This window comes from Gangjinia marincola (genome assembly GCF_039523415.1).
Lineage (GTDB): Bacteria > Bacteroidota > Bacteroidia > Flavobacteriales > Flavobacteriaceae > Gangjinia > Gangjinia marincola.
This window is the reverse complement of sequence record NZ_BAAAFG010000015.1, coordinates 288,357-346,027: the sequence shown is the minus strand read 5'-3', so window position 1 is coordinate 346,027 and position 57,671 is coordinate 288,357. Positions and strand designations below refer to the sequence as shown.

The following is a 57,671-nucleotide window of genomic DNA, read 5'->3' as shown; positions in this document are numbered from 1 at the left end:
CTAAAGCGGTATCGCTCAATGGAAAATCCTATATTTTCAGGATATTTTTGAACTTCGGCAAGTACCTCTTCGTCAACATTGCTCAAGGCTCCCGGTTGGGGTACAATACCATCGTAATACTTATTGGTTAGGACTACTACCCGATTGATAAAATTCCCAAAAACGGCTACTAACTCGTTGTTATTACGGGCTTGAAAGTCTTTCCAGGTAAAATCATTGTCTTTACTTTCTGGCGCATTAGCGGTCAACACATAACGCAACACATCCTGCTTTTCAGGAAAATCCTGTAAATATTCATGCAGCCAAACCGCCCAGTTTTTGCTGGTAGAAAGTTTTTGGCCTTCCAGATTTAAAAATTCATTTGCGGGAACATTATCGGGTAAGATGTAGCTCCCTTCAGCCTTTAAAATACTGGGGAAAATGATGCAGTGAAAAACAATGTTATCCTTACCGATAAAATGGACTAGCTTGGTGTCTTTATCCTTCCAATAGGGTTCCCAATCTTTCCCTTCGCGCTCCGCCCATTCTTTGGTAGAAGAAATGTAACCAATGGGAGCATCAAACCATACGTAAAGCACTTTTCCTTCACCACCTTCTACCGGAACGGGGATACCCCAATCCAAATCGCGGGTGACTGCTCTGGGGCGTAATCCATCATCAATCCAGGATTTACACTGGCCATAGACGTTAGGCTTCCAATCTTTTTTATGCCCTTTTAAAATCCACTCTTTTAAAAAGTCTTCGTAGTGATCAAGCGGTAAAAACCAGTGCTTGGTTTCTTTCAGCGTTGGTGTTGCTCCGCTGATTGTAGATGTAGGATTGATAAGATCAGTTGCGTTGAGGCTGGTGCCACAGTTTTCACACTGGTCGCCATAAGCTTCTTCATGTCCGCATTTAGGACAAGTCCCGGTAACGAATCGATCGGCCAAGAATTGATCTGCTTCGGGATCATACAATTGCTCGGTAACTTCTTCAATAAATTTCCCTTCAGTATGCAGCTTCTTAAAAAAATCACCTGCTGTTTCGTGGTGAATTTTGGCAGATGTTCTGGAATAATTGTCAAACGTAATCCCAAAATCATCGAACGACTGTTTTATAATCGCATGATAGGTATCGATGATTTCCTGTGGGCTCTTCCCCTCCTTTTTCGCTTTCATAGGGATGGCAGCACCGTGCTCATCGCTTCCACAGATAAACGCCACATCCTTGCCGGTTAAGCGCAAATAACGCGCATAAATATCTGAAGGAACATATACCCCGGCTAAGTGGCCAATATGAATAGGTCCGTTGGTATAAGGCAGAGCAGCGGTAATGGTATAGCGTTGTGGAGTCATAAAAATGGTTGTCAAAGGGCAAAGGTAAATGAATTTGAATTGAATTCGAACTTCAAAAAAGCTTACTTTAGTGAGGAAATTCTACCTTATCCATGAAAATTCCTGCTGTGCTTAAAAGAGGCGATAAAGTCGCTATCGTGGCTACCGCCCGAAAGATTTCTACGAATGAACTGGCTCCCGCTATTGCGTTGCTCAAGTCGTGGGATCTAGTACCAGTATTAGGCAAGTCAATTGATGCCGAAGATCATCAGTTTGCAGGAAGTGGTGCATGGAGAGCCGAAGATCTTCAACATATGTTGGATGACCCCTCCATAAAAGCCATTTGGTGCGCGCGGGGCGGATATGGCACTGTGCGGATGTTGGATAAACTAACCTTGTCTGCTTTCGCGGAAAAACCTAAATGGATTTTAGGATACAGCGATGTGACGGCGCTGCACAGTACGCTTCACAATCTGGGAATCGCTTCGCTGCATGGGCAGATGTGTTTAGACGTAGATCAAAAAACCGAAGCCTGTAGAGACTCCATCAAAAATGCGTTGTTTGGTAACTTGAATGCTCTTTCAGTAATCTATCCTTCCGATGAACTCAACCGAAAAGGGACGGCAACCGGCGAACTTATCGGTGGAAATTTATCGGTTTTATTCTCGCTCTGCGGGAGTGCTTCCGCTATAAATACCTCAGGAAAAATTTTATTTCTGGAAGATTTGGATGAGTACCTCTACCACATCGATCGTATGATGCAAAACCTAAAACGCAACGGAATGCTTGACAATCTCGCCGGATTGATCATTGGTGGGATGACCGGTATGCATGATAATACGATCGCCTTTGGAAAATCTGCCGAAGAAATTATTCTAGATACCGTCAAGGACTTTGATTATCCGGTATGTGTTAACTTTCCCGCAGGGCACATTACCGATAATCGTACGCTTATGTTTGGAGCAGAAGCAAGCTTAACGGTAGAAGTAAATGTAACCACCTTGAAATACATTTAGAGATGGCACAGCACAATGAATTGGGTAAAGCAGGTGAGAAAATGGCGATTGATCATTTAGTCAAACATGGTTTTATGATCAAGGAAACGAACTACAGGTTTCGTAAAGCCGAAGTGGATATCATTGCTCAAAAAGGAGAAATCCTAGCTGCGGTTGAAGTAAAAACCCGAAGTACCTCAGACTTTGGTAATCCACAAGATTTTGTGAAGCAAAAGCAAATTCAGTTGTTGGTAAGTGCCATGGACAATTATGTACAGGAAAATGACCTGGATGTTGAGGTGCGCTTTGATATTGTGGCGATTGTAAAAAATAAACTCGGCACCCGCATTGAGCACCTAGAAAATGCGTTTTATCATTTCTAAATTTCCGTGAAAGCGGGAATATCTAATAAACTTCTCGGAGATCAAAAGATTCCTGCATGCGCAGGAATGACAAACTACTACTATAATTATGAAGAATGTATACTCCTCTCCTCTTGGGATAGGTCGGGAGAGAGCACCAACGGCTGCAGCATCTCTAATGCCCGGTCTACTGAGGTTACTTTTTCAAAGGTAAGCAAGAGGCGTAATCCGTTTCTGGTTTTTTTCTCTTTGAGCGTAACATGATGGCGATGTGTTTGTACAAATTGCAACACGCGATTAAAGGCAGTACTTTGATAAAAGGCACTTTGCTGGTCGGCAATAAAAAAGCCAATCATCTTGTTGTTTTTCAAGACGATCTTTTCAATGCCTATACTGGTCGCGATCCACTTAACACGTACGCTATTTAACAAATCAACCGCTTCTTTTGGCAGTTCTCCAAATCGATCAACTAAGCGTGCCTCAAAGGCATTTAAATCGTCTTCTTTAGAAATTTTACTTAGCTCACTATATAAGTTGAGGCGTTCTGAAATGCTATTGATGTACTCATCTGGAAACAGCAATTCAAAGTCGGCATCCAGCTGGGTATCTTTTAAAAAGACCTTTTCCTGTTTGCCCTCTACTTCTTCGTACAACTCTTTAAATTCATTATCCTTTAATTCTTCGATGGCTTCATTGAGAATTTTTTGATAGGTGTCAAAGCCAATTTCATTGATAAACCCACTTTGTTCGCCTCCTAAAATATCTCCTGCTCCGCGAATCTCTAAATCCTTCATCGCAATATTGAGTCCGCTGCCTAATGCAGAAAACTGTTCAATCGCCTGGATGCGTTTTCGGGCATCATCTGTCATGGCAGAGTACGGCGGAGTGATCAAATAACAAAAGGCTTTTTTGTTGCTTCGGCCTACGCGACCTCTCATTTGATGTACGTCAGACAATCCAAAGTTATTAGCATTATTGATAAAAATGGTATTCGCATTAGGCACGTCTAATCCACTTTCAATAATGGTTGTAGAAACTAGCACATCAAATTCACCATTCATAAAGGCTAGCATAAGTTCTTCCAATTTTTTCCCTTCCATTTGGCCATGCCCTATGCCCACTTTAGCATCTGGAACTAGGCGTTGGATCATCCCTGCAACTTCTTTGATATTTTCAATACGGTTATGCACAAAAAACACTTGACCTCCGCGCTGTATTTCATAAGATACGGCGTCTCTGATTGTGTCTTCGTTAAATTGTATTACACTAGTTTCTACCGGATAGCGGTTGGGCGGCGGAGTCGTAATTACCGACAAGTCTCGTGCTGCCATTAGACTAAATTGTAAGGTACGGGGTATAGGAGTAGCCGTAAGTGTGAGGGTATCCACATTTTCTTTAATGGTCTTAAGCTTGTCCTTCACCGCTACACCAAACTTTTGTTCCTCATCAATAATTAGGAGTCCTAAGTCCTTAAATTTTACTGCTTTATTAACCAATTGATGGGTGCCTATAATGATATCTACTTTTCCCGCCTCCAGGTCAGCCAGCGTTTCCCTACGCTGTTTAGCCGTTCTAAATCGGTTGAGGTAATTTACGGTGACGGGAAAATCTTTTAAGCGTTCAGTAAACGTTCTAAAATGTTGGTAGGCTAAGACTGTGGTGGGTACTAAAACCGCTACCTGTTTGCCGTTATCAACTGCTTTAAATGCAGCGCGAATGGCTACCTCTGTTTTACCAAAACCAACATCGCCACACACCAATCTATCCATGGGGCGTTCGCTTTCCATATCTTTTTTCACCTCCTCTGTAGCAGTGCTTTGATCCGGAGTGTCTTCATAAATGAATGACGCCTCTAATTCGTGCTGCAAATAACTATCTAGATCGTATTGAAATCCTTTTTGTAATCGGCGTTTTGCGTAAAGTTTGATAAGGTTAAAGGCAATCTCTTTAACTTTTTTCTTTGTTTTTTTCTTGAGCGCTTTCCAAGCGGCGCTACCTAATTTGTAGATTTTTGGAGCTGTACCATCCTTACCATTGTATTTGCTAATTTTATGTAAGGAGTGAATACTCACATACAAGATGTCACGTTCTCCATAAGCAAGTTTGATTGCCTCCTGTTTTTTTCCGTTTACATCGATTTTTTGAAGTCCGCCAAATTTTCCAATACCGTGATCAATATGTGTGACATAATCACCAACCTCTAGATTGGTTAGCTCTTTTAAAGTAATGGCTTCTTTTTTGGCGTAGCCATTTTTTATGCTGAATTTATGGTAGCGCTCAAAAATCTGATGATCGGTATAGCACGCCATGTTCAAGTCATGATCAATAAATCCTTGGTAGGCTGAAAACTGAATCGTTTGATACTGTTTTACATCCAGCGTAGCGTCATCAAAAATATCGTGAAAACGTTTAGCCTGCTGCTCACTCACACAAAAAATGTAATTAGACATTCCCTGATCGTAATTTTCATTTAAATTTTCAATAAGCAAGTTGAACTGCTTATTAAAACTTGGTTGAGGAGTCGTATTAAAGGAAATGACTTCACCTGCATCAGCCTTTTTTTGATCGTGTCCCGTGAGGTTTTGAATACGCGTAAAATCCTGTAATTGTGTTTCTATTATTCTTGACGAACAAAACAATTCTTCAGGTTGCTGGCGGGTAATTTCTGAGGTTAATTTATCAAAAGCCTCTTTGGCAAGGGATAAATTTTTATCCAACTGTTGAAACAGTAAGGATTGATTTTTAATAAAGATGACGGTCTTCGCCGAAATGTATTTCAAAAAACTTTCTCGTGTTTCCTGAAGGGTTTTATTCTCCACATTAGGAATTACCGTGATTTTTTTCACTTTATCCGTAGAAAGCTGGGTTTCTATATCAAAGGTTCTAATGCTGTCCACTTCGTCTCCAAAAAACTCTATGCGATAGGGTTCATCATGGCTAAAAGAGAATACATCAATGATCCCCCCTCGAACAGAAAAATCACCAGGCTCTGTAACAAAATCCACGCGTTTAAATTCGTATTCAAACAGCATTTCATTGACAAAATCCAGCGAAATTTGATCTCTAATTGAGATTTTCAAGGTGTTTTTTTCTAGTTCTTTGCGGGTAACTACTTTTTCAAATAGCGCATTGGGGTAAGTTACAATTAAAGCAGGTTTTTTACGGCTGTTAATGCGGTTAAGCACTTCTGCCCGTAATAGAACATTCGCATTATCTGTAAGTTCAATTTGGTACGGGCGCCTGTAACTGCCCGGATAAAAGAGCACGCGATCTTCACCTAGCAATTGTTCTAAATCATTGAGATGATATGCGGCCTCTTCTTTATCATTAAAGATGCATAAAAAAGGTTGATCGGTCCTTTCAAATAAGGCAGATAGCACAAAAGAATAGGAGGAACCAATAAGGCCGGTTATACAGGTATTTTTTTGTGACTGGGCAATAGCGTCCCCTAGTTTTTGCAGGGGCAAAGACTGTGAATAGGCTTCGGCAATGATTTTCTTACTCAAAAAAGCAATGTTTTTTGCAAATATAACGGCTTTTAAAAACCAGGGCTTGTCCCATGCAAGATTTACCATTTTAATAACAGCCAAAGCCCATCGCAATGCCTAATTTTCGGCATGACGAAAAAAATTACCAAAGAACACTTTGATGTATTCGTGATTGGAAGTGGAACGGCCGGTAAGACCGTTGCCCATAAGGCTGCTGCGCAAGGGAAGCGGGTTGCCATGGCCGATCATCAACCTTACGGTGGAACATGCGCTAATAGGGGATGCGACCCTAAGAAAGTGTTGGCAAATGCGAGTCAATTAATCGCCAAAAGCAGAGATCTAGCTCAAAAGCAAATTACCACAGAGGCTAAAATTCAGTGGGAACATCTACAAGAATTTAAACGTAGTTTTACTGATGCAGTGCCGGCATCTACCGAAAAAAACCTATCTCAACAAAACATCACATTGTATCATCAATCCCCAAGATTTTTAGATGAAAATACATTAAGCGTTGAAGGAAAAACCATCACAGCAGACCGTATAGTAATTGCCACTGGTATGACTCCAAGGACGTTACATATTCCCGGCGAGCAGTTCTTTCAAACAAGTAAAGACTTTTTAGAATTAGAATCCTTACCCGAGTCTATGATTTTTATTGGTGGAGGCTATGTGGCCATGGAATTTGCTCATATGGCAGCGTACTGCGGGGTAGAGGTGACCGTGATTGAGCGAAATGACAGGATCCTGCAACTTTTTGATGAAGATCTAACGAAAAAATTACAAGAGGCATCTCAGGAAATAGGAATCACATTTATTTTTAATGCCGAGGTGGTAGAAGCAGAGTCCTTACAGAAAAATATTCGGGTATACTATAAAAAAGAAGGGAAGCGAGAAGAAGTTAAAGCCAGGATGGTTATTAATGCCTCAGGTAGAGTGCCTTCAATTGATCAATTGGATTTGGAAAATGGGAATGTAGACGTTTCGAAGAAAGGAGTGACCGTAAATAAATACTTGCAAAGCCCTACGAATAATAGGGTGTTTGCCTGTGGAGACGTGGCAGCATCGGGAAATTTGCCACTTACTCCACTATCTGGTATCGAAGGGAATATCGTGGCCGATAATATTTTGAACTCAACCATGCGAGAAGAAAAATGCCCGGTAATACCAACAGTGGTTTTTACCCAACCTCAACTCGCTACAGTTGGCTTAAGCGAAGAAGAAGCGAAAAAACAGAATATAAAAGTTAACATTAAAAAAGGGCACGTACCTAATTGGTATAATGCCAAGCGGGTAAATACAAATTATTACTGCTATAAAACCTTAGCAGATCAGGAAGGAATAATTGTTGGCGCTCAACTACTCTCGCCAGAAGCAGGTGAATCCATCAATTTATTAGCGTTAGCGATTCAACACAAAATGACGGTAGCACAGTTTCAAAAAAGCGTTTACACCTATCCTAGTTGGGCAAGTGACCTACAGGCGATGTTCTAATTAATTTTTCTCCGTCTTTAGCAATTGGATCTTATCAGATAACGGTGTGAGCGGTCTGTCAGTTTGAGCGGAGTCGAAAACGATCTTTTAACTAATAGCAACTCTCTTTCATCTATTAACTCGCTCCTTTATTTTTAAAAAAGGATTCGTATGTCTATTTACATATCCATGAATCCCGGTTGCGATAAATAAGACTACAGCACCACCTAGCGCCGTATATGCAATGAATTCCTGATCGGCTTTATGCCTCACATAAATAGCAACTAATGCCCACAAACCGACCATTGCAAATTCACGCATGTTTCGGGTGATGATCATAAAGCCGTTAACCAGCGTAGCAACACTAATCATAATAAGTGTCCAGGTTTCATCGCTAAGCCCAAATCCATCCCATCCTATTTTTGTCAAGTATGCAGAAACATTTGCGATAGTAGCCACAGCAATCCATCCTGAATACAAACAAATGGGCCACCATACAAATGCAATAATAGAAATAGGCGCATCCCAACGTTCCATGTTGGTCTTAATGATTACTTGAATTAAGCAAACTAAGATTCCCAACATGATCAAAACAGATAATCCGGTATATTCATACACAAAGGCAAATACCCAGGCGCAATTCAATAGATTTGCCAGCATAAACCAATACTCAGTCTGTACAATGACATCAGTTGGGGTTGAATCTCCAAAAGCTCTTTTAAGCTGAAAGATGGAGTACGCCAATAAACTCAAAAAAATCAAGCCCCAGATAGCAAATGCATAGCTTGCAGGGGTGAAAAGATTGTCATATTGATCACTTAACTCCCCTATGGTGGTGTTATTAAGTCGCAGCGCCTGCGAAACGTAATTCACTGCAATCACAAGCACTACAGAGATGGTATTTAGAACTGCCAATCGTTTTATCATAAATCGATTTTTTTGAAGACTCTTATCAATTTTTCCAGGTCATGGGCATCATTATATACATGTGGTGAGACGCGAATGGCTTTGCCGCGGTAGGACACGTAAACACCTTCGGCTAGCAGCTCCTTTTTGAGTTGTTCCATGGGGATAGTTTCGGGCAAATAAACCCCAAACAAATGATACGCCGTATGTTGATCATCTTCAATATAACAACCTAATTCTCTTAACTCTTGAATCGCTTCCGCAGAAATACTTTGGCAATACTGCTGGATATGAGCCGGCTTCCAGTGTAATAGTTGATCAATGGCTGTGATAAGCATAGGAACGAGAATAAAATTACTGGATTCTCCTACCGAATATTTCGCCGCTTTAGGCTGGTAGCGCTCCTCATAAAGCGTTAGGCCTGCGAAATCTTCACTATTGTAACGGCTCATCCAATTATGTTCAATGGGTGTTCCTTCATTAAAGGTATCGGCATAATAGGCCATCCCCAGAGAATAGGGGCCCATGAGCCATTTGTAGCCGCCACATATTAATGCATCTGGTTGAAGCTCTGCCACATCAAAAGGCAATGCACCCACACTTTGAGTACCATCAATGATGAGTTTTGCATGTACTTGACTAGCTTTAGCTCTGATTAGCTTGAGGTCAAATAAGGTTCCATCTGCCCAGTGAATATGACCCATGGCAATGACGGCAGTCTCAGGATTAATCGCGTTAAGAATACTAAGATTCCATTTTTGCCCCCGATCGGTGAACTCGCTGGGAGGTGCGATTATTCTTATTTTAGCATCATTCTTTTTTGCCAGTTCTTGCCAGATGTACACATTGCTGGGAAACTGCTCATCAATCAAAAGAATCTCATCTCCGGCCTGGATAGGACAATTATTGGCTGCATTGGCAATCCCGTAGGAAACCGAAGGGATAATCGCACAATTTTCGGGATCTGGTGCATTAATCAGCTTTGCAAAGATGTTCTTTAGTTGTTTGCGCTGCGTAAAGAAATCAGTGTCCTTAATGAGATGTGGCTGAACTTTTCTTTTGATCGATGCGATCCCGATTTCAGAAACAGCGCTAAGCTGAGGTGACATGTATGCTCCATTGAGATAGGTGATCTCTTCGGGGAGATCAAAAAGATGTTTTTGAGAAGAAGTTATGCTCATACTGGCACTAAAATAACCTCTTTTTTGGTAATAGCATAGACTTCTTCGGCATCTTCGGGATTGAGTAGGTACAACCCAGTGAACTCTCCAAATGCTGGAAAAATAAGTTGATGGGCTGACTTAAAAAAACAGGGGAGTTTAAGTTGTTGGCGCCCGCCACCTACCAAGCGTATACCAGGATGAATATGACCACAAAAATTAAAGAATCCTTCGCGCTCTTCAGGGTGGTGCGTAAGTAAAAATCCGTCTAGTGCAAGTTCTGATCCTACTACAAATCCAATGGCTTCATACCTCAAGGGGGAGATAATATCATGATTCCCAGCAATGAGTATAAGCTTTGCTGTTTGCCTGGCCACCCAATTAGAAAATAAATGCCATTCACTATTGATCGCAGAGTGAAACAGATCGCCTAGAAAACAAATCGTAGCAGGTGTAAACGCATCAACCACACGATCTAATTGATCAAAATTTTTGAGAATTGCCTTTGGCGGAACCGCGCTACCGTGCTTTCTAAAATGAGCTACTTTACCCAGATGAACATCTGCAATAAGCAGCATGCTGCGCTCTTTCCAGAAGATTGCTCCGGTGGGGTGAAGTACAAAGGTTTGTTTGTGAATGGAAATGTATTGGATCATAAAAGCGACGCAAAGTTATAAAACACGAGAGTTAAACGATAACATATCAGCGATAACTCCCAATAATCTTTAAGGTGATATTTATCGCCTCATAAGCTTAGCCGTCATGCGTCTAATACGATCCTCTAATTTTTCACTTGAAAGTTTTTCGCGCAGTCGATCTGTAATAATTGGAAAAGAAAATGGGGTTGCTTTTTCACAGTGTTTCCAAACAATTTGTTGAGCTTCGATTCGTTCTAATGCGATTCGTAATCGGCCTTCTTCTAATTGATGTTCAAAGGTTTCCCTAAAGGCCTGCTGAAATAAAATATTATCAGCTTCATAATCCCTAAATACATCAAAGAGCAGTTGTGAATTGCTTTGCAGATGTTTCATTTTGATCATTTTATGTGGATATCCTGTAAAAACCATCCCGCTAATGACGGCAATATCTCTGAATTTTCTTCGGGCCATTTCGGTAGCATTTAAGCTCTTTTGCAGGTCATCTAGCAAATGATCAGGACTAAATAATTCATTGTCCAGTACTTGTTGAATATCTACCGCATGATCAGAAAGTAATTCAAAGCCATAATCATTGAATGCCAGGCTAAACGTAATTGGTGATAAAAGGCTAATGCGATATGCCAATAAACTTCCCATGGCTTCATGCACAAAGCGGCCTTCAAAGGGATAAATTACCATGTGATGACCTTCACGTGTCTCAAATGTTTCAATCAGCAATTCTTGATTACTGGGAATGATACTTTCTACCTGTTGTTGCTTAAAAATATGCTTCAGTGATTTGAGCTCTCTGGAATAAAGATTCCCTGCCGAAGCCTGATATAATTCTGCCCTCAATAATTCGCTCATTTGGGCTGAAAGCGTCATGCGTCCACCAGACCATGAGGGGACCCGATTTGTTTTTTTAGTCGAATTCTTAACATGCACCTGCATATCTTTAATTCTGATAAACTCCAGGTTTTTTCCAGCGAATGTGAATACATCCCCTCGAGTAAGTTTAGAAACGAAATATTCTTCAATGGATCCAATATATCCCCCTTTTTGATACCTTACACTAAGAACAGCATCTCCAACGATAGTTCCTATTTGTAGTCGGTGCCGCATGGCAACGGCGCGGCTTTGAATAAAAAACCTTCCGTCCTCTGCTACTTCTACTTTTTTATATTCATCATAATTTTGTAAGGACTGGCTGCCTACAGTAATAAATTGAAGCATCCAACTCCATTGATCTTGAGTTATGCTTTGAAAACAAAAGGTTTGTTTAACTTCCGGAAAAATTTCTTCTGGATAAAATCCACCCGAAACCGCTAAAGAGGTAAGGTATTGAATCAAAACGTCAAAACTATTTAGATAGGGAATGCGATCTTCTACCGCCTGCTTTTTAACCGCTTGTTGCAATGCGGAAGCTTCTACTAATTCAATCGCGTGAGTAGGTAAAAAATAGATCACACTTACTGCTCCAGGTCGATGCCCACTACGTCCTGCACGTTGTAAAAATCGGGCAACACCTTTAGGTCCGCCAATTTGAATAATCGTTTCTACTGGTGCGAAGTCAACGCCTAAATCAAGACTGGATGTGCATACTACCGCTTTTAGCGTTTCTGCTCTGATCGCCTGTTCAACCCATAAACGGGTCTCTTTGTTAATGCTACTGTGGTGCATGGCAAACTCCCCGGCAAACTCTGGATATCGTTCTAGAATACGTTGAAACCAGATTTCGCACTGGCTTCGTGTATTGGTAAATAACAAGGTGGTTTTGCTGTTGCGAATGATGGGAATTACCTCATCTAAAAGATGAATACCCAAATGTCCACGCCACGGAAAGGTCTCCATTTTATCTGGAATGATGCTTGCAACTTTGATATTTTTTTTAATGTTGGCTTTTACTAAGACAGAATTTTGAAAAGCCTTAGAATCTGGCCCTAACAAAACTTCGCGGGCTTGATCTAAATTCCCTATGGTGGCTGATATTCCCCAAATTTTCAATTTAGGTGCAACGGTTTTTAAACGAGAAAGCGCTAGTTCCATCTGCACACCGCGTTTTGTGCCAAATAGTTCATGCCACTCGTCAATAACAATTGCAGAACAATCCTTAAATAATTTTTGATAGTCTTTTGAGGCAAGAAAAAGCTGAAGACTTTCTGGTGTAGTAATCAATAAATCGGGTGGATTTCTTTTTTGAGCAGCACGTTCTTTTTGAGGAGTATCCCCAGATCTAATGCCTACTGTGAGTTGAGTGTCCAAATCGTTCGCCACACGTTCTGCAGCTTGTTTAATTTCCTGCGACAATGCCCTAAGCGGAGTAATCCAAATGGCTTTTAATCCTTTTTTCTTATTGGTTTTATATTCGGGATTTGATTTGATATAGTTTAGCACAATAGGGAACCACAGCGCATAGGTTTTTCCGCTACCTGTAGGAGCGTTTAATAAGCCGTGTTTTCCTTCCAAAAAAGCCTTCCAGGTTTTCTTTTGAAATGGAAAAGGCTTCCAGCCCTGTTTTGCAAACCAATCAATGGCTATAGTATAAAGTTCTTTTCTGTTCATGAGGGGAACTTACCTGTCATTCCTTTATCTTTTCAAGGATTCGGAATAGCATTATGATTCTGCAGATTCTTTCATCTCTTTGGAAGGATTCGGAATGAGTGCCTTGAGATCTTCTAACGTATTTGCCTCTTCTATTTTTTTGTCTTGCCGCCAGCGTAAGATTCTGGGAAACCTGGTAGCAATCCCACTTTTATGTCTTTTTGAAAGGGCAATCCCTTCAAAGGCTATTTCAAATACATGGTGAGGTGTTACTTGGCGCACTGGTCCAAATCTATCTGTTGTATTTTTCTTGATCCAGGCATCTACTTTTCTAAATTCGGCATCGGTTAAACCAGAATAGGCTTTGGCAAAAGTCACCAGCTCTGATCCATCATCACTCCAAAGTCCAAAGGTGTAATCTGTAAAGAGATTAGAGCGTCTCCCGTGTCCCCGCATAGCATACGTGAGCACAGCGTCAATGGTTAATGGATCTACTTTCCACTTCCACCAGTCGCCCTTTTTTCTACCTACTAAATAGGGCGAATTCTTACGCTTGATCATAAGTCCTTCACTTCTCATTTCGCGTGCCCTATTGCGTTCTTCGGCAGCTTCTTCCCAAGAGGAAACCTCAACTGTTTGAGATAAGTGCAGGGGAATTTCTTCTTCCTTCAATTTATCGTACAAACTTTCTAGTAATCTTCTACGCTCTACAAATGCTGTTTCACGTAAGTCCTTACCTTGCCACTCCAACAGGTCATACGCTTTTAGAATCACCGGGGTATTTTTGAGTAACGCCTTAGAAACAGTTTTACGTCCTATTCGAGTTTGAAGATCGTTAAAGGTTCCTATTTCACCTTCAGGGAAAGGTAAAATTTCACCATCGATCACTGTTCCATCTGGAATGGCTTCCGCGAAAGCGGAAAACTCTGGATACTTATCTGTCACCAATTCTTCTCCGCGACTCCACACAAAGATTTGATGATCGCGAATGATGACCTGTGATCGAATTCCGTCCCATTTATGTTCAAAACTCCACTCCTTTACATCGCCCAAATCGCCGGGTTCATTTTCAATGGCATACGCCAGGTAAAAGGGATAAGGTTTAGAGAGATAATCTTCTTCACGCTCCTCTATGATCAACTGCTGAAAGCTGGTTTCTTGAGGTTTCCAGTCTCCCATAAGTTTATAGGCCAGAATATCCTCGTCAATATCGGTGGCTTTTGAAAGCGCTCTGGTCATTAGTTTTTGACTTACACCAATCCTAAAACTACCTGTGATTAATTTTGTGAAAACGAAACGTTCATAGTAGTTGAGTTGCTCCCAATTTTCAAAAAGGTATTCTTTTTTATCCTCGTCTGATTTTTTCTTGAGGATGATCATTTCTTCGAGATACTGGGTAAGACTCTTTTCAGAAGATGAATCGGCAGGCGGAATGATGAGTGCGATGGTTTCGGCTAAATCGCCAACAATGTGATAGGACTCTTCAAATAGCCATAACGGAATATTTGCCAGTTCTGAAGCCCATTCGCGCAGCAAGGTTGTGTTTACCGGTCTTGGCGGTCTACGGTGTGATAAAATGGCAATCGTCCAAAGTTTATCCTGATCGCTAGCCAAATTAAAATATTGCGTTAGCGCAGCGACCTTTGCGTTAGTTTTGTTGGTGCTATCTAAGGCTTTTATGAGTGTCGCGAAATTTTTCATCTCCCATCCTAGATCCTTCCCTAGGGGAAGGACCTTTTATATTTATTTATCAGCGTTATTACTGTTCATATGCTCTTCTCCCTCTCCTTTGGAGAGGGTAAGGGGAGAGGAATCTAATTCTCCCAGTTCGCCTTCGTATTGGGTTTGTTCTGTACGCGCATCGTAGCCTTGTTCCCGCAAGTAGCGTGAAAAAATATCTGTATAACCATGGGTACAAATGATTTTTTCAGCTCCGGTGGCTTTTATACTTTGTAAAAGTCCTTGCCAATCACAATGATCTGAAAGAACAAAACCTTTATCAATCGCACGCCTGCGACGTGCTCCTCTAAAGGTCATCCACCCGCTGGCAGATGCGGTGACATAAGGCACCATTTTTCTAATCCAGGTAGAACCGTGCGCACTGGGCGGAGCGACTACTATGTTCCCTCGTATTTCTTCTTTGGTCGTTTCTTTGGTGATTCTGGTAGTCTGAGGCATATGGGTGATTTCGCGAATCACTTCGGTCATATTTTCAATGGCGCCATGGGTATAAATCTTTCCAATTGAGGTGTCGAGATAACGAAGTAATCGTTGCGCCTTGCCCAAGGAATAACCAAAAATTATAGATGTCTTTCCTTCAGCTTTATTTTCTGCCCACCATGTATTAATGTCATGAAAAACCTCTCGTTGAGGAGTCCATTTAAATGCGGGTAGGCCAAAGGTACATTCCGTAATAAACGTATCGCATCGAATAGGTTCGTATGGTGTTGCAATACCATCATCTTCGGTTTTATAATCGCCTGTAAAAACCCACACCTCTCCTTGATGCTCTACTCTAATTTGGGCGCTCCCAATAATATGGCCAGCGGGATGAAAGCTAAACTTTACGTTATTTATGCTGAAGGTTTCGTTATATTTCTTCCCTGTGACATTGATATCGCCCAACCTATGTTTAACAATGGGTGCATTATCAGTATAGGTGATGTAATTTTTATGTCCCCACCGGCTGTGATCTGCATGACCATGTGAAATGATGGCTTTATCAACTGGACGCCAGGGATCTAAATACACACCTGCTGCTGAACAGTAGATACCTTTATCTGTAAACTCTAAGAGGGGGGATTTTCTTTTGCGCATAGTATTACAAGGGAAATTACTAAACACTTAAAAGGATAAAAACCGTTTAAGAAAAGATTGGCAGGAGTTTAACCCAGATTGCTAAAATGAATAGTTCACAGCCAGGATTAAATTTCGACCCGCAGCGGCAATTCCAGATGAATAGGTGCGGTAACGTTGATCCGTAATATTTTCTAGGGTAGCAGAAGCTGACCAATTAGACGTGAAGTTATAACGCGATATAAAATTAAGGGTGTACCAGGAGGGTGAAAATGGATCACCATTATCATCAATCGCATAGAGGTAGGGCTTTTCTTGTTCTGTAGGGGCTAACTCTTCAAATGAAAACCCACCACTGTATTCGCTAAAAACGTCTAAAAGAAACTTTTTATTCTTAAATGTGAAATGTGTATTCCCAAATGCTGGAGCGGCGTGACGTAGTGGGAATTCCTCTCCATTCTCTTTGGAGACTCCTTTGGTTACGTTGATTTGAGATAATAGTGTAAGATGTGGGGTGAATCTAAGTTTTGCGCCAGCTTCTACCCCATAAACTCTAGCTTCAGAGGCATTTTGAATCGCTTGTACCTGGCTCAATTCACCTTGAAATTCAATCATATCTTCCCCGTTAAGCTCAAAGTCTCTGCGTATAAATGCATTGTCAAGAATAGTATAATACGCAGCTACATCAAAGGCCAGTGCTTTTGATGCCTGAAGCTGAAACCCAAGTTCTGCGTTATAGGCTTTCTCTGGCTTTAAATCAGGATTGGGTACAACCACAAAACCTTCTGCCAGATCAAATACTTTACCTACATCATCGATATTAGGAGCTCTAAATGCTGTAGAAAAATTAAGTTTCCAGCTCAACCCCTGATTTACATTCCATGCCAGACCAGCGTTTCCGGTTAGTGCACCCGTATTGATATTCATTTCTTCAAACGGAAAATCTATGAAGGAATCATCGAACATGGCATCGATATGGATAAAGTTATAGCGTAGACCTGATAATACCGTAAGCTTAGGATGAAGTTTGGATTGTATACTGGCATAAGCCGCCGCAGAAATCCAATGCGAATCATTAGGATAACGCGATTGATCAGGTTGCACAGTTTGAGTATCAATATTTTTGACAGAGGCCTTTGATCCAACAGTATTCAACACACTTTGAAGCCCATAAAATACATTTGTCCTTTCCTTTAGCTTTTTGGTAAAATCAACACTTAGTTCGTGAGCATCTACCTGCTCCTGCGATTGAAAAAAGTCATTTCCTCCAAAGTCACGGTCATTTCGGCTTTCCTCAAAAAATTGGTAGGCATACGACCATTTCATGTTGTCATACAATAGCTTTAGACGGGAGTGATTTGCTTGAATATTTGCCGATAGCCAGGTTTGCGGCCCGTAAAACCACTCGGCAGATCTAAATTCCCCATCTTGCTTTCTAATTAAACGATCATACCTTGGAAAGTCTGATGTTGTCGAAAATAAAACGCCCAGTTTAAGTTCCCAGTCTTGTGAGGATAGGTACCTTAGTTTTTGTGCCAAATTAATCTGATCATAACCCGTAAATTTTTGAATTCTGGGGTTTTCATTTTCGGCCATCACGTCTTCTCCATTTATCGTTGTTTGGAAATCTGGTCGCAGATATTCAGTTGGACCATTGCTCCCCATGCGCAAATCTTCAAAATCAGTATAGGTAATACTTGTAAGCGAAGACCAATTTCTTCCGCCGAAGGCGAAATCAACATGACCTGTTTTTTCTTCATTGGCTGAAGCATACCGTGTGGTTGCGTTAAGACTAAGCAATTGGATCTCTCCACTTGAAAACCCGGGAGTTTTTGTATAAAAATTCGTTACTCCACCCACAGCATCACTCCCATAAATCACGGACCCTGGACCTAGAATTATTTCTGTACGATCAATCAAAAAAGGATCAATGGAGATTACATTTTGCAGGTTCCCGCTCCTAAAGATGGCGGTGTTCATACGCACCCCGTCAACCGCAATCAATAGGCGGTTTGTAGAGAACCCTCGTATCATTGGACTACCCCCTCCCAACTGACTTTTTTGAACGAACACTTTACCGCTGCTTTCTAACAGGTCTGCAGAAGTCTGGGGATTAGCGATGATGATATCTTCACTGGTTAAGCTGACAATTTGTTGCGGAATATCCTTTTTTTTCTGCTGAAACTTCGAAACAGATAAGACAATTTCGTTTAGTTGATTATCATCTGCCTGGAGAATGACAGTAGTATTATTTGAGAGAATTTTGATCTTGGTTGTTGTAAGTAAATGATGGGAAATATGCTGAAAATGAAGTATTTCATTTTCCTCAAATGCCGAAATATCGGCGATACCATCAAAATCTGTCAATGCGCTCTTTGATCTATCTTCATTGTAAATGGCTACATTAAAAAGAGGGCGATTATCTATTGCCGAAACAACCGTAATCTGTTGGGGGTAAGCATAGATAGAAAGAATTAGAAAAAGTCCTGTAAGTACTGTGTTACGCATTAATTGAATATTTCATTCAGCACCTTTACTGATTGAGGTTTTTTAAAACCGTGCAAATGTAGTTCATAGTATGATAACAGCATCTCCAGAACGTTTAATCTATCAGTTTTGGTTATTTTAGTTACGCCAAGGTCATCAAAATTCATGCCTAGAAAGACTTTGAGAAGACTCACATTATTGCCTGTGATGCAGTAACTGTTTGTTTCAATTGATTGAAATGTACCATCCAGCATATTAAAATAGTCTGCTTGTAGATTAGTTTCATCTGGATAGAAGCCTAAATAGGAAGAAAGCTTAAGCAAGAACAGCACATGAAAATTTGCGATGTGATCATGTTGGTCAAGCCAGATCATACTTTTTTGTAAAAAATTAAACATTGAAATGTTTTTTTCCTCTTCTTGGATAGAGGTTTTTAACACATCAGATAAGAAAAAGAGTAAAGCTGTTTTAGTAATATCTGTATGTAACGATTGATAAGGAAAGCTAATTTTTGCTTCATTAATGCGCTCTAAATTTCCTTTATCCTTGTGAACAGCTATTAATTCTAATTGAGTTAAGGGTTGAAATAATGCCGCACGAACTTTTCCTTTCTTACTTTTTAGAATTCCGCGTAATAGATATGTTTTTAAACCTGAAACTTTGGTATAGCATTTTACGATAAGATCTGCTTCACTGTATTTTATCGCGCTTATAACTATAGCTTTTGTTTGGACTTGCATTAACGAATAATCATAATTTTAGAAACAGTAGTTTCAGTTTGATCTTCGGCAGTAATCAATACTAAATACACTCCTGAGGCTACTTTATACTTTCCAAAAGCCGTTGTGTCCCATTGAATGCTTCCGCCTTGTGTAGTTTGCTCAAAAACAAGATTCCCTTCCACATCAGTAATCTTCACATTTGCAGCGCTGGTTAATCCGTCTATAGTAACGACACCTTGAAAACCTGGTCGTACAGGATTAGGATAAGCGAACACGTTTTCAAGATTTTCCCTAGGACCTGTGACGTCCCCTTTAAAAGCTAATAAGCCTTTATCTGTTCCAATATAAACCGTTCCTGTAACTTCATCAATTGCTACTTCCTGGACATTATTTGATGGCAAAGGAGAATTTTCTTTCGTGAAATGGTAGATCGTTTCCTGACCATTAGGAGAAAAATAAAATACTCCTGAACTTACTGTAGAAATCCATTTGTTATTCGCGCCATCTACTTCGATATCCGTAATAGTTTGTTCAAATAATAATTCCTGAGCTACTCCATCCTGTTCGATAATAATTGGCCGAGATTGAGGTTGACTTTCTGTAAAAATAGAGGCGGGAGATGAGACACGCCTTAAACCACTTCTGGTACCTACCCATAATATTCCGCTCTGGTCGAGTGCCATAGCTCTTACCTGATTGAGTAGAAAGCTGTCGTCCTGACTTTGGATTTCAAACTGTGCAATGTTGCCCGAACCTGGTTGATAACCAACTATACCAAACTCTGAGGTTCCAAAATAGACATTATTGGAACGATCAATGACCAATCCAGAATAACCAGTAACACCAGCAATGTCATCTACTACTGATGAAATATTGACTTCACTAAAATTTCCAGTGGGACTTAGAATTTTTAAAGGATCGTCGCTTCTATTATCCAAAATCCAAAGGTTTCCCTGGCTATCAAATTCAATTTCATTTACACGTGTATCGTTCTCTCCATCAGGATCCTGATCTGTTAAAGGACTGTTCGTAGAATCGTATCTTACTGTTGGAACCCCGTCAACAATATTTAGTACTCCTTTATGAAAAGATGCTAGGTAAACATCGTTAGAATTAAATGGATTTATGGCAATTTCTGCTATTTCTGGCGTTTCTAAAATTTCATTGAACGAATAATTTATCCATTCATCTCCATCAAAGAAACTTACTCCGCGATTATTTAAAGGAAATGGATTGTATGAAGCACTGTATTCACCGTACCCAACCCACAATTGAGATGGTGCTGTATCAATTGTAAAAATGTTATTAAGAAGTGGAGTATTAGGGTTAAGCGATTCGTATTCATTAGACAAAGAAAAATTAGATTGAAAAATACCTAAGTCATCATGACCTATAAATACCTGATCTCCTATAATTTCAGAAGCCGCAAGTTCTAGTTGAATCTCATCATTAGATTCAAAGAATGTTACAAGATTAAAATCAGAATCGTACGCAAAAACAATATTTTCAGTCGTAACTAAAAGTGTGTTTTCGCTAGTAGAAAAATCTCTTATTTGTTCATCATAAAATTGAATAAGTTGAAAATTATTGGATTCTAATCTATAAACACTTCGGTTAGTTCTAGAAGCGTATAAATCTTCACCAAAAACTTCAAGATTCGACCACGATCCGCCATTGGCAACAGACCAGTTCTCAAAATCTGTTAAGCCGCCAGAACTAAAATCTGCCTCTCTTATTCCATCTCCTATTGTGGCGGCATAGATTTTATCATTGATAATGGCGACATCTTGAACTCTCACATTTGAGGCATTTTCACCAATAAAATACGTGTCGCCAAATTCTAAAAATTCCAGATTGAATTCTGATATACCAAACTCTGAAGCGATATAAATAAGATTATCCTTTTCAAAAAAGCTATTTATTTTTTTCTCGGCGGGTGAAATCCCGATTTTATCCACAATTCCTACATCGGTAATAATTTCTCCTGATTCATCAAGAACGACTTCAATAAGACCGTTTCGATAACCTAACATGAGTAATTCGTAATTTTCAGAATAATATATCGTTGTTATATCTTCACCAGAAAGACCGTCTATAGCAGAAAATTGTTTTATTTCTTGAGAATCGATATCGTAGCTAAAATAGGCATTTTCAGCGGCAGCATAGATTTTACCATTACCCTTAGTAACATCTTTAATTTGATAATAACTGAACAAATCTTGCCAACGATCAATGGAAACCTCTTGGGAATACATCCCATGGCTGAGAACACAGAGTAGAAAAAAAGCGTAAAGAATCCTCATGAAATAATTAAAAAATTAAAACCATGCTATGGTTTAACTAATTTCTACTTTAGATATTGTAAAAAAGTCACTTAGAATTCTAAGTGACTTTTAAAATTGTTTAGGTATGAAAAATTAGACAACTCCCTGCGCTAACATTGCATCTGCTACTTTGACAAACCCTGCAATATTTGCGCCTTTGACATAATTTATAAAGCCATCATCTTCTTTACCGTATTCTACACATTTATCATGTATATCGCACATGATGTCTTTAAGTCTTTCATCTACTTTATCAGCGCTCCAATTGTACCGCAAAGAATTTTGAGACATTTCTAATCCAGAAGTTGCAACACCACCTGCATTTGAGGCCTTACCTGGTGAAAATAATATTTTATGCTCCATGAAAACTTCGATGGCTTCTGCGGTACAGGGCATATTTGCACCTTCACCGATTGCTATACAGCCGTTTTTAACTAACTTTTTAGCATCCTCTTTATGAAGCTCATTTTGCGTAGCACAGGGTAATGCGATATCGCATTTAAGATCCCATACTGATCCATCATCAACATATTTTGCAGAGTCATATTTCTCTAGATATTCTTTAATACGTCCTCTTTTTTCATTTTTGATATACATTATATGCTCAAGTTTATCCTGGCTTATTCCGTCTTGATCATGAATATAGCCTGAAGAATCTGACATGGCAATGACAGTTCCTCCCAATTGAATGATCTTTTCGGCTGCGTATTGCGCCACATTTCCAGATCCTGAAATAACTACATTCTTACCTTTGATTTTTTCATCTCGGGTAGCTAACATACTTTGCATAAAATACACATTTCCATATCCTGTAGCTTCAGGACGCATTTTGGATCCTCCATAAGAGAGACCTTTACCCGTCAATATTCCCGTGAACTCATTTTGTATACGTTTATATTGCCCAAACATAAATCCTATTTCTCTTGCTCCAACTCCAATATCACCAGCTGGGACATCAGTATTAGGACCAATATGACGTGTAAGTTCTGTCATAAAGCTTTGGCAAAAGCGCATTACTTCATTATCTGACTTTCCTTTAGGGTCAAAGTCTGATCCTCCTTTACCTCCACCCATTGGTAATGTTGTTAAACTGTTTTTGAAGGTTTGCTCAAAAGCAAGAAACTTTAGAATGCTAAGGTTTACCGATGGATGAAATCTTAAACCACCTTTATATGGTCCTATAGCAGAATTCATTTGAATTCTATAGCCTCTATTGATTTGAGTTTCACCATTATCATCAATCCAGGTTACTCTAAACATAATGACGCGCTCTGGTTCAACCATTCGCTCTAGAAGTTTTTTGTCCTGATATTGTTTGTTTTTTTTAATAAAAGGAATTACAGTCTCTGCAACCTCTTCAACAGCTTGCATAAATTCTGGCTCATTGGTATTACGTTGAGCTACTTGGTCTAAAAAGGAATTAATCTCTTGATCCATAAACGTTATTGTGGTTGTGAAAACGATTTCGTTAAAATGTTCTACAAATATAAAGTATCTCTAAAAATGAACGCCTTTTTTTTGATAATTCGTAAAACGTTAAATTATTTATGATATAGAGCATGATTTTTACATTACTTAAGGTGTATAAAACATAGCAGTAACATTAGTTTTTATATATTTGCCTTTAATGTTTAATTTACTCATGATGAATACCAAGCCCCTTATACTGGTATTTTTTGCTTTTTTACTAGCAAATACTTCCATTCAAGCACAAAAGGCCTTCTCACAAGAGGCAGGAGTTATTCTTGGTCCCATTCAATTTAGGGGCGATTATGGACTAGCAGGAGAAAGCGAAACAAATTATGGTAATTTAGGATTTGGATTTGGAGTTGTGCATTATATAAACTTTGCTTATAATCAACGCAGAGGTTCTTATGTAAGAGCAAGCGAATATTTAAAGGATCATTTTAAGATTAGATCTGAGATAAATTTCTTTACAGCTAAACTAAATCACTTTGGTAAAATTAAAGATGATCAAATAGCCGATCCCACTCAAGCTAATACTCTTGATGAAATGGAAGGTGATGCACGTGTATTTGAAATCGGAACGGGATTTGAATATTTTCCTTTAAGCATTGTAGATTTTGAATTAGGATATACGCGATTTGCTCCTTATGCAGGATTTAATGTCCATTACGCAACGTATAATTCAAATTCTTCGTCAAGTTTAGGAGATTTAGATATCGCACAGCAAGAGGGAGACGAAGACATCTTATTTGGAACCTTTATAGGAGGACTTGATAATACAGGTGGATCAACTTATTCACTGGTATTTAATGCAGGAACGCGTTATCGTATAGGAGAAACTAGCGATTTACTCATAGACTTTAGATTTATCTATTACGGGACAGATTTATTGGATGGCTTAGAACCCGTAGGACCTCAAAATCAGGATAATGATTGGATTACCTGGTTAAATGTGGGTTATATCTATTATTTTGATCTATAGAATAAAAAAGACATTAAAAAAGAGGCGCAAATGGCGCCTCTTTTTAGTTAATGTGTATTTTACTTATCCCAATGCTTGATTAAGATCTCTGATTAAATCATCTTCTGCTTCAATCCCAACACTTAACCGGATCAAAGAATCTACTACTCCAGTTTTCTCCCGTTCTTCTTTAGGAATACTCGCGTGCGTCATGCTCGCGGGATGACCGGCTAAACTCTCTACTCCGCCAAGACTTTCTGCCAAAGTAAATACCTCTAATTTTTCAACTAGATCCACCGCACTTTGAAGCGTTCCTCCCTTTGTAGTGAACGACACCATACCTCCAAAATCATTCATTTGACTTTTTGCGATATCATGGTTTGGATGATCTTCAAACCCCGGCCAATAGACCTTATCTACTTTTGGATGATCTTTCAAAAAATTAGCGACTGCTTTTCCATTTTCACAGTGACGTTGAACGCGAACGTGTAAGGTTTTAATTCCGCGAAGCGCAAGAAAACTATCCATTGGTCCGCAAACCGCTCCACTAGCATTTTGAATAAAATATAAACGATCTGCAAGTTCTTTATCCTTAACGATCAACGCTCCCATTACTAAATCACTGTGCCCACCAATATATTTGGTTGCACTATGCATCACTAAATCTGCTCCTAAGTCAAGAGGTTGCTGTAGGTATGGTGTAGCGAATGTGTTATCAACACCCAGCATGACATCATGTTTTTTGGCAATCGCAGCTACTGCTTTAATATCAATAATGTTCATCATTGGATTGGTAGGGGTTTCTACCCAAATCAGTTTGGTATCGGCATTCACGTAATCTTCAATCGCAGCAGCATTACTCATCCCGATAAAATGAAACGTTATTCCAAAGTCTTTGAACACCTGAGTAAACAAACGATAAGAACCACCGTAAAGATCATTGGTTGAAATTACTTCATCCCCTGGCTTAAGCAACTTTAGAACGGCATCAATGGCTGCTAAACCAGATCCAAAGGCTAAACCATAATTTCCATTCTCTATGCTAGCCAGTGAATTTTCTAATGCTGTTCTTGTTGGATTCCCACTTCTGGAATATTCAAATCCCTTATGTCCACCTGGTGTGGTTTGAGAATAGGTAGAAGTTTGATAAATAGGAGGCATCACAGAACCGTAAGCAGGGTCTATGTTTTCCTGTCCTCCATGTATAACTTTAGTGTTGAACTGTGTGTTTTTCTTCATAAAAACAAAAGTACGCATCCAACTGTGGATTACCAATCAAATCCTACAAGCTTATTTATAGTCTAATCGAAAAAAATAATAGGAATAAATTATTTATCGAAGGTCATTAGAATTAAAACAAGTTTCTTTGTCAAAGAATTTTATCACATGAAAAAAGTCTACTATTTATCCAGCTGTACGACCTGTAAACGAATCCTTGATGAACTCAATTTGCCTGAAAATTTCAAACGTCAGGATATAAAAACGAATCCTTTATCTGCCAAAGAGCTTGAATATTTAAATGAATTGGCGGGAAGTTATGAAGCCCTATTTAGCAAGCGTGCTCAACTCTATAGAAACAAAGGTCTGCATGAAAAATCACTCACCGAAGACGACTTTAAAAAGTTGATTCTTGAACACTACACTTTTTTAAAGCGACCTGTCGTAGTTATTGAGAACAAGATTTTTGTTGGGAATGCCCAAAAAATAGTGGATACCATTAAAAAAGAACTTGAATGAGTAGAAGAACTTTAGCGCTGGTAGCAGCATTTACAGTTAGCTTTATCTATGCGCTAAATCACACTATTGCAAAAGGCTTGATGCCGGTTTATGTAGGTTCTTTTGGATTAATTTTAATTAGAGTACTGGGAGCGGCTATATTATTTTGGATCACAAGTATTTTTACTCCTAAAGAAAAAATTGATCCTAAAGACTGGCCGCGTATTGTCTTATGTACTTGTCTGGGAATGGTGATTAATATGCTCATGTTTTTTTGGGGACTAGAGCTATCTACACCGATCAATTCGTCAGTATTGATTACGATATCTCCCATTTTGATTTTTATTCTTTCCGCATTCTATTTAAAAGAAAAAATAACGTTTAAACGGGCTGCGGGAATCTTTTTAGGCTTCGCCGGAGCATTGGGACTTATTCTTTTTGGAGCTGAAGTGAGAAGTGATGCGCCAAATATTCCGTTGGGGAATTTCTTTTTTGTGATCAACGCCATTTCATATGCCGGGTATTTAGTCATGGTAAAATCCCTTACCCCTAAATACCATCCCGTCACACTTATGAAATGGTTTTTTCTCTTTGCAGTGATTATTAATTTTCCCATTTCAATATGGGAATTTAAAGAAGTGCAGTGGAGTTCCTTACCCTTTGATGCGATCTGGAAAATCATTTTTGTTATCGTAGGCACCACTTTCATGACCTATCTGCTTAACGTATTTGCGCTAAAAACGCTCAAAGCGTCAACCATAGGTTCATTTATCTATTTACAACCCTTATTGGCCATTATCTTTGCGATGCTGCTGGGAGTTGATCAATTAAATGCTGTAAAGATCATTGCAGCTATTTGTGTATTTACCGGGGTGTATTTAGTGACCTCTTCTCCAAAAAAGAAATTAGGTTAGATCTACTGGGAGTTTTTGATGCTTACGCGTATCGGCTTTAGTCAAAACCCTAAAATTTTCAGGTCGCTCTACTTTTTCGATGTATTGAAATATAGCCGGTGGTAATCCGGTCAATTTTCTGGTTTTTAAATCGATCCAGGCACCCATCATTTCGCAATGGGCAAAGTTTCGTCCTTTATGATCATAATAGTTATGGGTAAATTCAAACAACATCCCGTCTTCACTTAAGCCACTTATTTCTAACGAAACCTTGATCGGCTTGCCGTAGAAAACCTCTTTAAAATAATAAATATGTTCGTAAAATACCACGGGGCCAATATTGTGTTCTGCTAATGCCCGCTGATCGAACCCATGTTGAGTTAAAAAAGACATCCGTGTATTCGCTGCGTATTCAATATAGGCCTTGTTAGCTAAATGCCGATTCGCGTCAAGATCATTCCACCGTATTTCAAAATCCTTTAAAAACATAATCGTTATTATTTTGCTGAGTAAACTTACAAAAAAGTATTATGCGCGCATAGTTTTTTTCCGCGAAAGCGAAAATCTATTAAACCTTTCTAAAGAAATTGTCTTCTTACTATGTTGATCTTATCTTTAAATAAAAAGACGATTATGAGTTTAGAAAAGTATTACGTATTAGGAAAAACCGGACTTAGAGTAAGCCGTTTAGCATTAGGAACAATGACATTTGGTGAAGACTGGGGTTGGGGAAGCGAAAAAAAAGCTGCGAAAGCGATTTTTGATTATTACATTGATAAAGGCGGAAACTTTATCGACACCGCAGATTTGTACACCGATGGAAACAGTGAGAAAATGGTAGGAGAATTCGTAAAAGATCGCAAACTACGTGAAAAAGTAGTCATAGCTACCAAATTTAGTTACAACGGTGATCCCGGAAATCCTAATGGAGGAGGTAATAGCCGAAAACATATTGTGCACGCGGTAGAAGGATCATTAAAACGTTTACAGACCGATTATATTGATCTTTATTTTTTACATACCTACGATCTATTGACCAAACCCGAAGAAGTCATGCGAACGCTGGACGATTTAGTGAAACAAGGAAAAATTCTACATATAGGATTGAGTGACTGTCCATCCTGGTACGTTTCAAGAGCTCAAACCATCGCAGAGTATCGCGGATTTGAACCAGTATCGACCATGCAATTAGAATATTCTCTAGTTGAACGAAATATTGAAAAAGAATTTATACCGCTAGGACAGGAGACAGGTATTGGAACCATGGTATGGAGTCCATTAGCCAGTGGATTACTATCTGGAAAGTATAAACCCTCTGAAAGTGGAATAGAAGGCGAAGGTCGACTAAAAACCATGGAGGGATCAGATAATAAAGCATTTGATAAAAATACAGAGCGAAATTGGAAAATTGTATCAGCTTTGGAAGAAGTAGCCAAAGAAATAGAACAGCCCATGGCAAGCGTTGCACTTAATTGGGTGGCAAACCGCCCCGGTATATCCAGTGTGATTGTAGGTGCGACAAAAATGCATCAGTTAGAAGAAAATCTTGCATCACTTGATTTTGATATTCCGCATGATCTCAAACAAAAATTAAAGGATGCCAGTAAACCGTCGATGGAGTTTCCATATTCGTTTTTTGAACCTAAAATGCAGGCTATGCTAACCGGGGGAGCGAAAGTAGGTCACAAACCAGCAAGTTACTGGAGTGATGTAAGTTTGGAAGAAAAACCAGCAGGAGTTTAATCCTTACTAGATTGATCGATTAACTTAAAGGACCCCGAACATTTTGATAATGATCTGGGTCTTTTTACTTTTAGCTAATGAAGTTCACCTCCTTTTTTAGCGCAAAAATCTTCCCAATCCTACTGGTGAACTTTATCGGAATACTAGGCTACAGCCTGGTGATTCCCATTTTAATCTTTATCGTCACTGATTTAGGAGGAAATGGCTTCATCTATGGATTGATCGGAGCGATGTATCCCTTTTTTCAGTTTATCGGCGCGCCTATACTAGGAAAATTATCTGATCGGATCGGGCGAAAAAAGGTGTTGGTCATCTCTCAAGCCGGAACATTTTTTGCCTGGATGCTTTTTTTACTTGCATTTATTTTACCAGAAACCGTCCTCTGGAATCAAGCTACAAACCTTACCGGCACCTATACCATGACCTTGCCGTTACTCATCATTTTTCTTGCACGCATATTCGACGGATTTACTGGTGGAAATGTCTCTGTTGCCAATGCCTATCTCTCTGATATTTCTACTGATGAAGACCGGGATAAAAACTTTGGGTTAATGGGAGCCTCTACCAGCACGGGGTTTGTCCTGGGTCCCGCTGTAGCAGGTTTATTAGCATCTACATTCTTAGGAGAGAGTCTTCCGCTTATGTTAGCCGCGGCCATATCTCTATTAGCAATTTTTATCATTAATACCAGACTAAAAGAAAGTAATCCCTGTGCGGTAGATACCGGAACGCTCTCCCTACGATCCTTTAGAAAATTCTTTCAGGTGGAGCAAAAAGAATGTTATGATCAAAGTGCCGAAGAGAACAACTCACCAACCTGGCGTTCAATCTTATCTATTCCAGGGATACCATTGCTCTATGCCGTATATTTTCTCACTTTTTTTGGATTTAGCCTTTTCTATGCCGGCTTACCCATATATGCGAATACTCTATTAGATTGGAATGCCACTCAGCTTGGTGTATATCTGGCATACTCAAGCTTGATTATGATACTAGTACAAGGTCCGCTGCTAAGCAGGTTATCTAAAAGATTTAGTAATCAACCGCTTATTTTAATAGGATCACTATGTTTAGCCTGCAGTTTTATATTGCTTCGATTTCAATCAAATTTTCTTTTATATGCTGCGATCACCGTCTTATCTGTTGGGAACGGATTAATGTGGCCTAGTTTTTTATCCCTTCTTTCAAAAACCGGTTCTAAAGGTATGCAAGGAGCTATACAGGGTTATGGCAACAGCATGGGTAGTATTGCAAGTATGTTTGGATTAGTTATGGGAGGCGTATTATTTGAGACATTGCAAACAACAGTCTTTACCATTGGCGCAGGAATATTCCTGATTATCGTAGTATTAATGAGCATTCATGTCTATCGAAAAAATAATAAATCAAAGCATCATCCACGGGTGGTCAATGTTTAAATAAGAGCTTATGTATGTAAAAAGAAATTTAGGGTGGGGATTAATTCTTCGCTACGCTTGGATCAATTTGATTTTTTTTAGTGGTTACGCTTTTGTCGTATTTAGCTTGTACCATTTTTTAGATTGGAAATTCATCGATATTCCTTTCCAGCCGTTAAGCGTTATAGGTATAGCGGTTTCTTTTTACATAGGCTTTAAAAACAGCCAGAGTTACGACCGGTTTTGGGAGGGACGTAAAATCTGGGGAGGCATTGTGAATTACAGTCGCACCTGGGCCATGCAGGTCATATCTTTTATAAAAACCAATGACCGTGAACAGGACCATAAAATACATACACAACTTATCCATAGGCACATTGCCTGGTTAAATGCGTTGCGGGTGCAGTTAAGACAGCCTAAATCTTGGTCACTAAAAGAGAATAGAGCTGTAGAAAAATTGTTTGATAAGCATGATGAACGCAATGCATCTTGCAATGAAGCGTATAATTACGTTTCTATGCGCGAATTCTCAGACCTTAAAAAACGCGTTAATCCCGCTACGCATTTGGTCAAAAATCAGGGGGTTGATGTGGCAAAACTTAAACGAGAAGGTAAATTAGATGGTTTTCAAGAGGATCAATTAATGAGTTGCTTAGAGGAGTTTTATAATCTTCAGGGTAAATGTGAACGCATTAAAAACACGCCGTTCCCCAGACAATACGGTTATTTTTCAAAAGTATTTACCTGGATCTTTGTGCTGCTTATTCCTTTTGGGTTACTCAATGTGTTTGAAAAACATCTGTTAGAATATACGACAGATGGTATGGAGTGGATGATTTTTCTTCAAATCCCATTTTCTGTTTTAATCTCCTGGATCTTTACGACCATGGAGATCGTAGGGGATAATAGCGAAGATCCTTTTGAAGGTCGTGTGAATGATGTACCCATGACCGCCTTATGCAGAACTATTGAAATAGATTTGAGAGACATGCTTAATCAAGTTGAATTACCCAAACCTATTCAACCTAAAGATCATATATTATACTAATGAATCAGGATATTCTTACATTAGCAATAACACCAACACTACTCATACTACTTGGTTATATTTATCGCTATTTTCCTCCTAAAAAGATTAATTATCTGTACGGCTATCGCACCAGGCGCAGTATGGCAAACCAACAAATTTGGAATTATGCTAACAAGGTGGGTGCAAAAATGATTATTCTTTGGGGTTGGCTGCTTGCGTTAGGCAGTTTTGTGGTATACTTATTATTTCCAAATAATGCAATGTTGCTTCAGGGAATTCTGCTTTTGATATTGATGATAGGCTTATTCATAAGATCAGAACGTAAAATTGATCAGCATTTTGATAAAAATGGAAATCTGTTGTAAAGAATATTGTTCGCTCCTTAGGTATATTTTTCAGCTTCCGTAAGTATAGCTACCTTTGTTTTCTTATTTTTTAACTATGATACAATCCATGACGGGATTTGGGAAGCATGTACTATCGCTTCCGCGGAAAAAAATTAACGTAGAAATACGCTCTCTCAACAGTAAGAACCTGGATCTTAATGCGCGTATTCCGCATCAATACAAAGAAAAAGAACTGGAACTACGTAAAATGGTTGGACAGTCCTTGGTTCGCGGAAAAATAGATTTTTCGGTGTACGTAGAATCCACTCATGAAGAAACCTCTAGCCAGGTCAATATCCCGGTGGTTGAAGAATACGTGCGGCAGCTTAAAGAGGTTTCCATCCATACTCAAAAAGAAAACGATATAGAGTATCTTAAAATGGCAGTTCGTATGCCGGATACGTTGAAAACCGAACGGGAAGAAATTGATGAAACCGAATATAAATCAATTCAGGATGCCGTCACCGAGGCTTTACAAAACATCACTGCCTTTAGAAAAGCCGAAGGTGCTCATCTTAAAGAAGATTTTGAACTACGTATTTCACACATCACAGATTTACTCGAACGAGTAATTACTATTGACCCGGAAAGAACCCAAGCGGTACGGGAACGATTACGCAAGGGAGTAGAGGAACTCAAAGAAAAAATCGATGAAAATCGATTTGAGCAAGAACTGGTGTACTACATCGAGAAGTATGACATTACCGAAGAAAAAGTGCGCCTTAAGAACCACTTGAATTATTTTACAGAAACCTTAAATACGGCAGACTCCAACGGTAAAAAATTAGGATTTATAAGCCAGGAGATTGGGAGAGAAATCAATACCATTGGAAGTAAAGCAAATTATGCTCCAATGCAGCAATTGGTGGTGCAAATGAAGGATGAATTAGAAAAGATTAAAGAACAACTTTTAAACGTACTCTAATGTTTGACGGAAAATTAATTGTGTTTTCGGCACCTTCCGGATCGGGTAAAACCACCATTGTGCGTTATTTGCTGGATAAAGAAGAGCTCAATCTAGACTTTTCGGTTTCGTGTACTTCACGTGAGCCCCGCGGGGAGGAAAAAGAAGGAGAAGATTATTACTTCATCTCCCTTTCAGACTTTAAACAACACATTAAAAACGGAGATTTTTTAGAGTGGGAAGAGGTCTATCGCGATAACTTTTACGGTACGCTTAAGAAGGAAGTAGAGCGCATTTGGGCCAAAGGCAAACACGTAATTTTTGATATTGATGTGGTTGGCGGACTGCGGATTAAAAAGAAATTTCCAGATAAAACGCTCTCTGTTTTTGTTGAACCTCCCAGTGTAGATGAACTCAAAATTAGACTTAAGAAACGCAAGACAGAGTCTGATGAAAAGATTAACATGCGTATTGCAAAAGCTTCGGTTGAGATGGCTACCAAACCTCAATTTGATCATGTCATCTTTAATGATGATCTTAAAAAGGCATTAAAAGAAGCTTACGATTTAGTTTCGGCCTTTGTCGAGACAGATTCGCAAACCTATATTCCTGTCTAACGGTGAAAAAAGTTGGGTTATACTTTGGGACCTTTAATCCTATTCATATAGGCCATTTAGCCATTGCAAATCATATGGTTGAGTTTTCAGACCTTGAAGAGGTTTGGCTGGTGGTGACTCCGCATAATCCATTTAAAAAGAAAAGTTCGCTTTTGGACAACCACCATAGGTTAGAAATGGTGCATCTGGCAACAGAGGATTTTGATCAATTAAAACCCAGTACGATTGAATTTGATTTACCTCAGCCTAACTATACTGTACATACGTTAGCGGTGCTTCAAGAGAAATATCCTTCGTATGAATTTTCTTTGATTATGGGAGAGGATAACCTCAAGTCTCTACACAAATGGAAAAATCACGAAGTGATATTACAAGACTATTCTATTTATGTGTACCCTAGAATCTCTACTGGAATAGTTCCGGACCAGTTTAAAGATCATCCTAAAATCCATCGGGTTGATGCGCCCATCATGGAAATCTCTTCAACCTTTATTCGCAACGCTGTCAAAAATAAAAAAGATATCAGGCCTTTATTGCCGGCTTTGGTTTGGAAGTATATGGACGATATGAATTTTTATAAAATATAAAGCCTGCACAAGCTAGTGAGCAGGCTTTATGGTATTAAGCAGAAACGTCTTTTGCTGTCAGCTCTTTGAATTCAGCTTTTTTCATTCGTTTTTTGAGCTTTGGGCCGTTCTCAATTCCTTCAGTCTTATATTGGATATATCCTCTGCCTGTAAATTGATAATCTGTTCCAGAGGCGACATGAAAGAGTTCAATCACTTGATCATTGATGATGTCAACTTCAAATAATTCATCTCCCATAGGGTCATAGAAAAGAGACAGTGTTTTGATGTAGGGATTTCCTGCCACATCATTGATTTCATAGTGCCCTTCATAATCCCAAAAAATATCCTGAGGTGACGTACCACTTACATCCACAGAGCTTCTAAAGTTATCGCCCCTTCCAAAAGGTAAGAATTGGATGTAATGCTCATCATCAAACAAATTTACATCTCCATAGTCACTGGTATGGATCTTTTCCCATACTTCATATTCCTGCAAAAAATAATGCATGTTTTCATAGAATACATAGTCATAATCAAAGGTATCACGTTGGTATCCAAGTAATACATAAGAAGTGTTTGTAATCGTATCATAGAAACGCAAAAGATTACTGGATACTTGATCTATGTGTAAAGACATAAATCCATCTAAATCATGTATGATCTCAAGCTCATCTCCAAAGGTATCATAGGTTCCTATGGGAATCCCAAATCCATTTCCCTGTTCACCAATTCCTACAAGATTATTATTGGCATGTACGGTCCCGTTTCTAAACGATACCGTGAATGCGCGTTGTAAAAAAGAAACTTCTCCTTGGCCTGTAGTTTGTTCAATATCTACATACCACAACTCATACGATGAGAGTATGTCATTAAGAGTGACTACTGGTTCTTCAATAATGATTGTTTCATCTGTTACAGTCTCCACATAACATGAGGTAAACAAAAGACTCATCAACCAAAATCCCGAAAGTAAGTGTACAGTTTTCATACGCATTGTTTTTAGGGTTATACATATCTTAATTTCAATCAACATGCCAAAAACATAAGTTGCTTACTGTCAATATTTTACAAGGATTAAATTTTCAGTATTTTTGAGGAAAGAATAACGAGTACATGAAAAACAGTCCGACGTTTGCAGTGATCGGTGGTGGTAGCTGGGCCACAGCATTAGTTAAAATTTTATGCGAAAATGTAGATCAACTCCATTGGTACATGCGTAGTGTGTATGCAGTTGAACATTTAAAGCGCGAAGAGCATAATCCTAATTATTTGAGTTCTGTCGAATTCAACTTAGATCAACTTTTGCTTACCACCGATATCAATGAAGCCGTTTCACAAGCCGACTGGTTGATCTTTGCTGTTCCCAGCGCTTTCTTGCAGAAAGAATTAGATAAGTTGACGGTTTCGTTAGAAGGTAAAGTGATCTTCTCGGCTATTAAAGGAATCGTCCCGGAGAGCGGACTTATTGTTGGAGAACATTTTCATCGTAACTACGACATCCCGCTAGAGAATATAGGAGTAATTACTGGACCCTGTCATGCTGAGGAAGTTGCATTAGAACGTCTTTCATACCTTACCATCGCCAGTTTTGATGAAGATAAAGCCAAACTGTTTGGAGAGCATATCAAAAGCAATTACATCAAGGTCAAAATCAGCGATGATATTGTGGGAACAGAATATGCCGCTATGCTGAAAAACATCTACTCCATTGCAGCCGGAATCGCTCATGGATTAGGCTACGGAGATAACTTTCAAAGTGTATTGATGAGCAATGCAATACGAGAGATGAAGCGCTACATAAAAAAAATGTACAAGATGAAACGGAATATCAATGACTCTGCTTATTTAGGCGATTTATTGGTCACCGGCTATTCTACCTTTAGTCGAAACCGCATGTTTGGCAATATGATTGGCAAAGGCTACACCGTTAAAAGTGCTCAAATGGAAATGAGCATGGTAGCCGAAGGATATTACGCCGCAAAAAGCGCCTACGATCTGAATCAAACCAAAGGAAAAAAAGCAGCTAAAACACCTATCATCAATGCGGTGTATAGCATTTTGTACGAGAACAAAAATCCGAAGAAAATATTTAAGAAATTAACCGAGAAGTTGGATTGATATAAATAAAGCTTCGGCTCTTTGTCGCTATATCCAAATCAAATTATTCTACTAACCCCAAAACTCCCTTACGATCCATCAAAGAAATTTCTTTTAATGCCGATGCCTTAATCGCATTAGGTTTAAAGACGAATTTTTGATCATATAGCGTTCCTTCATGAAAAAAGGTAACCGAGAATTCATTGGTCAAAGCCAACACATCCTGTTGTAAGAATTCAACCTTGGCATAGGATTTTGCCGGGAGCACCGCCAATTTATGCCGCATCGCCGGAGTCACTTTAGTTGCGCTAAATCCTTTTGAGACGATTAAAAGATTTTCTAAGGGTTCAGGTTTGGTATTAAGAATATAGATGTTCCAGTCATCAGTATGATACTCCGCGTGTTTTTCAAATACTGCCGCGAGTAGCACCCCTTCGGTTTTAGGAATTGTGATATCCTTTTTCACTTATAACACACTTTTAAACTGCTCTAAAAAGCGCACATCATTTTCACTCAACATTCTAATATCTGGAATTTGGTGCAATAACAGGGCAATACGATCAATCCCCATCCCAAAAGCAAATCCGGAATACTCTTTACTGTCAATTCCGCAATTCTCTAAGACGTTGGGATCTACCATTCCGCAGCCCATGATTTCTAACCAACCTGTACCTTTCGTCATGCGGTAATCGGTTTCAGTCTCTAATCCCCAATACACATCTACCTCTGCACTGGGTTCTGTAAACGGAAAATAAGAAGGTCGCAGTCTAATCTTAGACTTCCCAAACATCTCTGTGGTAAAATATTGTAGCGTTTGCTTAAGATCTGCAAAACTTACATCCTTGTCGATGTACAAGCCTTCTACCTGGTGAAAAAAGCAATGCGATCGTGCTGAGATCGCCTCATTACGATACACTCTTCCTGGTGAAATCGTTCTGATAGGCGGAGTATTGTTTTCCATATACCGCACTTGCACGCTAGAGGTGTGTGTGCGCAAAAGCACGTCTGGATTGGTCTGAATAAAAAACGTATCCTGCATATCTCGTGCAGGATGATATTCTGGTAAATTAAGTGCCGTAAAGTTGTGCCAGTCATCTTCAATTTCGGGACCTTCACTTACATTAAAGCCAATGTTAGAGAATATCTCTGTGATACGGTTTTTTACTAAACTTATGGGGTGTCTTGCCCCCAATTCTATGGCTTCTCCCGGCCTAGTTAGATCTCCGTATACTCCCTTTTTCTCAATAGTATGATCAAGCGCGGCTTTTAACGCATTGACTTTCTCTTGTGCTGCGGTTTTAAGTTGATTGATCGCTTGACCATACTCCTTCTTCTCTTCATTAGGGACATCTTTAAATGCAGCAAAATATTGCTTAAGTAAACCTTTGCTTCCTAAATATTTAATTCTGAAATCTTCAATTTCTGAAGCGGTTGCAGCGTTAAATGCTTCAACTTTTTGCAATTCTTCTTTAATCGTAGCGATCATAATAGTTTTATCTAAAGGGCGACAAAGTTAAGCCAAATTAAACCTGTGTGCAATCAAATATTATGGGACTTAACCAAATGAATTATGGGCTTAATTTTCTAAAAAATATACTCAGCAGCCAAAAAATACTGTACGATAGCTTCTTTCATTAGCACGGTTTGCTCCCCAGACTTTAAGGTAGGTAATTCCTCCACTACAGTATAATGCGGCCATCCTTCTTCATCTACATAGTCAAAGGTGTAATAGCCATAAGGCTCCAGCAATTTACAGATTGCAATATGCATCAAGTCGATCTTATGATCTTTTTTAAAGCGTTTTTGAGGTTTCCCCAGCTCCTGCACGCCAATTAAATAAATAATAGCATCCAAATCCAGCACCTCTCCATCACCAAAACGTTGTGCCAATTTTTTTTGCAGTTGCTCCCAGCGCAGCTTTAATTGTTCATCTCTAGCCATGCCACAAAGATACAAAGGCGTCACAGCTTAAAATTCTATATTTGCTAAAATTTGAGCATGACATTTATAGATATCATCTTAGCGATCGCCCTTGGATTTGGTCTGGTACGTGGCTTTATGAAAGGATTATTTGTTGAATTAGCATCCTTAATCGCCATCGTCGCAGGGATCTTTGGCGCCATTCATTTCTCTTATATTGTAGGTAATTATTTGGCTGAAGCTGTAGAGTGGAATGAACAGTACGTCCAACTTACCTCATTCGCCATAACATTTATCATCATTATTTTTGTGGTTTCCCTTGCGGGGAAGATGCTCACCAAGCTAGCCAGCTTTGCGGCACTTGGTATTTTAAACCGAATCTTAGGTGGAGCTTTCGGGGTAGTGAAAATGGCATTTATCTCCAGTGCAGTGCTCATGGTGGTAGATTATCTCAATACATCTAACGCGCTTATTGATGAAGAAACTATGGAAGATTCTATGCTCTATAAACCGGTTCAACAAGTAGCTCCTTTAGTATTACCCACATTGCTGGAGAAATTTGACAGGAACCGAAACGACTCTGCTGAAACAGCTAGCTAATTACTTCACAGTGTCTTTTACGTTCTTATTTAAATAGGCAATGCATGATTCAAAATCCTTAAACATATGCTCTTGTGGAATTAAATCTGGAATAATATCAATCTTTCGCATCAAATATTCCGGTTGCTTTTTAAGGTTGACTAGGTAGATGTTAACCTTCCTACTTTGCAGTTCTAGGATAACCTCTTCCATCGCGTATAATCCGGATTGGTCTATATAGGGGACTTTACCCATTCTAATCACTACGTCTGAAGCTGTTTCAGGGATTTCTTTTGACAACAATTGAAACTCGGTCGTAGAACCAAAGAAGATAGGTCCGCTTAAGTGTTTGATATACACTTCTTGTTTAAGTCGCTCTGGGAAGTTTTTTTCATCTTCCCAAGGTTCATCTGGTGCTTGATTCAATGGTCGAACAAAAGATAACTCTGCCGTGGCGTCTCCCATTTTTTTCATAAAAATGAGTGAAGCAATTATTAAACCTACTCCAACGGCGTATACTAAATCCCAAAAGACAGAAAGTATCAATACCACAAACATAATGACGACTTCTGCCTTAGGCATGTGCGGTATTGCTTTTAAACCCTTATAATCCATCACGCCAATCCCCACGGTAATTAAAATTCCCGCCAACACGGCAGCTGGAATCTGAGAAGCAACCGGTCCCAGTCCTAAAAGAATAATTAGAAGTAGAACCCCGGCAATCATACCAGACAGTTTAGTTTTACCTCCTGCATTAATATTCACCACGGTTCTAATCGTAGCTCCCGCACCCGGGATTCCGCCAAAAATAGCCGCCACACTGTTACCAATTCCTTGACCGATGAGTTCTTTATTGGGCTTGTGCCTGGTCTTTGTCATATTATCTGCTACGACAGAGGTAAGCAAGGAATCAATCGACCCCAAAAATGCAAGTGATAATGCCGTTAAAATATACGGAGAAACCAATCCAAAATTAAAATCAGTAATGATAGCTAGATTAGGTAATGGAAATCCGCTGGGGATTTCCTCAATCGCACGATAATCTAACTTAAAAAAATAGGCAACGCCCGAAACTAACAATAATGCCACTAAGGTACTTGGTACGGCTGTGGTGATTCGCTTAAAACCGTAAATAATTAAGATGGTCGCTAGCGTAAGCCCCAAAGACAAGAAATTAATGTTATTTAAGGCTCTGGGGAGATTTCTTATGGTACCCAATACTCCGGATGCTCTTCGCTTGGCAATGGATTTTGCTTCGGCATTGATTTCCTCTTCCTGAATTGTTTGGGCTTGGGCTATAGTATTTTCTAAATCTTCAAGCACTAAAGTTCCTTCAGCGGCTTCATTAGAAAGTATTTTTTCCAGAATAACTTCTTCAGCTTGAACGGTATATTGATCTACATAGGTTTCATCTTCCGCAGGATAATATCCCACCGCGGGTAATAACTGAGTAATTAAAATAATAACGCCAATTGCCGACATAAATCCTGAAACTACCGGGTAAGGCATGTATTTAATGTACTTTCCTATTCCAACTCCTCCAAGAATAATTTGAAATAGTCCGGCCAATAGGAAAACCGTTAAAATAGCTGGTAAGGCTTTTTCTACATCGCCATCATTTGCCCCAATAATCCCGGCAATCACCACCATGCTTACTGCCGTCATAGGAGCCGTAGGGCCCGAGATTTGTGTAGGTGTTCCTCCAAACAAGGCTGCAAAAAACGCAATAAATATCGCTCCATAAAGTCCCGCACTGGGACCCAATCCTGAGGAAACCCCGAAGGCTAAAGCCAAGGGGAGAGCGACAATTCCGGCAGTGATTCCGCCAAAAGCATCTCCCTTGATATGTTTAAATAACTGTTGCATACGCTAAGTAAGTTGGTTGAAGGTGTAATTTAACACATATAAAATGAAAAAAGGTCAAAGCAATTGAGCCTTGACCTTTCTTTAAGATTTTTGAGATTGATTTAGTGAACCACGTTCACTTTACCGGTTGCTATATCGTACACTGCTCCCTTAATGATGATACTTCCATCCTCCTCCATATCCTTTAATACAGGACTTTCTTTTCTTATATTTTGAATGGTCATCACCACATTGTTTTTAACTACGTCGTTGACAAATGTTATATTAGAGGAATCACGCGCTTCACCGTCACCTGTTTTAGTCGCCTTTACAGCGGGTTTAATTTTGGACAAAAGTGCCGTGATATTACCCAGTTGCACATCATCACAAGCTCCCTTTACTGCACCACAAGCGGTATGACCTAATACCAACACTAGTTTTGATCCCGCGACTTTACAGGAATATTCAATACTTCCTAACATATCTTCATCCACAATATTCCCCGCAACACGGGCAGAAAACAGATGACCTATCCCATGATCAAAAACTACCTCTACAGGAACCCGTGAATCTATACAACTCAATACTGCAGCAAAGGGGAATTGACCTGTCGCCGTATCTTTGACTTGATCCAAATAATCCTGTTTTTCTAGGTTGCCAGAAACAAAACGTTTGTTGCCTTCTAAAAGGCGGTCTAATGCTTTTTGCGGAGTAATATCTGCTTGAGTTTCTTTCGTAAATGCTTTCATAATAGTGTTGTGCTTTGATTAGGCAGTTTTTGATCTAAGCCTGAAAAATTCGATATAGCTATCAGGATTTTCGACCACACCGCGCTCTGAAATTAATTTAATGTCAATGTTTCGGTTTTTGGCTTTTTCTGAAAAATCTTCCAGTATCTCAATGATGTCGTGATCCAAGTGTCTCGTTTTTCTTACATCCAGTTCAAGATACGTATCTTCTGGTAAATTATTTAACTCTTTCAATATAGCTCCTTTATTAAAGAAAGTCACCTCTTCTGCCAAGGTCATTTTGATCCTATGCTGTCCATCACTTTTATCCTCCATATGCAGAAAGTGAGAGTTCTGATAGCTATTGTATAGAATAACTACGATTCCCACCGCTAAGCCCAACGCAATCCCGGTAAGCAAGTCAGTAAAAACAATAGCTACTACGGTAACCATAAAAGGAACAAACTGCTTCCAACCTGCATCATACATTTGTTTAAAAACGGTTGGTTTTGCTAATTTATATCCTACAATAAAAAGAATAGCTGCTAAAACCGACAATGGAATCATATTCAGCAATCGCGGAATCAAGATCACAGAGATCAACAAAAAGAAACCGTGTATGATGGCACTCATCTTAGTTTTTCCTCCAGATTGAATGTTGGCAGAACTTCTAACAATTACCTGAGTAATCGGTAAACCACCGATCAAACCCGAAATGATATTACCCGTTCCCTGAGCAAAAAGTTCTCTGTTCGTAGGGGTAACCCGCTTATCTGGATCTAATTTGTCGGTTGCTTCAACACATAATAGCGTCTCCAAACTGGCCACCAGAGCGATGGTGAAACCAGTCACCCAAATATCATATCGTGTAATGGCTGAGAAATTAGGGAATGTAAACTGACCTATAAATTCTGAATAATTTTCTGGTACAGGAACACTTACTAAGTGCTCACCCGAAATTCCCCAAAATTCGTTTTCTTTTGTCAATACATAAAACACAATTCCGACTACAACGGCAACCAATGGTCCTTGCACCAATTGAAAGAACTTCCCTTTACTGCTTAATACATTACTCCAAAGTAATAGTATCGCCAATCCTATGACTGCAATAAGCGTGGCTCCCGGACTTATATAGTTTGCGGTATTGATAATTTCTGAAAAGGTATTCTCACCATCTACTTGAAAAAAAGCAAAATCACCTTCGGGGTCTGCATCGTAGCCAAAGAAATGAGGGATTTGTTTAAGGATGATGATAATTCCAATCCCCGTAAGCATTCCTTTAATGACTGAAGACGGGAAATAGTATCCAATGACTCCTAGCTTGAGCACACCAAAAAGAAGCTGTATAGCTCCTCCTATCACAACAGCCACTAGAAAATTTTCATACCCACCTAACGCTGTAATTGCTACCAAGACAATCGCTGCTAAACCCGCAGCTGGACCGCTTACACCTATGGATGAACCACTTAAGGCACCAACAACGATACCCCCAATAATTCCTGCGATAAGCCCAGAAAATAAAGGAGCACCACTAGCCAACGCAATTCCTAAACATAGCGGAAGTGCGACAAAAAATACGACGACACTAGCAGGCAGATCGTTTTTTAAATGTTTCAACATGGAAATTTAATTAGTTAAGGCTAAAGATAAGAGGATATCTTTAATTGCACTGCAAAAGACTAAAAATATAAGCCTTAAATGACCTTCAACGTATCAGATAGTAACCATCCCTTCCGGCCATCTGCAAGCTCAATTTGAATCCAGTTATCAAAGTCTTCCAGGACTTTCACTTTAGTTCCTTCATGAAGAATAAAAAGCTGATCTCCACGTCGATTAGGTTCATTTTGCACTTCGACTTCTTCAGCAAAGATAATGGCATATTTCTCTAATGCATTAAGTCTTGAAGTTCTAAATGCGAAGACTAACGAAAAAATTCCGAAGAGAAAAAACAGCATACTAAGAATAAAAAACATGCGCTTTTTACCTTCGTAGGTCGATTGATAGTATAGAATAAAGCCTGTCACTCCCAAAAAAGAAAAAAGTACTGCAAGCCACGCCCAACCATCTGCCGAAAAGCTATGGGCAATTTGATTGATAAAACGTGTGATCCCAATTTGAGGAACATCATCAATAACGTCTAAGGTTGCTTTTTTTACAAAAGCCAGATTGTTTTGAATATCCTTGTTTGATGGATCAAGCTGTAACGCCTTTTCATAATGATAAATACTCTCTGGCAGTTCATTGAGTTTATGATATGTATTGGCCAGATTATAATGTAATTCTGCAGAGGTCAATCCCTCATTTAATATACTTTGATACGACTTAGCGGCCTCTTGATATTTTCCTTCGGCATAAAACTGATTGCCTAAATCAAACAATTTTTGACTGGTCTGATCCTGCGAGTAAAGAATTGAAGTTATCAATATAAAACCAACACGTAAAAAACCTGATATATGTTTTACCTTCAACATCCTTACAACTGTTTATCTAATGAAGAAATTACACGTACTGCCTTATCATAATCCTGTTGCATGGCAACATTAGACGTGGGCGTGTACCTGGCAAACTCACAACTTTCAAGCAGCGAAATAAATTCAATCACGAGTTGATCATCTGCACCTTTCTCTTTGAGGAGGCGTTGAATGCGCTCTTTGCTCATGTCACTGGTTTGAATGGATAATTTTGCCTTTAAATAATTATGTAGCGCGCGCTCAAGTGCATCGTAAAAGTTTTTTTGACTGCCTAAATTTCTTTTTGCTTCTCCCAGATATTTTCGTGCCAGCTTATCTGCTTTTCTAATGCGCATGGTTTTAACATCTCCCAAACGTGCGTCTCGTTTTTTCTTTACCAACATAAATAAGGGAAGAAATAAGAGAGGAGTTATTAGTAATCCCCAAAATATCGCGGACTTAAAAAAGGGATCTTCAAAAGGGCGTACCAATTGAGTTGTTAGCTTGATATACCTAAAATCATTCCCAAGACTAGTTACTTTTTGTTTTGCAACTGAAGCTGAATCGGTTGAGGCTGAAATTTCTGGTCCTTTCGTGACATTAATCACAAACTCTTTAGATGAGACTGTTTCATATTGTTCTGTCGTGGGATTGAAATACGAAAAGCTTAACGGGTCAATGGTGAATTTACCTTTTGCCTGCGGAACAATGGTATAGCGATCTTTAATATTTCCGCGCATACCCGAAGCATTTGTGCGAACGTTTTCTTCATGCTCTGGCTCATATACTTCTAAGGTAGGAGGCGTTGCAAAACCCGGAAGATTAAATAGTTTCAAGTTTCCGTTTCCAGACACTTTAACTTCAAGTTGTAAGGATTCCAATGCTTTTAGGCTGGTCTTGCTCGTGCTCACATCAAAATTAAAGCTTCCCACTGCACCTGTAAAATTTTCAGGTTTGTTTTCTTGCGGGAGTTCTTTTACATTAATAGAACGTCCCCCTGCTGAAACTCTTTTCTCTACCGTGCGATACATGCGGTTGCCAAAGAAGTCCCTGCGATTTGTAGGAACATCTACATTTACCGAAAGCGTTAAGGGCTCAATAACCAGTTTACCCGACTTCTGTGGGTACAATACCGCCTGTTGGAGCACAACCGATTTATAGGGCTCACCATTATACTGTTCATCTCGTATAACGTAATTTGTCTGCGGAATCATTTGACTCCAAAAATCAGCAAACTTAGGATTATCTACCGGTTGGGTGCCGTTTACGCTTATTCGACTGCTCACAAAAAGCTTGTAGGTCACCAAAATTCCTTCATTAACATAAGGATTTGCATTAGAAATTTGTGCTACTAAGTGCAGGTTTTCATCGGCCAGGCTTCTCGCTTTACTCTCTGGGCTATCAGGTTTTTTTACCGCACCTGTTACATTAACTGTGATGGGAGTAGTTTTGTAGACTTCTCCTTCAATCGTAATTTCGGCCTGTTGGATCGTTATAGATCCTGTTCTGTTAGGTTGAACAAAATACGTAAAGGTTTTATTAAAGCTACTTTTACCATTAACCCATTGTCTGCTGACCGACTGATTTGGTCCACCAACCACCGTAAAACCGTTAAAATTTGGCGGACTAAAATTATCGCCATTTTGATTCATGGTAAAGTCAACCCGCAAGCGTTCATTAACCCCAAGCGATTTTCTACTGATCTTTGCTTCAAAAGAAACCTGAGCCTGTACGGATGCCGTGATTAAAAATAATATGCCGTAGAAGATGTGCTTCATAGCGAATTACCAGTCTTTTTCGGGTTTGACTTGTGCTCCTTTACCTTTTTGAACATTTACTTTTTCCTGTACTTTTTCCTCTTGGTTTTTTATGGCATCCAAGAGATTTTTAATTTGCTGTGGTGACAACTGTCCTTTTTGTTTCTTGGGCTGTTGCTGCTCTTTTTGTTGATCTCCCTTAGGTTGTTCTTTATCTTTTCCATCTTTAGGATCTCCACCCTTATCTTGCTTATCTTCTCCTTTTTCCTGATCGTTTTCTTTTTGATCTTTTCCTTGATCGCCATGATCCTGTTTATCCTTGTTGTCTTGATTCTCTCCCTGATCGCCTTGATTTTCATTCTTGTTATCTCCATCCCCACCTTGCTGATCTTTATCCTGATCGTCACCACCACTGCCATCTTTTTCTAACATAGATTTTGCCAATGCAAGATTGTATCGGGTCTCATCATCAGTGGGATTATTGCGCAATGCATTTTTGTAAGCCTCGACTGCTTTGTCATATTGTTTTTGCTTCATAAATGTGTTTCCCTGGTTATGGAACGATTTATGACGTAATGCTTTCTCTGTGGCATTTTTTCCGGCAGTTGTATATTTACCCTGAGCGTTTGCGGTGTATTCTTTGTTGTAGTACAAATTTCCCATATTGTACTTTGCTTCGGTATTCTCTGGATCGGTAGCAATAGCCTTGCGATAGTTCGCTTCCGCGGAAGCGAAATCATTTTCACTTAATGCATCTTCTGCCTCTTCCATATACTGAATAGAGGTTTCTCTGGCTTCTTTTTTGGCTTTTTCAACTTCTTTATTTTGCCCGAAGCTCATGAAATTTATCATAAGCATCATGGCTGTAAACGTATAGGTTAATCTCTTCTTCATGATTCCTCGTCTTTTTTTGATCCAAATAAATTGAGGCGTTGCACCCAATCTGTTTTACGATCTAATAAAAATACATCTAACACTAAAAATAAAATACCAAAACCTAAAAACCATTGGAACTGATCTTTAAAATCTGCAAATTGTTTGGTCTCAAATTCTTTCTTATCCAGTTGCTGCAAGATATCAGTGACTTGTTCCACCACTTGTGTCGTGACAGTGCCATCGATGTATTCTCCATTAGCCTCATTAGCTATGGTTTGTAAGATTTGTGGATTGAGTTTAGTAATCACTGTTTCCCCTTGATTATCCTTTTTATAATTTTGATTTACACCGTTTTTTTTAATGGGGATAGGACCACCTTTTTCGGTACCTACCCCAATCGTGAAGATTCGGATACCTTCTTCCGCAGCTTCTTGGGCGACTAAAGCTACGTCTCCTTCGTGATCCTCTCCATCACTAATGATAAATAAAATACGGTTGGTTTGATCCTCATCATTGTAATACGTTTTGGCTAGCTCAATGGCTTCATTGATAGCTGTTCCCTGGCTGGAAAGCATATCGGTATTCATGGATTGCAAGAACATCTTGGCAGAACCATAATCTGTAGTGATGGGAAGTTGCGGAAAAGCACTTGCTGCATAGGCAATAATGCCTACGCGATCGCCCGCCAAATTATTAATGATTTGGGTCACCAGTTGCTGAGATTTTTCAAGGCGATTAGGAGCAATATCTTCAGCCAGCATACTTTTTGAAACGTCGATTGCAAAAACTACGTCAACACCTTCTCGTTTAACTTTTTCTAATTTAGTTCCAATTTTAGGGTTGACTAAGGCAATACTCAATGCTGCGAAAGCTAGGACTAAAACAAATATTTTAAGTACTCCTTTAAAGGTGGAGGTATTTGGACTAAGTTTTTCAAGTAAAGTTGCTTGAGCAAATTGGTGCTGCGTTCTTTTTTTCCACCATAAGTTACTCAGGTAGAGCAGTAGCAGTACCGGTATGACGGCGAGTACCCAAAAGTAGATATGTTCTTCTAAGATGTACATTAAATAAAACTTCTAAATACGGTGAAACGCAGCAGGGCTTCTAACAATAAAAGTAATCCTGCTAGGAGTACTAAAGGCCGATATTTTTCTTCATAGTTATAATACTTAAACTCTTCTATATCGGTTTTTTCCAGTTTATCAATTTCAGTATAAATCTCTTCTAACTTCTCATTGTCTGTTGCTCTAAAATATTTAGCACCTGTATCTGCGGCAATTTTCTGCAACAGCTCCTCATCAATTTCTACTTTAATGTTAGCATATTCAAACCTACCTCTGGCATTAATCGCGTAGGGAGATAATGCCATTCCATTAGTTCCTATCCCGATCGTGTAGGTTTTAATATCGTATTCTATGGCAAGTTCTGTTGCAATTTTTGGATCAATAAAACCAGAATTATTGACTCCATCCGTCAATAAGATGATCACTTTACTTAAGGCTTTACTTTCTTTTAATCTATTGACCGAAGTTGCAAGCCCCATGCCAATCGCAGTTCCTGCTTGTAACAAATTAGAATATTCAATTTCTTCTAAGGCATTTAAGACAATTGCTTTATCACTGGTTACAGGGGTCTTTGTGAAACTTTCACCGGCATACACCACTAAACCAATACGATCATTGGGTCTTCCCTTTATGAAATCTGCAGCCACATCTTTTAGGGCTTCAAGGCGATTGGGTTTTAAATCTTTTGCCAACATACTGGCAGAAACATCAATCGCCATGACGATGTCAATTCCGCGGGTTGTTTTGATTTTTGTAGAAACATCAACTGTACGTGGTCGGGCCAAGCCGGTAATCAATAACGCAAGTGCCAGCAGCCTCAAAGCAAAAAGTAACGGGCGCAGTTGAGACCAAAAACTCCTTTTAGCCATAAAGCCTTTTGTGCTTGAAATACTTAAGGAAGGAGTAAGTCTGTTTCTTTTCCAAATATACCATGCCGCCAAAACCGGAAGCAGTAAAAACAACCAGAAAAATTCAGGATTTTCAAATGTGATACCTTCAAACATTAGTTTATCGCTGCATTAAATTCAACTGAGCTTATGATGCGTTCTGCAATTTTTTCGGCATACTCATCCTCTTCACCATAGACCAGTGTTAGTTGCTGGATACCATTATTTACGGCAAACACTAAAATGGAGTAATCCACTCGTTTTTGACGCTTAGTTAGTTGATCAGTCACCGTCATACTGCCATACACTTTATAGCCATCAACACCTTGTGCGGTTTTAAACGCTTCATCTTTCATGATAATATTTGCTGCTCCTTGAGCTTCAAACTGCTTATAAATTCCATCAATAGCATTTTTGATGTCAAAATCAATTTTTTGTTCAAAGGAGGTCGTGTTGAGGAGTACGTAAAAATCACTGATCAAACTCCCGTACATAAACAATTCATTTTTAACTCCCGGTTGGTTAAGATTTTTGAGAATACTATCCGTATCTTTTCGTACTAAAACTCGTGGAGTTGAAATGGTCATCGGCGGATTGCCATACTCACTTTTTATCCAAGGCTCTTCTAATAAATCTTTAGTAGGATGCCCCAGATAAGTGTCTTTAAGGTAGGTGAAACCTTTTTGAGCGATCAATACTCCCAGCGCAATAGCAATGACTACGACACCTGCTACAATGCTAATAATTATTTGATTGCGTTTACGCTTTTTTGCTAACTCCTCTAAATACTTTTGATCTTGTAAAAGCTCTTCTTCGGTAGGTTCTGGTAGAGATTCTTTGGTGTTTTTAATAATATCTTCAACCTTGGATCGATCTGCCTTTGCCACTTCTTGGGGCGGATTTGATTTGGCGAATTTGGCAAGATCTGCCCGTCTAAGAATTCCTTCAAAATCCTTGAGGGTTGGACCATCCAAATCCAAGCGTCCTTCTGCTTTTAACTCTTCCAAATGTTGCAGGAGCTCATCTGTAGTGCGCTCCATCGCATGATCATCTACCTTTTCATCTAGGTACCGGCGGGCAGCATCGGTCAAGGTAGAGTAATAATTTTTGTATTCGTGTTGGTTGAGCAAGTTACTTTCATCCAACTTTTTTAACGTTAGCATCGCACGCTCAAAAGGAGTAAGCTTTGCCAGCTCTTCGTCTTTTTTCTTTTTTCTTCGGAAAAGAATAAATAATATCACTGCCAATAAAAGTAATACTAAAAGCACCCACCAAATCCATGAAGGCAACTCAAACTGAGCCTCTACCTCAACCGAAGGTTTTATAGGATACATTTTTTGCTTGGTAGTATCAACAACCACATCGCGCACTTGTACCGCAAATGAATCGGTCATAAATGATCGATCATCAATTTGTATTTTTTGCTTTGGAATAATATACCTACCGGAATCAAATTGCGTTAAGGCATATTTTTTAATGAGTTTGAGTTTGTCTTGATTCTTAGTGGTATCAATCTTAAAACTCTCAAACATTTCTAAGGGAACAAACGTCTGTCCTTCCGGGAAGGTGACAAATGAGGTTGAATCTGCCTCAACTTCAAACGTGTAGGTAATTTGTTCGCCTATTTTAATGGAGATAGAATCAATAGAAGCTTTTACACGCTGAGCCTGTACCGTAGAGCCCAAGAAACATGTCAAAAAAACCACCAAACCAATTGTTAGTAGTCCTGACCTTTTTTTAGTACTCCTTGATATCACTGGTTTATTCACGTATTATCCTCTTTGTTTAAAGTAACCCAATAATTTTTTAACGTAACTATCATCGGTACGTACATGAATGCTTCCGGCACCGCTTTTTCTAAAGCTATTTTGATAGTAATCAACATTAGTTCGATAATGTAGGGCATAACTTTGTCGTACTCTTTTAGAGGCTGTATTTACTAATACCAATTCTCCTTTTTCTTCGTCCTTCATTTGAACCATTCCCAAATTTGGGATTTCTTCTTCGCGCCTGTCATAAATTCTTATCCCGGTCACATCGTGCTTGCCTGCTACAATTTTTAAGGTTTGTTCATAACCTTCGGTCATAAAGTCTGAAAGCACAAAAACAATCGCCTTCTTTTTAATCACATTAGAAAAATACTTGAGTGCCTCTGTCAAGTCAGTTCCTTTTCCCCTAGGCTCAAATTCTAATAATTCTCTTATAATACGCAACACGTGAGAGCGCCCTTTTTTTGGCGGAATAAATAATTCTATTTGATCTGTAAATAGCAGCAAGCCAATCTTATCATTATTCTGCGTGGCAGAAAATGCTAAGGTTGCCGCTACCTCTGTAATGACGTCTTTTTTAAACTGTTGTTGCGTTCCAAAAAACTCTGATCCGCTAATGTCTACCAGCAGCATCATGGTTAATTCGCGCTCTTCTTCAAATACCTTGATATACGGTTCATTAGTTCTCGCCGTGACGTTCCAGTCAATCGCTCTTACATCGTCTCCAAATTGATATTGACGCACCTCGCTAAAGGTCATCCCCCTACCTTTAAACGCCGAATGGTACTCACCACCAAAAATGTGGTCGCTCAACCGGCGGGTCTTAATTTCAATCTTTCGTACTTTTTTTAAAAGCTCTTTGGTATTCATATTTATTTCCCGCAAAAGCGGGAATCTTTTTTTCCATGTCATTCCGCGCTTGACGCGGAATCTCATTAATACAAACTAGATTCTTTTGATTAGTTATTGCTAATTCATGGACGGGCTTCTACGGCACCTCTACTTCATTGATGATCTTATTGATCAATTCTTCACTGGTGACATTTTCGGCTTCGGCCTCATAGGTAATTCCAATACGATGGCGTAGCACGTCGTGAACCACTGCTCTCACATCTTCTGGAATAACAAAACCTCTTCTTTTGATAAAAGCGTAGCATTTAGCAGCCATCGCAAGGTTGATAGAACCCCTGGGAGAAGCCCCAAAACTAATAAGGGGTTTGATGCTGTCTAGATTGTGTTTTTCGGGATAACGTGTTGCAAAGATGATGTCTAAAATATATTTTTCAATTTTTTCATCCATGTACACTTCGCGCACCGCAGCTTGTGCTTTAAGAATTTGCGCTGTGCTGATAACAGGATTAACTTTTTCAAAGCTTCCTTTTAGATTAGCGCGCATGATGAGTTGCTCCTCGTTAATTTTAGGATAATCAATCACCGTTTTGAGCATAAATCGGTCGACTTGAGCTTCTGGCAGCGGATATGTTCCTTCCTGTTCCACCGGATTTTGTGTCGCCATGACCAAGAATGGATCGGGCATTTTAAACGTAGTATCCCCAATAGTTACCTGTCGCTCTTGCATTGCTTCTAGTAAAGCAGATTGCACTTTAGCCGGCGCACGGTTGATCTCATCTGCCAAGACAAAGTTGGCAAAAATGGGTCCCTGCTTAATGCTAAAGTCATTTTCCTTAATATTATAAATCATAGTTCCCACCACATCGGCAGGCAAGAGATCTGGCGTAAATTGGACTCGGCTAAAATCGGCACTTACAGCATTAGATAGAGTGTTGATCGCAAGGGTTTTTGCTAAACCGGGAACACCTTCTAATAAAATATGTCCTCGACCTAAGAGACCAATTAATAATCGTTCAGTCATATTTCTTTGACCCACGATTACTTTATTCATCTCTATCATTAAAATGTCAATAAATGCACTTTCACGTTCAATTCTTTCATTGATTTGCGCAATATCCAACGTACCGTTTTGCTCTTCCATAAAGTCTATTTAAACAGGGTAATGATAACAATTTTTACTAACGAACCAAAATGAACAATTATTAAGCCATTGGTTGTTAAGAATAGGTTAAAACTAGCCTGATCTTTTGATAAAAAAGATATGAATTGAACGGGGTATTTTGTTTCTTTAAGCAACTAAAAAAAGCATATGTTTTCAAGGATTATTCAGGGTGTAATGACCTGGGGCGAATGGGGTAAGAAATTTAACAGGCAAGAGATGATCTCTCAGCTTAATTTTTGCATAGAGCAAGGGGTAACGACCTTTGATCATGCTGATATTTACGGAGGCTACACCAACGAAGAACATTTTGGCACCGCTTTCGCGGAAGCTAACATACAGCGAGAAGACATTCAACTCATTTCAAAATGTGGAATTCAATACAAAGCAGAAACCCGACCTCAAAATGAGATAAAACATTATCAATACGATAAGGAGTATATCATTACCTCAACAGAAAGGTCTCTAAAACTTTTGCAGACAGACTATTTGGATTTGTTACTGCTCCATCGACCCAGCCCGTTGATGCATCCTGATGAAATTGCGGAGGCCGTTACTCAACTAAAAACGCAAGGAAAAATTAATGCGTTTGGGGTTTCTAACTTTAGTGTTTCCCAAATGAGTTTAATTCAATCCAGAATTCCTATTGATGCGAATCAAATTGAGTTTTCACTCACCGCACATAACGCATTGCATGATGGCACGCTGGATTACATGATGGAATATGAAATTACCCCCATGTGCTGGAGTCCACTAGGTAAAGTTTTTAACGAAGAAACTGCTCAGGCTAAACGAATTCATGAGGTGTTGGATAAGTTGAGTGATAGATATTCTGGTAAAAAAGATCAGTTACTTCTTGCCTGGATTTTAAAACATCCTGCAGCGATACACCCGGTGATAGGAACCACCACTAAAGAGCGTGTAAAAGATGCGAAAAAAGCTACAGAAATAGAATTGGAGATACAAGACTGGTTTGAATTGTTGGTAGCAAGTCAAGGGCATAAAGTGCCTTAGTGTCCCATCCTAAATCCTTCCCCAAGGAGAAGGACTTTAAAATTTAGTACAATATAAAAAGATCCCGGCCTATGCGGGGAGTTAAAAGATTACCGCTTTCGCGGAAAATAAATATGACAAAAACAGCATTTATTACAGGAGCTACCAGCGGCATTGGCAAAGCGACCGCAGAAACTTTATCAGATCACGGAATTAACCTGATCCTGTGTGGAAGAAGGAAAGAGCGATTAGAAGCATTAAAGAAAGACCTGTCTAAAAAGGTTCACGTACATACACTTCAGTTTGATGTGCGCAATAATGAAGAAGTCAAAAAAGCCATCATCAATCTGCCTGATGATTTTCGGCAGATCAATATTTTGATCAATAATGCGGGGAATGCCCATGGATTAGACCCCATTCAAGATGGAAGTATTGATGACTGGGATGCTATGATGGATATTAATGTAAAAGGACTTTTATATGTAAGTAAGGCGATTATTCCTCAGATGATTAAGCGAAACAGCGGTCATATCATCAACATAGGCTCTACCGCTGGCAAGGAAGTCTATCCTAACGGCAATGTCTACTGCGCTTCAAAACATGCGGTAGATGCTCTAAATCAAGGGATGCGTATCGATCTTAATCAATACAATATTAGAGTGGGAGCTGTTAATCCGGGAATGGTGGAGACAGAGTTTAGCGAAGTTCGTTTTAAAGGCGATGAAGACCGCGCCAAAAACGTATACCAAGGATTTACACCTTTAAGCGCAAAAGATGTCGCTGAAGTTATTGCATTTATGGTTAGCCGTCCTCCACATGTGAATATCGCTGATCTCACGATGATGTGCACCGATCAGGCCAGTAGTACAATTGTGAATAAGAGTAGTTAACCCTTTGAAGAGCAGACTCCAAACTACTTGAGTGTAGCAAAGGGGATGTAAATAATTAGCAAAAATAGATTCCGCAACAAGTGCGGAATGACAATTGAAAGGTGTCTCACAAAGTTTGCTTTAACAGCAAGGCGGACACAGAATCACAATAAAAGTCCTTCCCTTAGGGAAGGATTTAGGATGGGATATGATCAACAAACGCTTACTCATAAAAAATTTACTGGCTCACAATGATGAGAACAGTTTCTATGACAAAAAGCGAAAGATTGATATTGGCTCTAAAGAAGGGAAAGCCAAGTTCTTAAAACACATTTGCGCATTATCGAACAGCAACCCAAAAAATAACAGCTACATCGTGATTGGAGTTGAAGACGACGATAATAAAATCAATGGCGTAGACTTTTTTGACGACAGCAAAATTCAAAACTTGGTCAATGCTTACTTGAGTCATCCTCCTGTAATTACGTATGAAAACATCAACTTTCCTCATTTACCTGAAGATAAAGTAGTGGGACTGGTTACCATTCGTGCTAACGAAGGTAAGATTTGTTCCCTGCGGAAGAATATATGGAAATATTACGGGGGAGCAGTTTTCTTTAGGGATGGCAGTATAAGCATGCCCAAGGTATTTGACATCGAATTAAAAGATGTGAATTCTGATATCGTAGCAACCATCGAAGATCATGCCCGAAACAACATTAAGCTCACGCTGGATGGGGTCATGGACTTTATGACGAGAAGTAAGGACTATAATCCTACCTACAAGGTCTTTAAAGAATACTTTGTGGTCTGTTGGTCAGGGAAAGAAAAAAAAAAGGGAGATGAAACCTATTATTCGCGGGTCAATATTCAGCTCATCAATGAACAAGTAAAGCTATTTTACTCTGTCTTGGACGAAGTAAGCATAGCTATTACCGAAAATAGATTTACAATTACAGAATTTGTTCTATTGGGATTACAAGAAAACCATAAGTATTATCCGCTAGAAAAAGTATCTATTTGTTTTAGAGACAATGCTAACTATGACATTGAAAGCGAACTTATTTTTGAACCGCCTCAGTTTGATAAAAAAATCCTATATCATATTTATAATTCAAATCAGGCATTGGTTGAAAAATTAAAACGCCAGACCAGCCTCAGCAAAGCTGAAGAGAAAGACTTATTCAATGTGCCCTCCACCTATTTGATTTGTTATTTGAATGGGTTTGAAGAGGCCATGGTAAAATTAGAAGAGGCACGTCCTTTACTCAGACAACATAGCGAGAAAGCCTATGACTTATATAAGGACAACATTAGAATATTACGAAAAGTACGTTACAATTCATGAGAACATTAGTGATAGGTGATATACACGGTGGTTTAATAGCCCTAAAACAAGTTTTAGAAAGAGCTCAAGTAACCGCTGAAGACAGGTTAATATTTTTGGGTGATTATGTGGATGGCTGGAGTGATTCGGCGGCGACGGTTTCATTTTTAATTAAACTACAATCTACGCATGAATGTGTGTTTATTAGGGGGAATCACGATCAACTGGTGCAGGATTATTTGGAGAAAAATATCAAAAGTCCCAAATGGTTAGAACACGGCGGAGCCCTAACGGTAGAGAACTATGCTAAGCTTTCTGCGGAAGAAATAGCGCAACACCTCAACTTTTATCAAAGGCTTACCAGTTTTCACGTAGACGATAAGAATCGGTTATTCTGCCACGCTGGCTTTACCAATTTGCACGGTCCATCGTATGAATATTTTCCCAGAATGCTTTGGTGGGATCGTACCTTATGGGAAACGGCACTTGCTCTGAACCCAGCCTTAACTCCTGAAGATGAACGTTACCCTGAACGTTTCAAACTTTTTGATGAAATTTATATTGGGCACACTCCCTTATATCGCATAGGTGCAACCGTACCCTGTCAAGCGGCTAATGTGTGGAATATGGACACCTCTGCCGCCTATAAAGGAGCACTTTCTATCATGGATGTGGATTCTAAACAAGTGTGGCAGAGTGATCCTGTGTATACCTTATATCCTACTGAAAACGGCAGAAATTAGGATGTTTGCTTCGCTCTCAGATCGTTCGTTTAACTCACTGTTAGACCGCTTGCTTTGCTTCACTGTTAGATATGAGATCGTTCGCTTTGCTCACTGTTAGAGGTTAGATAATTTTTCTCTCAATATTTAGCTATGCAATCTGTTATATCCAGATATTAAACATAAATGATATCAAAAAATTCTAACTTCTTTTTTTTGATAGCCACCAACTTGTTGGGATAGTATAATTTCTTTTTTTACAGCTAAAAAAGCAAGAAATTAGCATGTTCACTACGCTTTTAGACCCTCTATATCATTTAATGTAAGATCGCTTGCTTCTCTTCGCTTTTGAATATGAGACCGTTCGCTTTGCTCACTGTTGGAGGTTAGCTTAATTTCTCTGTTTGTGTACTAGGTAATCCGTTATAAGCAGATACTACATTTTAATTATATCTAATAAAGTCTAACTTCTATTTTCTATGAGTCTCCAACTCTTTAAGGAAGGTCTAATGTCTATTCTTCAACAGCTACAAATAAAGGATATTCATGTTCTTTTGTTAACCTTTATCTACTTGACACATTAATTAGTTGAACAGACCGGTCAATATACCCGGTAAAACTTTAAAACAACTAAATTTTTTAATTATGAAAACAATGCGTTATATGCTGATTGCTATGATGGCAATCGCAGTATCTTTTACGACCACTTCTTGCGATGCAGAAGATGGAGAAGACGGCATCGACGGCGTCGATGGACAACAAGGACCTCAAGGGATTCCCGGGGAAGATGGGAATGCAAATGTGATATCAGTAGTTTTTAATGATGTAGATATATCAATTGGAAATAATATAATAGATATTCCAGAGATAACACAAGAAGTCGTAGATAGCGGAGTTGTTTTGGGTTATGTAACTTGCTGTGGCAACGATTTTTGGGAAACGTTACCTTTAGTTATAAGCACTGAGGTTAGGTTAGATATTGATCGAATTGGATTAGAATACTTAAGACTAGTATCTACATTTAATCAAACATTAAATTTTAGATTTATCATCATCCCATCAAATGTGGATACTTCAGGCATTGATTTAAACAATTTCGATGAAGTCAGCCAGCATTTTGGCCTATAGGAAATAATAGTATTGCAGTTTACCCTCCTGCGCTCCATGGTCGCCATAGCATAAAAGTGCAACGGTGACAAGCGAAGGAGGGTTTTTTTGTAAAAGAAGATTCTAAGAATTTAACATCAATTCATCTTCGACTTCAGCTTCAATTTACTTTCCTCTGCTTAGTTTATCCTGTAGCGTTTTAAGTTCAGTCCATTTGCCTTGGTACGCCAGTTTTGCCTGATCAGGCCAGGTGCCGGGATTGTGCATTTTATATCGGAGGCCAGCTTCAGTCAGGATCATTTTGCATTTTTCGACCGGAGTTTCAGATAGAGCTCTCCAGCTTTTGATGTCTTTTTGATGAAATAATTCTTCAATCTTCGGACCTATTCCTTCTACGATCTTTAAATCGTCTTGCTTGACCTTTTTGCCAAAAGCTTTCTTAGCAGCTTCGGCATCAAATACTACCGCATCAGTACTCTTAAACGAAGAAGTAATTCGTGTAGCCGCTTCAACTTTTTTTGCCGCAGAGGCAGCTAACTTAGATCGTGCATGGCATAAATCTAATTCGCGTTGCAGGCGTTTATTATCAGCTTTGAGCGTTTCTATTTCATCTTTTTCAGTTGATGTGACCGTTGGATTAATTGCAGATGGTGTCTGATTTTTTACCGCCGACTGATCAGCACGTTTGTAAAATAGCCAGGTAAATAAAAATCCGACTAATGCGCAGGCTATTCCAAATAGCCAGAGGGATATTCCGGTAAGTGTCATTTGTTCTCTTTTTGGTTAGTAGTTAGGAATGAAATTACACAAAAAATTTCAAACACTTGCCAATTAGAACGTTAGCGGTAACTTATTATTGAGTCTTGGAAGAGAAAATAGAAGTTAGACCGACCCAAAACCTTGGAGACTGTTAGATACTAGACCGCTTAGCGCGCCTTTCCAGTTGGGCACGCTGTTAGAACATTCGCTTGGCTCATTGTTCAACTGTTCGCATACTTGCCATTAGATGTTTTGTGATTTGCTGACAAAGGTCAATACTCAAATTAACCTCATTTTAGAAAGAGTCTTATTTCTAACAGTGAGTGAAATGAACGGTCTAATCTCTAAAAGCGAAGCGGTCTATAACATTACAGATCAAACTTAATCCCTTGTGCTAAAGGTAACTCTGTGGTATAATTAATCGTATTGGTTTGTCTGCGCATATAAACTTTCCAGGCATCAGAGCCAGATTCTCTTCCGCCGCCGGTATCTTTCTCACCGCCAAAGGCTCCGCCGATCTCAGCTCCGCTAGTACCAATATTTACATTGGCAATTCCGCAATCTGATCCGGTGACCGATAAAAATCGTTCTGACTCACGTAAATTATTGGTCATGATTGCACTGGATAATCCTTGCGCAACACCATTTTGTAGTTCGATAGCATTTTCTACTTCGCCGCTGTATTTCATAAGATATAAAATAGGCGCAAAGGTTTCATGCTGCACGATTTCGAACTCATTTTCAGCTTCGGCAATGGCAGGTTTTACGTAGCATCCACTTTCATACCCTTCACCAGAAAGGACTCCGCCTTCTACAATGAGCTTCCCACCTTCTTCTACTACTTTTTTAAGAGCAGACTCATACATCTTCACCGCATCTGTATCGATCAATGGTCCCACGTGGTTATTAGTATCCAATGGATCGCCAATGTTCAACTGCTTATACGCATCTACGATGGCATCTTTTACTTTATCGTACATACTTTCGTGGATAATCAATCTTCGGGTTGAGGTACAACGCTGACCC

At 39.2% G+C, this 57,671-nt stretch carries 51 protein-coding genes (2 of these 51 cut by a window edge); 20 read left to right on the top strand and 31 right to left on the bottom strand.

The annotated features are described in order from the left end of the window. On the bottom strand, window positions 1-1,334 hold the 5' portion of the coding sequence (gene metG, locus ABD000_RS09375; RefSeq protein ID WP_343767305.1) for a methionine--tRNA ligase. The gene continues 754 nt to the left of window position 1, outside the view; 1,334 of the gene's 2,088 nt are visible here — the first part of the coding sequence; it begins with the start codon at window positions 1,332-1,334; its stop codon lies off the left edge, out of view. A 92-nt stretch (window positions 1,335-1,426) separates the two neighbouring features. Between metG and ABD000_RS09370 the strand changes: the two genes are divergently transcribed. Further along, window positions 1,427-2,329, top strand: a complete 903-nt coding sequence (locus ABD000_RS09370; RefSeq protein WP_343766457.1) for a S66 peptidase family protein — start codon at window positions 1,427-1,429, stop codon at window positions 2,327-2,329. A gap of 2 nt (window positions 2,330-2,331) precedes the next feature. Then, the gene (locus tag ABD000_RS09365; protein ID WP_343766454.1) at window positions 2,332-2,691 is read left to right on the top strand and encodes a YraN family protein; all 360 of its coding nucleotides are present in this window, start codon (window positions 2,332-2,334) and stop codon (window positions 2,689-2,691) included. Between the two features lie 86 nt (window positions 2,692-2,777). On the opposite strand, the gene mfd is transcribed toward ABD000_RS09365, so the two are convergent. Further along, the gene (gene mfd / locus ABD000_RS09360) at window positions 2,778-6,176 is read right to left on the bottom strand and encodes a transcription-repair coupling factor (protein ID WP_343766450.1); all 3,399 of its coding nucleotides are present in this window, start codon (window positions 6,174-6,176) and stop codon (window positions 2,778-2,780) included. A 111-nt stretch (window positions 6,177-6,287) separates the two neighbouring features. Here mfd and ABD000_RS09355 point away from each other — a divergent pair, with 111 nt between their 5' ends. Further along, on the top strand, window positions 6,288-7,649 hold the full coding sequence (locus ABD000_RS09355; protein WP_343766447.1) for a dihydrolipoyl dehydrogenase family protein: 1,362 nt from the start codon (window positions 6,288-6,290) through the stop codon (window positions 7,647-7,649). 108 nt (window positions 7,650-7,757) lie between these two features. Here the strand turns inward: ABD000_RS09355 and ABD000_RS09350 are convergent, their stop codons facing one another. The 10 genes from ABD000_RS09350 to gdhA all read right to left on the bottom strand — a co-directional run bounded on the left by ABD000_RS09350 (window position 7,758) and on the right by gdhA (window position 22,639). After that, a complete protein-coding gene (locus ABD000_RS09350) occupies window positions 7,758-8,555 on the bottom strand; it encodes a tryptophan-rich sensory protein (RefSeq protein WP_343766444.1) in 798 nt (265 codons plus the stop codon). After that, window positions 8,552-9,715 carry an aminotransferase class V-fold PLP-dependent enzyme gene (locus ABD000_RS09345; RefSeq protein ID WP_343766442.1) on the bottom strand — a complete coding sequence of 388 codons (1,164 nt, stop codon included), beginning with the start codon at window positions 9,713-9,715 and terminating at the stop codon, window positions 8,552-8,554. Before ABD000_RS09345 ends, ABD000_RS09350 begins: the two co-directional genes overlap by 4 nt. Continuing rightward, the gene (gene pdeM / locus ABD000_RS09340; RefSeq protein ID WP_343766439.1) at window positions 9,712-10,350 is read right to left on the bottom strand and encodes a ligase-associated DNA damage response endonuclease PdeM; all 639 of its coding nucleotides are present in this window, start codon (window positions 10,348-10,350) and stop codon (window positions 9,712-9,714) included. The genes ABD000_RS09345 and pdeM overlap by 4 nt, the downstream gene beginning before the upstream one ends. A gap of 81 nt (window positions 10,351-10,431) precedes the next feature. Continuing rightward, window positions 10,432-12,894: a ligase-associated DNA damage response DEXH box helicase gene (locus ABD000_RS09335; RefSeq protein WP_343766436.1), complete on the bottom strand. Its 2,463-nt coding sequence runs from the start codon at window positions 12,892-12,894 to the stop codon at window positions 10,432-10,434. Window positions 12,895-12,945: 51 nt separating this feature from the next. Further along, window positions 12,946-14,574 carry an ATP-dependent DNA ligase gene (locus tag ABD000_RS09330; protein WP_343766433.1) on the bottom strand — a complete coding sequence of 543 codons (1,629 nt, stop codon included), beginning with the start codon at window positions 14,572-14,574 and terminating at the stop codon, window positions 12,946-12,948. 42 nt (window positions 14,575-14,616) lie between these two features. Beyond that, on the bottom strand, window positions 14,617-15,690 hold the full coding sequence (locus ABD000_RS09325) for a ligase-associated DNA damage response exonuclease (RefSeq protein ID WP_343766430.1): 1,074 nt from the start codon (window positions 15,688-15,690) through the stop codon (window positions 14,617-14,619). Between the two features lie 81 nt (window positions 15,691-15,771). Further along, on the bottom strand, window positions 15,772-18,177 hold the full coding sequence (locus ABD000_RS09320) for a TonB-dependent receptor plug domain-containing protein (protein ID WP_343766427.1): 2,406 nt from the start codon (window positions 18,175-18,177) through the stop codon (window positions 15,772-15,774). Continuing rightward, window positions 18,177-18,896 carry a DNA repair protein RecO gene (gene recO, locus ABD000_RS09315; protein ID WP_343766424.1) on the bottom strand — a complete coding sequence of 240 codons (720 nt, stop codon included), beginning with the start codon at window positions 18,894-18,896 and terminating at the stop codon, window positions 18,177-18,179. Before recO ends, ABD000_RS09320 begins: the two co-directional genes overlap by 1 nt. Beyond that, a complete protein-coding gene (gene porZ / locus ABD000_RS09310) occupies window positions 18,896-21,181 on the bottom strand; it encodes a type IX secretion system anionic LPS delivery protein PorZ (RefSeq protein WP_343766422.1) in 2,286 nt (761 codons plus the stop codon). The genes recO and porZ overlap by 1 nt, the downstream gene beginning before the upstream one ends. A gap of 114 nt (window positions 21,182-21,295) precedes the next feature. Next, complete coding sequence (gene gdhA, locus ABD000_RS09305; RefSeq protein ID WP_343766420.1) at window positions 21,296-22,639, bottom strand: NADP-specific glutamate dehydrogenase; 1,344 nt, start codon at window positions 22,637-22,639, stop codon at window positions 21,296-21,298. Between the two features lie 205 nt (window positions 22,640-22,844). Between gdhA and ABD000_RS09300 the strand changes: the two genes are divergently transcribed. Continuing rightward, the gene (locus ABD000_RS09300; RefSeq protein WP_343766417.1) at window positions 22,845-23,651 is read left to right on the top strand and encodes a THC0290_0291 family protein; all 807 of its coding nucleotides are present in this window, start codon (window positions 22,845-22,847) and stop codon (window positions 23,649-23,651) included. A 63-nt stretch (window positions 23,652-23,714) separates the two neighbouring features. Here ABD000_RS09300 and ABD000_RS09295 read toward each other — a convergent pair whose 3' ends face one another. Beyond that, on the bottom strand, window positions 23,715-24,869 hold the full coding sequence (locus ABD000_RS09295) for a cystathionine gamma-synthase (protein WP_343766415.1): 1,155 nt from the start codon (window positions 24,867-24,869) through the stop codon (window positions 23,715-23,717). Between the two features lie 147 nt (window positions 24,870-25,016). On the opposite strand from ABD000_RS09295, the gene ABD000_RS09290 reads away from it, so the two are divergent. Together ABD000_RS09290 and ABD000_RS09285 are read left to right on the top strand one after the other, a co-directional pair. After that, window positions 25,017-25,367 (top strand): arsenate reductase family protein, encoded by a 351-nt coding sequence (locus tag ABD000_RS09290; RefSeq protein WP_343766412.1) that lies wholly within the window; start codon window positions 25,017-25,019, stop codon window positions 25,365-25,367. Further along, window positions 25,364-26,260, top strand: coding sequence for a DMT family transporter (locus tag ABD000_RS09285; protein ID WP_343766409.1), 897 nt, complete (start codon window positions 25,364-25,366; stop codon window positions 26,258-26,260). Before ABD000_RS09290 ends, ABD000_RS09285 begins: the two co-directional genes overlap by 4 nt. Here ABD000_RS09285 and ABD000_RS09280 read toward each other — a convergent pair. Then, a complete protein-coding gene (locus ABD000_RS09280; RefSeq protein WP_343766406.1) occupies window positions 26,252-26,728 on the bottom strand; it encodes an acyl-CoA thioesterase in 477 nt (158 codons plus the stop codon). The two genes, ABD000_RS09285 and ABD000_RS09280, sit on opposite strands and share 9 nt — an antisense overlap. 144 nt (window positions 26,729-26,872) lie before the next feature. Between ABD000_RS09280 and ABD000_RS09275 the strand changes: the two genes are divergently transcribed. From ABD000_RS09275 to nadD, 7 genes are all read left to right on the top strand, one after another. Then, window positions 26,873-27,982, top strand: coding sequence for an aldo/keto reductase (locus ABD000_RS09275; protein WP_343766403.1), 1,110 nt, complete (start codon window positions 26,873-26,875; stop codon window positions 27,980-27,982). Between the two features lie 77 nt (window positions 27,983-28,059). Next, window positions 28,060-29,400, top strand: coding sequence for an MFS transporter (locus ABD000_RS09270; RefSeq protein ID WP_343766399.1), 1,341 nt, complete (start codon window positions 28,060-28,062; stop codon window positions 29,398-29,400). A 10-nt stretch (window positions 29,401-29,410) separates the two neighbouring features. Beyond that, window positions 29,411-30,427: a bestrophin family protein gene (locus ABD000_RS09265; protein WP_343766395.1), complete on the top strand. Its 1,017-nt coding sequence runs from the start codon at window positions 29,411-29,413 to the stop codon at window positions 30,425-30,427. Then, window positions 30,427-30,774, top strand: a complete 348-nt coding sequence (locus ABD000_RS09260) for an SdpI family protein (protein ID WP_343766392.1) — start codon at window positions 30,427-30,429, stop codon at window positions 30,772-30,774. Before ABD000_RS09265 ends, ABD000_RS09260 begins: the two co-directional genes overlap by 1 nt. 76 nt (window positions 30,775-30,850) lie before the next feature. Further along, window positions 30,851-31,720, top strand: coding sequence for a YicC/YloC family endoribonuclease (locus tag ABD000_RS09255; protein WP_343766389.1), 870 nt, complete (start codon window positions 30,851-30,853; stop codon window positions 31,718-31,720). Further along, window positions 31,720-32,316: a guanylate kinase gene (gene gmk, locus ABD000_RS09250; RefSeq protein WP_343766386.1), complete on the top strand. Its 597-nt coding sequence runs from the start codon at window positions 31,720-31,722 to the stop codon at window positions 32,314-32,316. Before ABD000_RS09255 ends, gmk begins: the two co-directional genes overlap by 1 nt. A 2-nt stretch (window positions 32,317-32,318) precedes the next feature. Next, window positions 32,319-32,903, top strand: a complete 585-nt coding sequence (nadD, locus tag ABD000_RS09245) for a nicotinate (nicotinamide) nucleotide adenylyltransferase (RefSeq protein ID WP_343766384.1) — start codon at window positions 32,319-32,321, stop codon at window positions 32,901-32,903. A 34-nt stretch (window positions 32,904-32,937) separates the two neighbouring features. On the opposite strand, the gene ABD000_RS09240 is transcribed toward nadD, so the two are convergent. After that, window positions 32,938-33,873 (bottom strand): nicotinic acid mononucleotide adenyltransferase, encoded by a 936-nt coding sequence (locus tag ABD000_RS09240; protein WP_343766382.1) that lies wholly within the window; start codon window positions 33,871-33,873, stop codon window positions 32,938-32,940. A 125-nt stretch (window positions 33,874-33,998) separates the two neighbouring features. On the opposite strand from ABD000_RS09240, the gene ABD000_RS09235 reads away from it, so the two are divergent. Next, window positions 33,999-35,003: an NAD(P)H-dependent glycerol-3-phosphate dehydrogenase gene (locus ABD000_RS09235; RefSeq protein WP_343766380.1), complete on the top strand. Its 1,005-nt coding sequence runs from the start codon at window positions 33,999-34,001 to the stop codon at window positions 35,001-35,003. Between the two features lie 43 nt (window positions 35,004-35,046). Here the strand turns inward: ABD000_RS09235 and ABD000_RS09230 are convergent, their stop codons facing one another. The 3 genes from ABD000_RS09230 to ABD000_RS09220 all read right to left on the bottom strand — a co-directional run bounded on the left by ABD000_RS09230 (window position 35,047) and on the right by ABD000_RS09220 (window position 36,923). Then, entirely contained in the window at window positions 35,047-35,448 is a 402-nt protein-coding gene (locus ABD000_RS09230) for a hypothetical protein (protein WP_343766378.1), read from the bottom strand. Further along, window positions 35,449-36,468, bottom strand: coding sequence for a phenylalanine--tRNA ligase subunit alpha (gene pheS / locus ABD000_RS09225; protein WP_343766375.1), 1,020 nt, complete (start codon window positions 36,466-36,468; stop codon window positions 35,449-35,451). 98 nt (window positions 36,469-36,566) lie between these two features. Continuing rightward, entirely contained in the window at window positions 36,567-36,923 is a 357-nt protein-coding gene (locus ABD000_RS09220; RefSeq protein WP_343766372.1) for a hypothetical protein, read from the bottom strand. A 57-nt stretch (window positions 36,924-36,980) separates the two neighbouring features. On the opposite strand from ABD000_RS09220, the gene ABD000_RS09215 reads away from it, so the two are divergent. After that, entirely contained in the window at window positions 36,981-37,502 is a 522-nt protein-coding gene (locus ABD000_RS09215) for a CvpA family protein (RefSeq protein ID WP_343766369.1), read from the top strand. On the opposite strand, the gene ABD000_RS09210 is transcribed toward ABD000_RS09215, so the two are convergent. The 11 genes from ABD000_RS09210 to ABD000_RS09160 form a co-directional block, all read right to left on the bottom strand. Next, entirely contained in the window at window positions 37,503-39,347 is a 1,845-nt protein-coding gene (locus ABD000_RS09210; protein ID WP_343766367.1) for a SulP family inorganic anion transporter, read from the bottom strand. A 101-nt stretch (window positions 39,348-39,448) separates the two neighbouring features. Further along, window positions 39,449-40,075 (bottom strand): carbonic anhydrase family protein, encoded by a 627-nt coding sequence (locus ABD000_RS09205; RefSeq protein WP_343766365.1) that lies wholly within the window; start codon window positions 40,073-40,075, stop codon window positions 39,449-39,451. Window positions 40,076-40,093: 18 nt separating this feature from the next. Continuing rightward, on the bottom strand, window positions 40,094-41,674 hold the full coding sequence (locus ABD000_RS09200; RefSeq protein ID WP_343766361.1) for a SulP family inorganic anion transporter: 1,581 nt from the start codon (window positions 41,672-41,674) through the stop codon (window positions 40,094-40,096). A gap of 74 nt (window positions 41,675-41,748) precedes the next feature. After that, entirely contained in the window at window positions 41,749-42,525 is a 777-nt protein-coding gene (locus tag ABD000_RS09195) for an SH3 domain-containing protein (RefSeq protein ID WP_343766358.1), read from the bottom strand. A gap of 2 nt (window positions 42,526-42,527) precedes the next feature. Further along, window positions 42,528-44,282 carry a BatD family protein gene (locus ABD000_RS09190; protein ID WP_343766355.1) on the bottom strand — a complete coding sequence of 585 codons (1,755 nt, stop codon included), beginning with the start codon at window positions 44,280-44,282 and terminating at the stop codon, window positions 42,528-42,530. 6 nt (window positions 44,283-44,288) lie between these two features. Further along, the gene (locus ABD000_RS09185; protein ID WP_343766353.1) at window positions 44,289-45,155 is read right to left on the bottom strand and encodes a tetratricopeptide repeat protein; all 867 of its coding nucleotides are present in this window, start codon (window positions 45,153-45,155) and stop codon (window positions 44,289-44,291) included. Next, on the bottom strand, window positions 45,152-46,201 hold the full coding sequence (locus tag ABD000_RS09180) for a VWA domain-containing protein (RefSeq protein WP_343766349.1): 1,050 nt from the start codon (window positions 46,199-46,201) through the stop codon (window positions 45,152-45,154). The genes ABD000_RS09185 and ABD000_RS09180 overlap by 4 nt, the downstream gene beginning before the upstream one ends. Next, window positions 46,201-47,205 (bottom strand): vWA domain-containing protein, encoded by a 1,005-nt coding sequence (locus ABD000_RS09175; protein ID WP_343766346.1) that lies wholly within the window; start codon window positions 47,203-47,205, stop codon window positions 46,201-46,203. The genes ABD000_RS09180 and ABD000_RS09175 overlap by 1 nt, the downstream gene beginning before the upstream one ends. Continuing rightward, window positions 47,205-48,794, bottom strand: a complete 1,590-nt coding sequence (locus tag ABD000_RS09170; RefSeq protein ID WP_343766343.1) for a DUF4381 domain-containing protein — start codon at window positions 48,792-48,794, stop codon at window positions 47,205-47,207. The genes ABD000_RS09175 and ABD000_RS09170 overlap by 1 nt, the downstream gene beginning before the upstream one ends. Before the next feature lie 66 nt (window positions 48,795-48,860). Beyond that, the gene (locus ABD000_RS09165) at window positions 48,861-49,727 is read right to left on the bottom strand and encodes a DUF58 domain-containing protein (protein ID WP_343766340.1); all 867 of its coding nucleotides are present in this window, start codon (window positions 49,725-49,727) and stop codon (window positions 48,861-48,863) included. A 118-nt stretch (window positions 49,728-49,845) separates the two neighbouring features. Continuing rightward, window positions 49,846-50,850, bottom strand: a complete 1,005-nt coding sequence (locus ABD000_RS09160; RefSeq protein ID WP_343766337.1) for an AAA family ATPase — start codon at window positions 50,848-50,850, stop codon at window positions 49,846-49,848. 168 nt (window positions 50,851-51,018) lie between these two features. On the opposite strand from ABD000_RS09160, the gene ABD000_RS09155 reads away from it, so the two are divergent. The 5 genes from ABD000_RS09155 (at window position 51,019) to ABD000_RS09135 (ending at window position 55,907) form a co-directional block, all read left to right on the top strand. Next, window positions 51,019-51,882 (top strand): aldo/keto reductase, encoded by an 864-nt coding sequence (locus ABD000_RS09155; protein WP_343766334.1) that lies wholly within the window; start codon window positions 51,019-51,021, stop codon window positions 51,880-51,882. 113 nt (window positions 51,883-51,995) lie between these two features. After that, entirely contained in the window at window positions 51,996-52,751 is a 756-nt protein-coding gene (locus ABD000_RS09150; protein WP_343766331.1) for an SDR family NAD(P)-dependent oxidoreductase, read from the top strand. A gap of 187 nt (window positions 52,752-52,938) precedes the next feature. Next, a complete protein-coding gene (locus tag ABD000_RS09145) occupies window positions 52,939-54,078 on the top strand; it encodes an ATP-binding protein (protein WP_343766328.1) in 1,140 nt (379 codons plus the stop codon). Beyond that, window positions 54,075-54,800: a metallophosphoesterase gene (locus ABD000_RS09140; RefSeq protein ID WP_343766325.1), complete on the top strand. Its 726-nt coding sequence runs from the start codon at window positions 54,075-54,077 to the stop codon at window positions 54,798-54,800. The genes ABD000_RS09145 and ABD000_RS09140 overlap by 4 nt, the downstream gene beginning before the upstream one ends. A gap of 642 nt (window positions 54,801-55,442) precedes the next feature. Continuing rightward, a complete protein-coding gene (locus tag ABD000_RS09135; protein WP_343766323.1) occupies window positions 55,443-55,907 on the top strand; it encodes a collagen-like triple helix repeat-containing protein in 465 nt (154 codons plus the stop codon). Between the two features lie 144 nt (window positions 55,908-56,051). Here the strand turns inward: ABD000_RS09135 and ABD000_RS09130 are convergent, their stop codons facing one another. Further along, window positions 56,052-56,654: a hypothetical protein gene (locus tag ABD000_RS09130; protein WP_343766320.1), complete on the bottom strand. Its 603-nt coding sequence runs from the start codon at window positions 56,652-56,654 to the stop codon at window positions 56,052-56,054. A gap of 359 nt (window positions 56,655-57,013) precedes the next feature. Beyond that, window positions 57,014-57,671: the final stretch of an L-piperidine-6-carboxylate dehydrogenase gene (gene amaB / locus ABD000_RS09125; RefSeq protein WP_343766317.1), read on the bottom strand. It continues 896 nt past the right edge of the window; 658 of the gene's 1,554 nt are visible here — the last part of the coding sequence; its start codon lies beyond the right edge, outside the window; its stop codon occupies window positions 57,014-57,016.

Excerpts from the sequence above, each read along its gene's own strand:
- ABD000_RS09270 (WP_343766399.1), top strand. The coding sequence starts at position 28,060 with ATGAAGTTCACCTCCTTTTTTAGCGCAAAAATCTTCCCAATCCTACTG.
- ABD000_RS09335 (WP_343766436.1), bottom strand. The coding sequence starts at position 12,894 with ATGAACAGAAAAGAACTTTATACTATAGCCATTGATTGGTTTGCAAAA.
- ABD000_RS09365 (WP_343766454.1), top strand. The coding sequence starts at position 2,332 with ATGGCACAGCACAATGAATTGGGTAAAGCAGGTGAGAAAATGGCGATT.
- ABD000_RS09180 (WP_343766349.1), bottom strand. The coding sequence starts at position 46,201 with ATGTACATCTTAGAAGAACATATCTACTTTTGGGTACTCGCCGTCATA.
- gdhA (WP_343766420.1), bottom strand. The coding sequence starts at position 22,639 with ATGGATCAAGAGATTAATTCCTTTTTAGACCAAGTAGCTCAACGTAAT.
- ABD000_RS09255 (WP_343766389.1), top strand. The coding sequence starts at position 30,851 with ATGATACAATCCATGACGGGATTTGGGAAGCATGTACTATCGCTTCCG.
- ABD000_RS09320 (WP_343766427.1), bottom strand. The coding sequence starts at position 18,177 with ATGCGTAACACAGTACTTACAGGACTTTTTCTAATTCTTTCTATCTAT.
- ABD000_RS09330 (WP_343766433.1), bottom strand. The coding sequence starts at position 14,574 with ATGAAAAATTTCGCGACACTCATAAAAGCCTTAGATAGCACCAACAAA.
- ABD000_RS09155 (WP_343766334.1), top strand. The coding sequence starts at position 51,019 with ATGTTTTCAAGGATTATTCAGGGTGTAATGACCTGGGGCGAATGGGGT.
- ABD000_RS09185 (WP_343766353.1), bottom strand. The coding sequence starts at position 45,155 with ATGAAGAAGAGATTAACCTATACGTTTACAGCCATGATGCTTATGATA.
- ABD000_RS09345 (WP_343766442.1), bottom strand. The coding sequence starts at position 9,715 with ATGAGCATAACTTCTTCTCAAAAACATCTTTTTGATCTCCCCGAAGAG.
- ABD000_RS09195 (WP_343766358.1), bottom strand. The coding sequence starts at position 42,525 with ATGTTGAAGGTAAAACATATATCAGGTTTTTTACGTGTTGGTTTTATA.
- ABD000_RS09145 (WP_343766328.1), top strand. The coding sequence starts at position 52,939 with ATGATCAACAAACGCTTACTCATAAAAAATTTACTGGCTCACAATGAT.
- ABD000_RS09355 (WP_343766447.1), top strand. The coding sequence starts at position 6,288 with ATGACGAAAAAAATTACCAAAGAACACTTTGATGTATTCGTGATTGGA.
- ABD000_RS09275 (WP_343766403.1), top strand. The coding sequence starts at position 26,873 with ATGAGTTTAGAAAAGTATTACGTATTAGGAAAAACCGGACTTAGAGTA.
- ABD000_RS09370 (WP_343766457.1), top strand. The coding sequence starts at position 1,427 with ATGAAAATTCCTGCTGTGCTTAAAAGAGGCGATAAAGTCGCTATCGTG.
- ABD000_RS09295 (WP_343766415.1), bottom strand. The coding sequence starts at position 24,869 with ATGAAGAAAAACACACAGTTCAACACTAAAGTTATACATGGAGGACAG.
- ABD000_RS09175 (WP_343766346.1), bottom strand. The coding sequence starts at position 47,205 with ATGTTTGAAGGTATCACATTTGAAAATCCTGAATTTTTCTGGTTGTTT.
- ABD000_RS09220 (WP_343766372.1), bottom strand. The coding sequence starts at position 36,923 with ATGGCTAGAGATGAACAATTAAAGCTGCGCTGGGAGCAACTGCAAAAA.
- ABD000_RS09190 (WP_343766355.1), bottom strand. The coding sequence starts at position 44,282 with ATGAAGCACATCTTCTACGGCATATTATTTTTAATCACGGCATCCGTA.
- ABD000_RS09290 (WP_343766412.1), top strand. The coding sequence starts at position 25,017 with ATGAAAAAAGTCTACTATTTATCCAGCTGTACGACCTGTAAACGAATC.
- ABD000_RS09240 (WP_343766382.1), bottom strand. The coding sequence starts at position 33,873 with ATGAAAACTGTACACTTACTTTCGGGATTTTGGTTGATGAGTCTTTTG.
- ABD000_RS09205 (WP_343766365.1), bottom strand. The coding sequence starts at position 40,075 with ATGAAAGCATTTACGAAAGAAACTCAAGCAGATATTACTCCGCAAAAA.
- ABD000_RS09140 (WP_343766325.1), top strand. The coding sequence starts at position 54,075 with ATGAGAACATTAGTGATAGGTGATATACACGGTGGTTTAATAGCCCTA.
- ABD000_RS09325 (WP_343766430.1), bottom strand. The coding sequence starts at position 15,690 with ATGCGCAAAAGAAAATCCCCCCTCTTAGAGTTTACAGATAAAGGTATC.
- ABD000_RS09200 (WP_343766361.1), bottom strand. The coding sequence starts at position 41,674 with ATGTTGAAACATTTAAAAAACGATCTGCCTGCTAGTGTCGTCGTATTT.
- ABD000_RS09285 (WP_343766409.1), top strand. The coding sequence starts at position 25,364 with ATGAGTAGAAGAACTTTAGCGCTGGTAGCAGCATTTACAGTTAGCTTT.
- porZ (WP_343766422.1), bottom strand. The coding sequence starts at position 21,181 with ATGAGGATTCTTTACGCTTTTTTTCTACTCTGTGTTCTCAGCCATGGG.
- ABD000_RS09160 (WP_343766337.1), bottom strand. The coding sequence starts at position 50,850 with ATGGAAGAGCAAAACGGTACGTTGGATATTGCGCAAATCAATGAAAGA.
- ABD000_RS09280 (WP_343766406.1), bottom strand. The coding sequence starts at position 26,728 with ATGTTTTTAAAGGATTTTGAAATACGGTGGAATGATCTTGACGCGAAT.
- ABD000_RS09135 (WP_343766323.1), top strand. The coding sequence starts at position 55,443 with ATGCTGATTGCTATGATGGCAATCGCAGTATCTTTTACGACCACTTCT.
- ABD000_RS09350 (WP_343766444.1), bottom strand. The coding sequence starts at position 8,555 with ATGATAAAACGATTGGCAGTTCTAAATACCATCTCTGTAGTGCTTGTG.
- ABD000_RS09260 (WP_343766392.1), top strand. The coding sequence starts at position 30,427 with ATGAATCAGGATATTCTTACATTAGCAATAACACCAACACTACTCATA.
- pdeM (WP_343766439.1), bottom strand. The coding sequence starts at position 10,350 with ATGATCCAATACATTTCCATTCACAAACAAACCTTTGTACTTCACCCC.
- ABD000_RS09130 (WP_343766320.1), bottom strand. The coding sequence starts at position 56,654 with ATGACACTTACCGGAATATCCCTCTGGCTATTTGGAATAGCCTGCGCA.
- ABD000_RS09210 (WP_343766367.1), bottom strand. The coding sequence starts at position 39,347 with ATGCAACAGTTATTTAAACATATCAAGGGAGATGCTTTTGGCGGAATC.
- pheS (WP_343766375.1), bottom strand. The coding sequence starts at position 36,468 with ATGATCGCTACGATTAAAGAAGAATTGCAAAAAGTTGAAGCATTTAAC.
- ABD000_RS09300 (WP_343766417.1), top strand. The coding sequence starts at position 22,845 with ATGATGAATACCAAGCCCCTTATACTGGTATTTTTTGCTTTTTTACTA.
- recO (WP_343766424.1), bottom strand. The coding sequence starts at position 18,896 with ATGCAAGTCCAAACAAAAGCTATAGTTATAAGCGCGATAAAATACAGT.
- ABD000_RS09165 (WP_343766340.1), bottom strand. The coding sequence starts at position 49,727 with ATGAATACCAAAGAGCTTTTAAAAAAAGTACGAAAGATTGAAATTAAG.
- ABD000_RS09265 (WP_343766395.1), top strand. The coding sequence starts at position 29,411 with ATGTATGTAAAAAGAAATTTAGGGTGGGGATTAATTCTTCGCTACGCT.
- ABD000_RS09235 (WP_343766380.1), top strand. The coding sequence starts at position 33,999 with ATGAAAAACAGTCCGACGTTTGCAGTGATCGGTGGTGGTAGCTGGGCC.
- ABD000_RS09215 (WP_343766369.1), top strand. The coding sequence starts at position 36,981 with ATGACATTTATAGATATCATCTTAGCGATCGCCCTTGGATTTGGTCTG.
- gmk (WP_343766386.1), top strand. The coding sequence starts at position 31,720 with ATGTTTGACGGAAAATTAATTGTGTTTTCGGCACCTTCCGGATCGGGT.
- ABD000_RS09150 (WP_343766331.1), top strand. The coding sequence starts at position 51,996 with ATGACAAAAACAGCATTTATTACAGGAGCTACCAGCGGCATTGGCAAA.